The organism is Streptomyces sp. NPDC050743, from assembly GCF_044456925.1.
GTDB lineage: Bacteria > Actinomycetota > Actinomycetes > Streptomycetales > Streptomycetaceae > Streptomyces.
The window spans coordinates 1-54,465 of the sequence record NZ_JBITGJ010000037.1; the positions used below are offsets into that span (position 1 = coordinate 1).

The window sequence follows — 54,465 nt, forward strand, 5'->3', positions numbered from 1 at the left end:
AAGCGGGCCTTGAAGGCTGGCGCTTCCGCTCGGCCTTCCCAGCAGGTCACCCAGGCGCGGAAGTACGTCTTGAGGACGGCCTGGGCGGCCTGCGCTGGGAGCTTGCCGAGGAAGTCGAGGTCCTTGCGGGCCTGGCGTATCGCGGCGTCCGCGTTCGCCAGCGTCCGCTTGTCCTTCGGCATCATCAGCCACCAGGCATGCAGGCAGTTCCACATGGTGCGGGCCGCGTGCCCCTGATCATCGGCCGTACGAATCCCGGCAGGGGACAGTGCCAGTCGGGCACGTGCCCGAACTGCCGCTTCACCAGGCCGAGTTCGCTCACAACGATCACCATACTACAGTTGGTCTATGTCACCGCGATGGAACCCTGATCCCGATGTCAGGACCGGACGCCACGTCGTCCACAACCTTCACGTCCACTTGGTGTTCGTCACCAAGTACCGGCGGAAGGCGTTCACGGACCAGATGCTGACGCGCTGCGAAGAGATCATGCGGGAGGTCTGCACGGACTTCGAGGCCGACCTCAAGCAGTTCAACGGCGAACAGGACCACGTCCACCTGCTCGTGCACTACCCGCCGAAGGTCCGGCTCTCCAAGCTGGTCAACTCCCTCAAGGGCGTCTCCGCCCGCCTGCTGCGCAAGGAGTACGACGCACACGTACGCCGGTACCGGTGGGGCGGACACTTCTGGTCCGGCTCCCACTTCGCCGCAAGCTGCGGCGGGGCGCCACTCACCGTCGTACAGCAGTACATCGAGCGGCAGCAGCGCCCCGTGAGCTGAGGTCACCAGTGCGGACCCGTGCCCCTGGTGCGGGACACCCCTATTTTGAGATGGCCTTCACCATCCGGCCTGAAGGCCGGAGCACCGGCCAAGATCAAAGGTAGATGCTGCCGTAGACGGCGTGGAACGCCTCGCCGCCGTCGAAGAACTGGGCGTACGGCATGGGCTGGTTGTAGAGGGTGGACCAGTGGTTCTTGTGCCGCCAGTAGATGGTGTGCCAGCCCTGGCGGGTGACGTGCCCCGTGCGCCCGCTCCGCATGGGCACCGGCCCGAACACCACCTGGGAGCCCTTCTGCACCCAGGTGAGCTGACGGTCCAGATCGACGCAGGCGACCTTGTACGACCGGACGGGACACTTCTTGGCGGCGTTCGGGTCCTTTCCCGCCGAGACGAGCATCATGGTCGACCAGGTGACGGTCCCGGCGAACCCGATGGCGGGCTTGATCTTGTACGCGACCTGGAACGCCCGGATGGCCTTGCAGTCGGCGGCGGACTGCTTCCCGTCGGCCTTCAGCCTCAGCCACCGCTCGACCTGCCGCTGATAAGGCCCGGCCTGCTTGCTGCACGTCACCTTGGCGACGGCGTCGGACAGCGGCACGTACTCGATGAGGTCGTACGCCCCCGGCGCCGCCGCCCTGGGCTCCACGGCGTCCTCTCGGGCACTGGGCGTGTACACCCGCGGCGGCAACGCCTGGTCGGGCGTGTCGATCTGCCACGGCTGCCCGGGCCGGGGCGCGACACCCGGGACGAGTTCGGGGGCGGGGCCGGGGCGGGGGGCACGGGGGTGGTGGCCGCGGGGCCGGCCGTTGGGGCGCCGGCCATGGGCGCGCGGGCCGCTGGGGAGGCCACGGCGGTGCCGGCCGCCGGGAGGGCCGTCGCGGTGGCGAGCAGCACCGCGACACCTCTGGACGCGATTCGTCTGCTGATCATGCGATCAGCCAAGCGTGGGGCTCCGCCGGATCGGGGGTGCCGCGCGGGAGGGTCACCCGGGGGACGGACCTGGATTACGTCGGGCGTCGGCCGGGTGCGGGTGAGGGTGCGTGAAGGCGGGGTTCCGTGAGGTGACGGCCGGACCCCGTCGGCTACAGCGCGTGCACGTCCCTCCACGCCTGGGGGATCCGGTCGGCCACGTCATGCGCCCCCACCGGTGCCCCGTCCGAGGCGAACCGCCCGGCCAGGCCGTGCAGATACGCCGCCGCGCTGCCCGCGTCCAGGGCCGGGAGACCCGAGGCCAGCAGCGACCCGGCGAGGCCCGAGAGCACGTCCCCGCTCCCGGCCGTGGCCAGCCAGGACGTCCCCGTGGCGTTCATCCGCACGGCCCCGCCCCCGGCCTCGGCGACCAGGGTCGTGGACCCCTTCAGCAGCACCGTCGCCCGGTACGCCGCCGCCAGCTCCCGCACCGCGGCCAGCCGGGCCCCCTCGACCTCCTCCCGGCGCACGCCGAGCAGCGCGGCCGCCTCCCCGGCGTGGGGGGTCATGAGCGTCGGCGCCGTACGCCCGCGCACCGCGTCCCGCTCGGCGAGCCGCAGCCCGTCCGCGTCGATCAGCACCGGCACGTCTGCCCCGAGCACCTCGGCCACGGTCACCGCGTCCTCCCCGGCCCCCGGCCCGACCACCCAGGCCTGGACGCGCCCCGCCTTCGCCGGCCCCCGGTCGGACACCAGCGTCTCCGGGAAGCGGGCGATGACCGCCTCCCCGGCCGGCCCGACGTACCGTACGGCCCCCGCCCCGCCCCGCAGAGCGCCGGAGACGGCGAGCACGGCGGCGCCGGGGTAGCGCGCGGACCCGGCGGCGATGCCGACCACACCCCGCCGGTACTTGTCGCTCTCCGCGGCCGGCACCGGCAACAGCCGTGCCACTTCCGCGTGTTGCAGGGCCTCCAGCTCTGCCTCGGCGGGCAGTTCGAGACCGATGTCGACCAGCCGCACCACCCCGGCGTACTCCCGCCCCGGATCGATCAGCAGCCCGGGCTTGTACGTCCCGAAGGTCACCGTCAGATCGGCCCGGATCGCGGCGCCCCGCACCTCCCCGGTGTCCGCCTCGATCCCGCTCGGCAGGTCCACGGCCACCACGGCGGCCCGGGACCGCTCGGCGACCCGGGCCAGGGCCTCGGCCTCGGGCCGCAGCCCGCCCTTGCCGCCGATCCCGACGATCCCGTCCACGACGAGGTCGGCCCGCTCGATCAGCCCGTCGGCGGCACCGGCCGGGGCGACTGTGCCCCCTGCCCGCCGCAGCGCGGCCAGCCCACCCGCGTGCGCCCTTTCGGGCGTCAGGAGTACGGCGGTGACCCCGGCCCCGCGCCGGGCCAGCCGCGCCCCCGCGTACAGCGCGTCCCCGCCGTTGTCGCCGCTGCCGACGAGCAGCACCACCCGACTGCCGTACACCCGTCCGAGCAACTCGGCGCAGGCGGCGGCCAGTCCCGCGGCGGCCCGCTGCATCAGCGCACCCTCCGGCAGCCGCGCCATCAGCGCCCGTTCGGCCGCCCTTACCGTCTCCACGCTGTACGCATTCCGCATGGCACCGAGTCTGCCCCGGAACGGCCGTCACCCACACCCGGGCACTCAGCCCTCGGCGACCACCACGGCCGAGGCGACGCCCGCGTCATGGCTGAGCGACACGTGCCAGGACCGCACGCCCAGCTCCGCGGCCCGCGCGGCCACGGTGCCCGCCACCCGCAGCCGGGGCTGCCCGCTGTCCTCGACGTACACCTCGACGTCGGTCCAGTGCAGTCCGGGCGGCGCCCCCAGCGCCTTCGCCAGGGCCTCCTTGGCGGCGAACCGGGCCGCGAGCGAGGCGATCCCGCGCCGCTCCCCGCTGGGCAGCAGCAGCTCCCGCTCCACGAACAGCCGATCGGCCAGCCCGGGCGTCCGCTCCAAGGACGCGCGGAACCGGTCGATCTCGGCGACGTCGATCCCCACTCCGATGATGCTCATGCCGGGCAGCCTACGATCGCGCGCCCACCGGACCGCCCACCTGCCGAAATCCGGCTGCCGCGCCGGGCGCGTGCCCTCTACGCTCCGTCCATGACGTCGTCGCAGGCCTATCTCTCCGAACTCTTCTCGCTGCACGGCCGTGTCGCCGTGGTGACCGGAGGCAGTTCCGGCATCGGCCGGGCCATCACCGGGGCGCTCGCGCGGGCGGGCGCGAGCGTGGTGGTGGCCGCCCGCAGAAAGGAGCAACTGGAGGAGACTGTCGACGAGTTGACGGCCGTCGGGTGCCGAGCCGCCTGGATCACGGCGGACCTGAGCACCCGTCACGGCGTGCGCGCGGCGGCCGAGGAGGCGGCCGGTGTCTTCGGTGAGCCGGACATCCTCGTCAACTCCGCCGGGGTCAACCTGCGGCCGCCGATGGGCGAGCTGGGCGAGGACGTGTGGGACACCACCATGGCCGTGAACCTGGAGGCGCCGTTCCTGCTGGGGCAGCGCTTCGGGCCCGGCATGGCGGAGCGCGGCTTCGGCCGGATCATCCACATCACCTCCCAGCAGGCGCACCGCGCCTTCGTGCAGAGCGGCGCGTACGGCGTGTCGAAGGGCGCGCTGGAGTCGCTGGCCCGTTCGCAGGCCGAGGCCTGGTCGCCGTACGGCGTCACGGTCAACACGCTGGTGCCGGGGTTCGTGATGACGCCGCTCAACCAGCGGCTGTCGTCCGATCCGGAGAAGGTGGCCGCCCTGGCCGCCCGCACGATGACCGGCCGCAACGGCCTCGCCGAGGACTTCGAGGGCGCGGCCGTCTTCCTCGCGAGCCGCGCCTCCGCCTACGTCACAGGTCAGTCGATCTTCGTCGACGGCGGCCTGTCGGTCCATTGAGCCGCCGCCAGGTGCCGGCGGACCGCCCCGAGGCACTGCTCATCGGCGGCCGTGCGGGGGTCGGCAAGACGACCGTCGCCTGGGAGGTCTCCGCGGTGCTGCGCCGCTCGGCCGTCGCGCATGCCGTGGTGGACGGGGACTTCATGGGCCAAGTGCACCCCGCCCCGGAGGGCGACCCGCTCCGCAGCGGGATCACCGAGGCCAATCTGACCGCGGTGTGGGCGAACTTCGCCGCCCGTGGCTACCGGCGCCTGATCTACACGAACACCGTCAGCGTGCTGCCCGCGGCGACCGGGATGTTCGAGCGGGCGATGGGCGGAGGTGTGCGGATCGTACGGGTACTGCTCACGGCCTCCGACGCCACCGCCCGGGAGCGCCTCGTCCGGCGGGAGATCGGCTCGGAACTGGAGGAGGAGCTGGCCGGCAGTGCGCGCAAGGCCCGGCTGCTGGACCGGGACGCGCCGGCGCACGTCGTGCGGGTGCCGACGGACGGCAGGACCGTCGCGGACATCGCCGAAGAGGTGCTGGCCGCCACCGGTTGGGGCGGCCGGCGCCTCTCCTGACCCGCGGCCGGCGCCTCTCCTGACGTGCGGGCGGTGCTACTCCACGGTGACCGACTTCGCCAGGTTGCGCGGCTGGTCGACCTCGTTGCCGCGGGCGGTGGCCAGCTCGCAGGCGAAGACCTGGAGGGGCACGGTGGCCACCAGCGGCTGAAGCAGGGTGGGGGTGGCCGGAATGCGGATCAGGTGGTCGGCGTACGGGACCACCGCCTCGTCGCCCTCCTCCGCGATCACGATCGTGCGCGCCCCGCGGGCCCGGATCTCCTGGATGTTGGAGACGATCTTGTCGTGCAGGACCGAGCGGCCACGCGGCGAGGGGACGACGACCACGACCGGCACATCCTCCTCGATCAGCGCGATCGGACCGTGCTTCAGCTCGCCCGCCGCGAAGCCCTCGGCGTGCATGTAGGCGAGCTCCTTGAGCTTCAGCGCGCCTTCCAGCGCGACCGGGTAGCCCACGTGCCGGCCGAGGAAGAGGACCGTGTTCTTCGACGCCAGGCTCCGGGCCAGCTCGCGCACCGGCTCCATCGTCTCCAGGACCCGCTCGACCTCCACCGAGATCCGCGACAGGTCCTTGATCACCACCTGGATCTCGTCGCCCCACTTGGTGCCCCGCACCTGACCCAGATACAGCGCCACCAGGTAACAGGCCACCAGCTGGGTCAGGAACGCCTTCGTGGAGGCCACGGCGACCTCCGGCCCGGCGTGCGTGTACAGCACCGCGTCCGACTCGCGCGGGATCGTGGAGCCGTTGGTGTTGCAGATCGCCAGCACCTTGGAGCCCTGCTCGCGGGCGTGCCGCAGCGCCATCAGGGTGTCCATGGTCTCGCCGGACTGGGAGATGGCGATGACCAGGGAGCGGCCGTCCAGGATCGGGTCCCGGTACCGGAACTCGCTGGCCAGCTCCACCTCGCACGGGATACGCGTCCAGTGCTCGATGGCGTACTTGGCGATCAGGCCGGCGTGGAAGGCCGTGCCGCACGCGACGATGACGACCTTGTCGATCTCCCGCAGCTCGGAGGGCGAGATACGGACCTCGTCCAGCGTCAGCGAACCCGACGGGTCGATACGGCCCAGCAGCGTGTCGGCGACCGCCTTGGGCTGCTCGGCGATCTCCTTGAGCATGAAGTAGTCATAGCCCCCCTTTTCCGCGGCGGAGGCGTCCCAGTCCACGTGATAGCTGCGGACCTCGGCCGGGCGGCCGTCGAAGCCCGTCACCGTCACGCCGTCGCGGCGCAGCTCCACCACCTGGTCCTGGCCCAGCTCGATCGCGGAGCGCGTGTGGGCGATGAACGCGGCGACGTCCGAGGCCAGGAACGCCTCACCCTCTCCGACGCCCACCACCAGCGGCGAGTTCCGCCGCGCGCCGACGACCACGTCCGGCTCGTCGGCGTGCACCGCGACCAGCGTGAACGCGCCCTCCAGCCGCCGGCACACCAGCCGCATGGCCTCGGCGAGGTCCCCGCAGGAGGAGAACTCCTCGGCGAGCAGATGGGCGACGACCTCGGTGTCCGTCTCGGAGGTCAGTTCGTGGCCGCGCTCGGCGAGTTCGGCCCGCAGCACCGCGAAGTTCTCGATGATGCCGTTGTGGACGACGGCGACGCGCCCCGCGTTGTCCAGATGCGGATGGGCATTGGCGTCGGTCGGACCGCCGTGCGTGGCCCAGCGGGTGTGGCCGATGCCCGTCACGCCCGTCGGCAGCGGCCGTTCGACCAGTTCCTTCTCCAGGTTGACCAGTTTCCCGGCCCTCTTCGCCGCGGCCAGCCCGCCGTCGGCCAGCACGGCGACACCCGCCGAGTCGTAACCCCGGTACTCCAGCCGCTTCAGCCCGGCCATCACGACTTCGAGCGCCGACTGTGACCCTACGTATCCAACGATTCCGCACATGAGCCGCAGCCTACGACCCGGGAACGTTCCGAACTGGCCTCCACCTGCCCGAAATCGGAAATTCCCACCGTCGTACGAAGGTCACTCCGGGCGGGGCGGACGGTCGCGCGGGCGTGACGGACCCCACCCGCCGCCTCGTTCAAACTCCGTTAACAATGGACTGTGATCTCACCGGTCTCCTCGATGCCCCGGAGCGCCCACCGGCACAGGCCGGAGGCGACTCCCTACGTCGACCTCACCCGCGCCGAGTGGAGCGCGCTGCGCGACAAGACGCCGCTGCCGCTCACCGCCGAGGAGGTGGAGAAGCTGCGCGGTCTGGGCGATGTGATCGACCTGGACGAGGTGCGGGACATCTACCTCCCGCTCTCCCGGCTCCTCAACCTCTACGTCGGCGCCACGGACGGCCTCAGAGGCGCGCTGAACACCTTCCTCGGCGAGCAGGGCTCCCAGTCCGGCACCCCGTTCGTCATAGGCGTCGCCGGCTCGGTCGCCGTGGGAAAGTCGACCGTCGCCCGGCTCCTCCAGGCCCTGCTCTCCCGCTGGGCGGAACACCCGCGCGTGGAGCTGGTGACGACGGACGGCTTCCTGCTGCCCACCCGGGAGCTTCAGGCGTGCGGCCTGATGTCGCGGAAAGGCTTCCCCGAGTCCTACGACCGCCGGGCCCTGACCCGTTTCGTCGCCGACATCAAGGCGGGCAAGGACGAGGTCACGGCCCCCGTCTACTCCCACCTCATCTACGACATCGTCCCGGACCGGAAGCTCACGGTCCGCCGCCCGGACATCCTGATCGTCGAGGGCCTGAACGTCCTGCAGCCCGCCCTGCCCGGCAAGGACGGCCGCACCCGGGTCGGTCTCGCCGACTACTTCGACTTCAGCGTGTACGTCGACGCGAGCGCCGAGGACATCGAACGCTGGTACCTCAACCGCTTCAAGAAGCTGCGTCAGACCGCCTTCCAGAACCCCGACTCGTACTTCCGCAAGTACACCCAGGTCTCGGAGGAGGAGGCCCTCGACTACGCCCGCACCCTCTGGCGGACCATCAACAAGCCCAACCTGGTCGAGAACATCGCCCCCACCCGCGGGCGGGCCACCCTCGTGGTCCGCAAGGGCCCGGACCACAAGGTGCAGCGCCTGAGGCTGCGCAAGCTGTAGGCACGCTCACACTGCCGGCCCAGGAGTGGCCGTGGGCCAGGCAGTGTGAGAGTACGGCCGAGCGGGGCGGCTAGAAGACGCCGCTCCTCACCTCGCAGTCCAGGGCGACCTTGTCACCGCGGTCGGCGGACACCACGTCGAAACCGCCGCCGTCGCAGGTCACCGTGTCGCCGCCCGCACCGTCCTGCACGTTGATCGTGTCGTTGCGACTCCCGCCGGTGATGGTGTCGTCGCCCGAACCGGCGTTGATGATGGAGGGGATCCCGGCGTTGTTCGTGACGCTGTCCTTCATGTCACCCACCGATATGGTCAGCTGACCGACAGAGGTGGCGAGTCCGCACCGGGCGGTGGTGGCGGTGAGCTGCGTGCAGCCCGGTCCGGCTGCGATGCCAGACAGGTCCTCCATGATCAGCAGATCGCCGGATCTACTGGCCGTGACCGTGTTCGCCGCCCCGGGATTCGCGCTGAGCGCGACGCTCCCCCCGAAACGGGTCACCGTGGAGCCGGGCGCCGCGGCGGCGGAGGCCGGGGTGGTGAACGCGGTGGCGGCGGGCCCCGCGGCCAGGGCCGGACCGGCCACCCGCCGCACAGTGCTGCTCAAGGTCTTCATGACTGTTTCCTCTCCCGTCGAGACGAGAGCCGCGCGCTGCGGTCTCTCGACGGCAAGTCAAACAATCAGTGACCTGGCCTGCACTCCTTGTTACTCCGTGCGGCCCGGGTCAGCCCAGCGCCGACTTCACGGCATCGGCCAGCCGCCCGGCGACGGACCGCGCCTGGTCGATGTCCGCGGCCTCGACCATCACCCGCACCAGCGGCTCGGTCCCGGAAGGCCGCAGCAACACCCGCCCGGTCTCACCGAGTTCACGCTCGGCCTCGGTCACGGCGGCGGCGAGCTCCGCCGACGTCCGCACCCGGGACTTGTCCACGTCCGGCACGTTGATCAGCACCTGCGGCAGCCGCTCCATCACGGACGCCAACTCCCGCAGCGTACGGCCGGTCTCGGCGACCCGCGCCGCCAGCAGCAGCCCGGTCAGCGTGCCGTCACCGGTGGTCGCGTGGTCGAGGATGATGACATGCCCGGACTGCTCGCCGCCGAGGGCGTACCCGTGCTCCTTCATCTCCTCCAGGACGTACCGGTCGCCGACGGCCGTCTGGATCAGCCGGATCCCGGCCTTCTCCATCGCCAGCTTGAAGCCCAGGTTGGACATCACGGTGGCGACGACCGTGTCGGCCCGCAGCGCGGAGCGTTCCCGCATGGACAGTGCCAGCACGGAGAGGATCTGGTCGCCGTCGACCTCCTCGCCGGTGTGGTCCACGGCCAGGCACCGGTCGGCGTCGCCGTCGTGCGCGATGCCGAGGTCGGCGCCGTGCTCGACCACCGCGGCCTTGAGCTGGTCCAGGTGGGTCGAGCCGCAGCCGTCGTTGATGTTCAGACCGTCCGGCTCGGCGCCGATCGTGACGACCTGGGCGCCGGCCCGGGCGAACGCCTCCGGCGAGACCCCCGAGGCCGCGCCGTGCGCTTCGTCCAGGACGATCTTCAGTCCGTCGAGCCGGTTCGGCAGGACGGAGAGCAGGTGGACGACGTAACTCTCGAAGCCCTCGTCGTACGAGCGCACACGGCCTACGCCCGCGCCCGTCGGCCGCTCCCACGGCTCGCCGTGCCGGTGGGAGTCGTACACCGCCTCGATCCTGTCCTCCAGCTCGTCGGCGAGTTTGTGGCCGCCGCGGGCGAAGAACTTGATGCCGTTGTCCGGCATGGCGTTGTGGCTGGCGGAGAGCATCACGCCCAGGTCGGCGCCGAGCGCGCCGGTCAGATGCGCGACCGCGGGCGTCGGCAGCACGCCGACGCGCAGCACGTCCACGCCGGCGCTGGCCAGGCCCGCGACCACGGCCGCCTCCAGGAACTCCCCGGACGCCCGCGGGTCCCGACCGACCACCGCCGTCGGCTTGTGGCCCTCGAAGGTGCCCGCCTCGGCCAGCACGTGGGCCGCCGCAACGGACAGGCCGAGCGCCATCTCGGCCGTCAGGTCCGCGTTGGCGACACCGCGCACGCCGTCCGTGCCGAAGAGTCGTCCCACTTGTCCTCCTGAGGAAACTGCGATCACACAAGCCGTTGAGCGGCTGAGCGTCTCGTGTCGTTATACGCCCTTGCCTGGGATAAACGAACGCCCCGACGGCACATGAGGCGTGCCGCCGGGGCGTTCGGAGTACGAGCAGGCGACGCTTAGCGCTTGCTGTACTGCGGAGCCTTGCGGGCCTTCTTCAGACCGGCCTTCTTGCGCTCGACCGCACGGTCGTCGCGCTTGAGGAAGCCGGCCTTCTTCAGCGGGCCACGGTTGTTGTCGACGTCGGCCTCGTTCAGGGCACGGGCGACGCCGAGGCGCAGGGCACCGGCCTGACCGGAGACACCGCCACCCGCGATGCGGGCGATGACGTCGTAACGGCCGTCGAGCTCGAGCACCTTGAAGGGCTCGTTGACTTCCTGCTGGTGCACCTTGTTCGGGAAGTAGTCCTCGAGGGTGCGACCGTTGATCTTCCACTTGCCGGTGCCCGGAACGATCCGGACGCGGGCGATGGCGTTCTTGCGGCGGCCCAGGCCGGCGGCCGGCTGGGGCTCGCCGAAGCGGGAGGCCAGGGACTCCGAGGTGTACTCGCCCTCGACGGGGACCTCGGACTCGGTGGTGTAGCTCTCGATGTCGATCTCTTCGATCGGCTGCTCGGCAGTGGTCTCGGCCACGATTCTCCTCAGATTCTCTTCGGTCTTAGGGGGTGGCCGGACTTACTGCGCGACCTGGGTGATCTCGAACGGCACCGGCTGCTGGGCAGCGTGCGGGTGCTGGTCGCCCGAGTAGACCTTCAGCTTCGTGAGCATCTGACGGCCCAGGGTGTTCTTGGGGAGCATGCCCTTGACGGCCTTCTCGATGGCCTTCTCGGGGTTCTTGGCGAGCAGCTCGTCGTAACGGACGGAGCGCAGACCACCCGGGTAGCCGGAGTGGCGGTACGCCATCTTCTGGGTCCGCTTGTTGCCGGAGAGGTGCACCTTGTCGGCGTTGATGATGATGACGAAGTCACCAGCGTCGACGTGCGGGGCGTAGATCGGCTTGTGCTTGCCCCGGAGAAGGGTCGCTGCAGTGGTGGCGAGACGGCCCAGGACAACGTCCTGAGCGTCGATGACGTGCCACTGGCGCGTCACATCGCCGGGCTTGGGGCTGTACGTACGCACGGTTCGTAGCCTTCGCTTCGAGTGAATGGTCCTGAACAGGTCACCGAAACGATCACGACAGCCTAGACCGCACGGCGGCGACGCATACCGCGTACGTGGGGTCGCTGGTCATCGGCCCGGTGGACCGGTGTAAGGGCCCGTCCCGTGAGAATGAGCAAGCCAATACACAACGAACAAGCAGAATACCGGGGTCGTCGGTGAGGGTCAAAACGACCGATCGGCGTGCTCACCCCCGCCCCCCGTCTAAGATGCGCCCCATGAGTTACGGGCAGGGGGGACCCCAGTCTCAGTGGGATCCCTGGAAACCGCATTCCCAGCAGACCTGGAACAGTGGCGGTGACGACGGGACCCCGGACTGGGCGGCGCTCGCCGAGGCCTCGGAGACCCGCAACAAGCGTCGCAAGCTGCTGTTCGTGGGCGCCGGCGCCGTCGCCACGATAGCCGTCGGCACGGCCGTGGCCATGGCCGTCGTCTCGGCGAACAACGACACGAGCGCGTCGGGCAGCCCCACCAACCTGCCCGCCAGCGCCTCGGTGCCCAGCGACTCGGCCACGCCGTCCTTCGCCTCCACCAGCGCCCCGCCGCCGCTGGACCCGAGGGACTTCATAGCCAGCGCCAAGAAGGACACCGCCCCGCTCAGCGCCGACACCCTCTTCCCGGGCACCCAGCTCACCATGGGCGACACCGTGTACAAGAAGGGCGCCACGGCCGACACCACGAACTGCGCCTCCGCCGCCGGCGGCAACCTGCCGAAGATCCTCACCACGGGCGGCTGCACCCGCCTGATCCGCGCGACCTACACCAACGGCGGCATCGCGATCACCGTCGGCGTCGCCGTCTTCGACGACCAGGCGCACGCCACGAAGGTCAGGAAGCAGGCCGCCAAGAAGGCCGTGGTCCGCTCCCTGCCCGGCAAGGGCGTCAAGAACTTCTGCAACGCCGCGGTCTGCCTGACGACCACGAACGCGGTCGGCCGCTACGCCTACTTCACCACCGGCGGCTTCCTCGACGGCAAGAACGTCACCAACAAGGACACGAAGGTCTTCCGCGCCGGCACCGACCTGCAGCAGTTCACCTTCAACCAGATCTACCGCCGCGGCCAGGCCCAGGCGTCGGCAGCGGCCAACGGATGACCCAGGCGGGTCAGCCTCTCCCCCGGAACACCGGTCGTCCCACCTCGGCCACCACCATGAACACCCGGGGGAACCGTCCCATGCCCCTGCACCGCACCGTGAGCCACCACGCGCGGACGACCACCGACGGGAGCGAGCGCACGGACACCGCCCGAGGCATCGGCGCACCCAGGCCGGAGGCCAAGGCCCCGGTCGCCTGCGGCACCCTCCACGACGACCGGGCCGGCACCTGCCGGGCCCTCGGCGTCGGAGGCGCCGTCGCCGCCCCGCTCCACCGGAAAGGCGCGTGACGCCGTGCGCATGCGAAGGCGCGTCGGGCTGCTGGGGGCCGCGGCGGGAGTCGCGTTGGGTGGGCCGGCGGCGGTGTGGGCCTGGTCCGAGTGGGCCGGGGGCGACGGACGGGCGCCGGTGCTCGTGCCCGGTGATCTGCGGCATCGCGATCCGCACGCCACCCCCGCCGCACGCCTGGTGTACGCGTTGCTGGCCGGGCTGGAGAACGACGCGCGCCGGGGCCGGGCGAGCCGGACGGTGATCGGGCAGCACGTGGAGCTGCACAACGAGCGGTACAACGCGGAGTACGGCGACTACCGGGGCACCAAGCAGCCGGGCTACTACTACCGCAAGGCCCAGGACATCACCGGCCGCCTACCCGGCTTCGTGGAACTCGACCTGGGGCCGGGGTACGGGCAGCCGGGCTGGGCGGTGGGCGAGGCACGGTCGTACTCGCGCGCCTGGCCGAGCTGCCGCCGCATGTGGGGCTACGCGGACGACGCCGTCGACCTCGCCGTGGGCGTGTGGGCGGGGCTGCCCCGCCCGGCGGACGGCTCCTACCGCCCCTCCGGCACGCACACGGAATGCGCCTCCGGCAGGGAGGTCACCCTGCCCGGCAACGGCGGAGCCCCGGCGGGCATCGTCGGGTTCTCCTTCCACCAGCCCTTTCCGGGCAGTCCGGTCAAGGGCTTCCCGCAGACTCTGTGTCGCAACTCGCCCGCCGCGCGGGATCCCGGCTGGTTCGGCCGGGTGATCACCGAGGGCACGGCCGAGCACGGGGCCCTACTGCACGACCTGGACTATCTCGCGGACCACCTGGGCTACCTGGCAGCCCGGGGCGTACCGGTGCTGCTGCGGCCGTACCACGAGATGAACACCCGACCCGGCCACGGCTTCTGGTGGGCGGGACAGGACCCGGCCGCGTACCGGAGGCTGTGGCAGCTGACGCACGACTACCTGGTGCACCACCGGGGCCTGCACAACCTGATCTTCGTCTGGGCCCCGAACTCCTGGGACGGCTCCTACGGCACTCCGCCCCGGCCCTACTACCCGGGCGGCGCGTATGTGGACGTCGTGGGCGTCGACGACTACAGCGGAAGCCCGGAGCGGCCCTACGGGAGCGGTGCCTGGACCGAGGTCTGGTACCGGGGGCTGGAGCAGTACGCACGGCCCCGAATCGTCGCCGAGTCCTTCCACGTGCCCCTCAACGCGCACCAGCCCCGTGCCCTGTCCCGCACACCGTGGGTGCTGTGGACGGTGTGGGGACAGGCGCTGACGTACGACAACGTCAGCGAGCCGCGGCACAAGAACGCCGCGGCCGACGTGAAACGGACGTACGCGTCTTCCCAGGTGATCACCGCCGGAGAGTGGCGGTCGCACCTCAAGGCGGCACAGGACCACAAGCCGCCACTTGGTTAATTTTTAAACACACCCCTTCCATACTATTTCCTTACCGCGTACATGCGTGTAAGGATCAGTCATCTGTTCGGCCAGTGGTTTGGGCGCCTGGGGGGGCATCTGAGCGGCGAGTGGCCGAGACGCCAAAGAAGGCGTCGGGGGGCAGGAAACCCGTAGTCCATGTCGTGGTGCGCGCCGTCGCGCCGCGACCACGATCGCTGCCGCCTCGACGCGCCGTCCGATCTCACGGGGAGTTCCGCAGTCGTCATGGCATCGACACTGGTCGACGGGGGGACGTCGCATTCGCGGCACAGCACCAAGCTGGCGAAACGTACCGCCGCATGGAAACCGGGCATCCTGCCGTTCCTGATCCCGCTGGTCCTGCTGACCGCCTTCAGCCTGTGGTCGTACACACCCAGTCACTCGCCACTGGCCTGGTTGATCACCGTCTGCTGGGCCCTTCCGGTGCCCGGGGTGCTCGTCTCCGTCCAGGGTTTCGTGCTCATCCGCCGCCGGCTCCGCAAGGCCCATCTGATGACTCCGCCCGCCCTGGTCGAGCAGGACTTCCTGGTCGTGCTCGTGCCCACCATCGGGCGCCACGACACCTACCCGGCCCTGGAGCGCTCGGTCCTCTCCTACGTGGAACACATGCCGGAATGGTTCCCGTACATGCGCGTGGACGTCCTCACCGAGGAGGGCTGCGAGGCCGCCGAGCGGATCGACGAGCTGGCCGCGAGCAGCCCCCTGATCCGCGTGGTCACGGTCCCGAAGGCCTACCAGACCAAGAACGGCACCCGGTTCAAGGCCCGCGCGAACAACTACGCCCACGAGCTGCGCATCGAGGAGGGCGAGGCCCTCGACAACGTGTGGGTCCTGCACATGGACGACGACACCGGTGTCGGCCCCGACACCTCGGCGTCCCTCGCCCAGTTCATCAACCGCCAGCGCCGCGCGACCCCCGAAGAGGTCAAGCACATGGCGCAGGGCATCCTCACCTACCCGCGCGAGAACGCGGTGAGCCTGCTCACCTGGTTCGCCGACGCCATCCGCCCCGCCGACGACATCGCACGGTTCCGCGCCTTCACCGGCCTCGGCACCCCGGCCGCCGGTGTGCACGGCGAGCTCCTCGTCATCCGCGCCTCCATCGAGGCCGAGATCGGCTGGGACTTCGGCCCCAAGGAGATCGTCGAGGACGCCCGGCTGGCCCTGACCTTCTGCCGCCTCTACCCGGGCCGCAGCGACTGGTTCAACGGCCGCTGCTACGGCGCCTCGCCGTCCAACACCAAGGACTTCATCAAGCAGCGCGAGCGCTGGGCCTGGGGCCTGGTCGCCCTCTGCTTCAACCGTAAGGTGCCGCTCCGTTATCGCTGGTTCCTGACCGTCTGCGTGACCAGCTGGATCCTCGGACCGCTGCAGCACGTCGGCACGATCCTGTTCGTGGCCTGGTTCATCGGTGACATGAACACCTCGCCGGTGACCCAGTCGGTCGTCCTGCTGTGGTCGACCAGCTTCGCCTACGTGATCTGGGCGTACTGGGAAGGGCTGCGGCTCAACGCGATCGCCTCGGTGAACGGCAGACGCAAATGGTGGGAGCCCATGGCCGTCCTCCTCCTGCTGCCCTACTTCTCCCTCATCGAAGGGATCGGCGGCATCAAGGGCCTGTGGAAGTTCATCCGCCGCGAGGAGAACAAGTTCGTCGTCATCGCCAAGCCCGCCTGACCGGAAGAGATCACACAGCCATGAAGCGCGCACGCCTGCCCATGCTCGCCGTGCTCCCCGTCACCGTCATCTCCTTCGTGATCGCGGTCCCCTTCGTGCTCGGCGACCACCCGCTGCAGTGGTCCTCGGGCTCACTCGCGCCCCATCTGGTGCTCGACGGCAAGGAACACACCCAGCGGGCCGACACCGAGGGCGGTGACGGCAAGACCTCGGCGGCCACCTCGCCGACCACCGAGGTCGCCAAGGTGGCCAAGAAGTGGAAGAAGGGCATGCCCCAGTGGGGCGCCCAGCTCTACTGGGAGGACAACCCAAAACACTCCCTCACCTACATCGAGAAGCAGGCCCGGCTGCACGCGAACTACCTGGTCGGGCTGCACGCCAACTCCGTCAGCGTGTCCTTCCCGTTCTTCACCGGGACCCGCTCGTCGACGAAGATCAGCGCCGGTGACAAGACACCGACGCCCGAGCATCTCGCCCGCGTGCTGCGGATCTTCCATGAGGCCGGCCTGCGTACGACCGTCCGGCCCCTCATGGACGAGCACTCCCTGACCGCGGAGAACGGCTGGCGCGGCAACATCAAGCCCGCCGACCGCGATGCCTGGTTCACGTCGTACGAGAAATTCCTGACCCCCTATCTGAAGGCCGCCGACAGCGAGAAGGCGACCACCTTCGTCATCGGCACCGAACTGACCTCCCTGCAGGGCGATCCGCACTGGGACGGTGTCGTGAACGACGCCGAGAAGCTGTTCGGCGGCGAGGTCGCCTACGACGCCAACTGGGACGCGTACGTCACCGGCCCCGTGACCATGCCGGTCACCCATCTCGGCATCGACGCCTACTTCCCGGTCAAGGTCAGCGACGACGCCTCGGTGTCCACCTTGGTCGCCGGCTGGAACAAGTGGCTGGACAGGAAGGCAACCGGTCCCCTGCCCAAGATCACCATCGCTGAGGCGGGCATCGGCGCGATGACCGGCGCTTACCACGCCCCCGGCGACTTCTACACGACGCGCGCCGTCAACCCCCAGGTGCAGGCCAACTGGTACACCGCCGTCTGCCGGGTCGTCCAGGAACGGCATATGAGCGGCGTCTACTGGTGGTCGATCTACTTCGACGACGACCCGAACACCAAGCCCGACGACAAGGTCGCCTCCCGGCTCGACTTCGCCGGGCGCCCCCTCACCGAGAAGGCCATCACATCCTGCTTCACCTCCGGCTACGCAGGACCCGGCGACGAGACCGCAAGCTGACCGAGGGACGCAATCATGCAAGAAGCCATCATCCTGGTGGGCGGCAAGGGAACCCGACTGCGCCCCCTGACGAACCACACTCCGAAACCCCTGCTCAACGTGGCGGGCTCCTCCTTCATCCGGCACCAGATCGCCAAGTTGATGGACGCCGGCGTCGAGCACGTCGTGTTCGCCACCTCCTACCTCGCCGACCTGTTCGAGGAGGAGTTCAAGGACTTCTCCCAGAACCTGGAGATCTCCTACGCCGTAGAGGAGATCCCGCTCGGCACCGGAGGAGCGATCCGCAACGCCGCACGGCGGCTGCGCGGCATCTCGGCCGACGCGCCTGTGCTGATCCTCAACGGCGACATCCTGTCCGGCGTGGACCTGCGCGCCGTCCTCGAGCACCACCAGGCCCACGTCGCCGACGTGACCCTGCACCTCACCCGGGTCCCCGACCCGCGCGCCTTCGGTCTCGTCCCCACCGACGAGGCCGGCCGGGTGCTGTCCTTCCTGGAGAAGCCCAAGACGCCGGAGGAATGCGTCACCGACCAGATCAACGCCGGCTGCTACGTCTTCCGCCGCTCCGTCCTGGACGCCATCCCGGCCGACCGGGAGGTCTCGGTCGAGCAGGAGACCTTCCCGCAGTTGGTCGCCGGGGGCGGGCGCGTCTTCGGCCATGTCACGGACGACTACTGGCGTGACCTCGGCACCCCGCTCGCCTTCGTGCACGGGTCCGCCGACCTGGTCACCGGCAGGGCGACCTCGCCACTGGTGGGGCCGCCGGCCGAGGCCCTGATCCATCCCACGGCCACGATCGACGCGACCGCCCGCGTCACGGGCGGCTCGACGATCGGCCCGCACGCCGTCATCGGCCCGCGCGTGGTCGTCGACCGGTCCATCCTCGGCGCGAACGTCACCGTGGCCGAGGCCGCGCAGATCCACGAGTCGGTGGTCGACCACGACTCGTCGATCGGCAGCGAGTCGTTCCTCCGCGAGGTGGTGGTGGGCTGCCACTCGCACGTCGGCGCGCAGAACGAACTGCCCGCCCAGCTGCGGCTCGCGTGCGGCATCCGCATTCCCTCCCTCGGGGTGCGGATGAGCGGCACCGCCACCGCCTGCCTGACGGCCCACTGAGAGATCCGGCCCGGCCGGACAGCCACAGGAGAGACGTGACCACCCATCAAGCCACCGCGACAAGCGACCCGACCCGGCCGCCCGGACACCGGCCGGAACAGCACCGCCGAAGAGCACCGCAGGAAAACCGGCTGCGCAAGTACCGGCCCGACCTTCAGGGCCTGCGCGCCGTCGCGATCACGATGGTCGTCCTCGTACACACAGGCATCCTCGGCATCCACGGCGGCGTCGACGTCAGCTTCACGCTCAGCGGCTTCCTCATCGGCAGCCAGCTCCTCGCGGAGATCGACAAGACCGGCAAGGTGTCGCTCGGCAAGTTCTGGGCCCGCCGGTTCCGGCGGCTGGCCCCGGGGGCTGCCCTCACCATCGTCGTGACGGCCGTCGTGGCCTGGATCTACGCCAGCCCGTTCAGGTTCCGCGGCTATATGCAGGACGGCTTCGCCGCCTCGCTGAGCTTCATCAACTGGCGCCAGGCCGAGAACGGCACCGACTACTTCGCCGCCGACGGCAGCCAGTCGCCGTACCAGCACTTCTGGTCGCTGAGCATCGAGGAGCAGTTCTACCTCCTCGCCCCGATCGCGCTCGTCGTCGTCGCCTGGCTCAGCCGGGCCATCTTCCGCAACCGCTTCCTGGTCGGGCTGTTCCTGGCCGCCGTGATCAGCGGCTCGCTCTATCTGTCGGTCACGACGACCCAGACGAATCAGCCGCTCGCCTACTTCGGCACCCCGACCCGCGTGTGGGAACTGGCCGTCGGCGTCTTCGTCGCCCTCAACGCCCGGTTCCTGTCACGCATGTACCAGGGCCTCGCGGCCGTCCTCAGCTGGGTGGGACTCGGCACCATACTGGTCACCGCGTCGCTCATCACCGAGCAGACCCCCCTGCCCGGGTACGCCGTGGGCGGCCCCGTGCTGGGCGCCGCCCTGATCATGGCGGGCGGCTGTGCCAACCCTCGCTTCGGCGCCGAGCGACTCCTCGACAACCCCCTTTTCAACTTCGTCGGCAACGCGAGCTACGGCTGGTACCTCTGGCACTGGCCGCTGCTGATCCTCTGGTCGGACATCGTCGGCCACGAGATCACCTACTCCGACCGCTTCCGCGTCGCCTCAGGCTCCTTCGTGCTGGCCGTCGCCGGGCACTATCTGATCGAACGGCGTCTGAAGGCCAACGTCAGGCTCGTGCAGATCCCGTGGCGCGGCATCCTGACCGGCCTGACCTTGACCGCCACCGCGGCCGTCGCCATGTTCCTCGCCATACGGGTGGTACCGCTCAACCTGGACACAGCCGCCGGCGCCAGCGCCGCGAAAGGGAGCTCCGTCGGGTACGCCGACGAGAAGTCGGTGAAGCAGGCCGTGCTCCAGAAGGAGCTATCCGCCACCGCGCAGAGCATTCTCCCGGGTGCTCCGAAGGACATGACCCACTACGGCTGCATCGACAACACCGACGTCAAGAAGTTCGTCATGCGTGACAACTGCGTCATCGGGGACAAGCAGGGCAAACGCTCGATCGTCGTCATCGGAGATTCCCACGCCTGGCAGTGGGGCGACGCCTTCGAGAGCCTCGGGAAATCGCTGCACGTGAAGGTGGTGACCATGGCGAAGGGCGGCTGCTCCCCCGAGGTGTACGCCATCAAGAACCCCGAGCTGAACCGCGAGTACTCCGAGTGCGACAGCTGGCGGCAATCGGCGTTCAAGAGCATAGACGGCCTCAAGCCCGACGTGATCGTCGTCACCAGCCGCATCCGGCAGGAGGTGACCGAGAAGGGCGCCGAGCAGGCCTTCAAGGTCCTCGAGGCCTCCGGCGCCAAGCTCGTCTACATCACGGACACCCCGCAGCCCGGCCGGAACGTACCTGACTGCCTCGCCACCCACATCCACGACGTCTCCGCCTGCAACCCCGCCGAGGACAAGGCCGTCGAATTCCCTGACTTCCGCGCCATTGAGCAGAAGGGCGCCGAGCGCCACGGCGCCGAGGTCCTCGACTCACTACCCGCGTTCTGCGCCGACAACGTCTGCCCGACGGTGATCGCCGACCAGATCGTCTACTTCGACAACAGCCACATGACGGGGGCCTATGCGAAGTCGCTGGCACCCTTTCTCAAGCCGACCATTCAGAAGGCCCTCGCCGACTGACCGCGCTCAGGTCGTACGCACCCGTACCCGGCGGGCCTGCCGCTGCCTTTCCAGCAGCAGTTCGTCCGCCGGGTAGCCGACCTCTTCCAGGGTCAGTCCGTGCGGCCGTACGACGTGCACGGCACTGTCGCGGACCCCCGCGTCCAGTACCTTCCGCGGCCACTCCACGCCACGATGGCCGTCGCCCACGAACAGCAGCGCGCCGACCATGGAACGCACCTGGTTGTGGCAGAAGGCGTCGGCGCGGACCTCTATCTCCACGATGCCGTCCGCGCGCCGGGTCACGCCGAAGTCGAAGATCTCGCGGATCGTGGTCGCGCCCTCGCGCTTCTTCGCGTATGCGGCGAAGTCGTGCTCGCCGACCAGTGATGTGGCGGCGGCGTCCATCATGGCGACGTCCAGGGGCCAGTCGTGCCACAGGACGTGGTTGCGGAGCAGGGGGTCCACTCCCCCGGGGTTGTCGGTGACGCGATACACGTAGCGCCGCCAGACCGCGGCGAAGCGGGCGTCGAAGCCGCTGGGCGCCTCTCTGAGTGCCCACACCCGTACGTCCTTGGGCAGCCGCCCCGCGAGCCGCTTGAGCAGCTTGCCGCTCTGCTCGGCCCAGACCGCCCGGGGCAGATCGACGTGGGCGACCTGTCCTCGCGCGTGCACGCCGGCGTCGGTGCGCCCGGCCACGGTCAGGTCATACGTCTCCCGCGACCGCGTCACCGTACGCAGCGCGTCCTCGATCTCCGCCTGTACGGTCCGCCTGCCGCCGGCCTGCTTGGCCCAGCCGTGGAAGTCGGTGCCGTCGTAGGAGATGTCGAGGCGGATACGGACGTGGCCGGGCTGTACTTCACTCACCCTCAGATCCTCTCAGGTACGCAAAAGCGGGCCCGCCCCGGTGAAGGGCGGACCCGCTCAGCTCAAGGCAGAGCCTCAGGCCTCCGTCGACTCCTCGGCGGGAGCCTCGGCGGCGTCCTCGGCCTTGGTCTCCTCGACCTTGGCCTCGTCGGCCTCCTTGACCGCACGCTTGGTGGCGGCCTCGGCCTCGCCCACGGCCTTCTGCTGCACCGTCAGCGCCTCGACCAGCTCGATGACGGCCATGGGCGCGTTGTCGCCACGGCGGTTACCGATCTTGGTGATGCGGGTGTAGCCACCCGGACGGTTCTCGTAACGCGGGCCGATCTCGGTGAAGAGCGTGTGGACGACGCCCTTGTCCGTGATGACCTGAAGCACCTGGCGGCGGTTGTGAAGGTCGCCCTTCTTCGCCTTGGTGATCAGACGCTCGGCGTACGGGCGCAGGCGGCGGGCCTTCGCCTCGGTGGTGGTGATACGGCCGTGCTCGAACAGCGACTTCGCGAGGTTCGCGAGGAGCAGCTTCTCGTGCGCGGCGCTGCCGCCCAGACGGGCACCCTTGGTGGGCTTCGGCATGTTCTTCTCCTGTGTGTCTGCCCCGGCCGTGTCAGGTACCGGGGTCAGTATCCGAGCAGACGGTTGTCTGTCGGAGATCCGGGTGCCTGTCGCCAGGCACCCGGAAGTGGGTCACGCACAGTACCGGATCAGTACTGCTCGGTCTCCACGAAACCCGCGTCCGCGTCGTCGTCGGCGCCGAAGGCGTCGGCGGCGGCGGTCGGGTCGAATCCGGGCGGGCTGTCCTTCAGGGCCAGGCCCATGCCGGCCAGCTTCGCCTTGACCTCGTCGATGGACTTCGCACCGAAGTTGCGGATGTCCAGCAGGTCGGCCTCGGAGCGGGCGACGAGCTCACCCACGGAGTGGATGCCCTCGCGCTTGAGGCAGTTGTAGGAACGGACCGTGAGCTCCAGCTCCTCGATCGGCAGCGCGAGGTCGGCGGCCAGGGCGGCGTCCGTGGGGGACGGGCCCATGTCGATGCCCTCGGCGTCGATGTTGAGCTCGCGCGCCAGACCGAACAGCTCGACCAGGGTCTTGCCGGCCGACGCCATGGCGTCACGCGGACGCATGGCCTGCTTGGTCTCGACGTCGACGATCAGCTTGTCGAAGTCGGTGCGCTGCTCGACACGCGTGGCCTCGACCTTGTACGTGACCTTCAGCACCGGCGAGTAGATGGAGTCGACCGGGATACGGCCGATCTCCTGGCCCACCTGCTTGTTCTGCACGGCGGAGACGTAACCGCGGCCACGCTCGACCGTCAGCTCCATCTCCAGCTTGCCCTTGCCGTTGAGCGTGGCGAGGACCAGGTCGGGGTTGTGCACCTCGACACCGGCCGGGGGCGCGATGTCGGCGGCGGTGACCAGACCCGGGCCCTGCTTGCGCAGGTACATCACGACCGGCTCGTCGTGCTCCGAGGAGACGACCAGCTGCTTGATGTTGAGGATCAGGTCGGTGACGTCCTCCTTGACGCCCGGCACGGTGGTGAACTCGTGCAGGACACCGTCGATGCGGATGCTGGTGACAGCAGCGCCGGGGATCGACGACAGGAGGGTGCGGCGCAGGGAGTTGCCGAGGGTGTAGCCGAAGCCCGGCTCCAGCGGCTCGATCACGAACCGGGAGCGGAACTCGTCGACGACCTCTTCGGTCAACGAGGGACGCTGAGCGATCAGCATGTGTGGATCAGATCCTTCATTCGTGGACGCCCGCTATTTGACGTCCGACGGAAACCGCACCCCGTGAAAAGTGCGGGTACTGCAAGGGTACGGGCGGTACGCCCCTTACGGAGCCGTACCGCCCGGAACCTACGGCCAGACGAAGCTGCCAGGCGTCAGACGCGGCGGCGCTTCGGCGGACGGCAGCCGTTGTGCGGGGTCGGGGTGACGTCCTGGATGGAGCCGACCTCGAGGCCCGTGGCCTGCAGGGAGCGGATCGCGGTCTCACGACCGGAACCCGGGCCCTTCACGAACACGTCGACCTTGCGCATGCCGTGCTCCTGGGCGCGGCGGGCGGCCGACTCGGCGGCCATCTGCGCGGCGAACGGCGTGGACTTCCGGGAGCCCTTGAAGCCGACGTGGCCGGCGGAGGCCCAGGAGATCACGTTGCCGGACGGGTCCGTGATGGAGACGATCGTGTTGTTGAACGTGCTCTTGATGTGCGCGTGGCCGTGAGCGACGTTCTTCTTTTCCTTGCGGCGCACCTTCTTGGCAGCGCCCTGACGTCCCTTGGGGGGCATCTACTAACTCCTACGGGAGGTGGTCGGTCCTACAGCGAAGACCGTGGACAGGTGTCCGCTGCGGACTACTTCTTGCCCGGCTTCTTCTTGCCGGCGATGGCGCGACGCGGGCCCTTGCGGGTGCGGGCGTTGGTGCTGGTGCGCTGACCGCGGACGGGCAGACCGCGACGGTGACGGAGACCCTGGTAGCAGCCGATCTCGACCTTGCGGCGGATGTCGGCCTGGATCTCGCGACGGAGGTCACCCTCGGTCTTGATGTTGTTGTCGACGTACTCGCGGATCGCGACCAGCTGCTCTTCGGTCAGGTCACGAACGCGGGTGTTCGGGTCGACGCCGGTCGCAGCCAGCGTCTCCTTCGAGAGGGTCCGGCCGATGCCGAACACGTAGGTGAGGGCGACCTCCACGCGCTTTTCGCGCGGGATGTCAACACCGGAAACGCGTGCCATTCAATGGCTCCTGGTGATCTTCGGAGGTCTTCCGCAGAACCGGCTCCCAGCCGCCGTGTCAGGTACGAACTGGGTCCCCGGCCTCCGAACCGGGGGTGTCGAGCTGGTTGGCTCGGGTCCTGCGTATGAACATATTCAGCTCGCGTCGCGCGAAACTCTGCGATGGATGCAGAGGGATCGGTCGTGCGTCAGCCCTGGCGCTGCTTGTGGCGCGGGTTCTCGCAGATGACCATGACCCGACCGTGACGGCGGATCACCCTGCACTTGTCGCAGATCTTCTTGACGCTCGGCTTGACCTTCATTGGATTGAGGTTCTCCGGGTCAGTGCCACCACCCCGCCGGAGCGGGATGCGGGCAAGATCTACTTGTACCGGTAGACGATCCGGCCACGCGTCAGGTCGTAAGGAGACAGCTCCACCACGACCCGGTCGTCAGGGAGGATGCGGATGTAGTGCATACGCATCTTGCCGCTGATGTGTGCCAGGACCTGGTGGCCGTTCTGGAGCTCGACCTTGAACATCGCGTTCGGAAGAGACTCGACGACAGTGCCCTCGATCTCGATGGCACCTTGCTTCTTGGCCACGCTTCGCCCTTCGAATCGACTACCTTGATCGACTCACGTCGCACTCTCAAGCATGCAGGCATGAGGGTGCACAAGAGCCGACGAGTCAGTCTACGTCGGAGCACCGTGAAAGGCGAATCGGGGAAGTCTGCCCCACGCGGGAGATCACTATGCGAGCGGATCGGGAGCGGCGGTGATGCCGTACTCGGCGAGCTTGGCCTTGCCGCCGTCGGGGGCGGTGAGGACCAGGGGCCCCTCCGCCGTCAGCGCGACCGAGTGCTCCCAGTGCGAGGACCAGGTGCCGTCGGTCGTGATGACCGTCCAGTCGTCGGAGAGGACCTCGGTGCGCGGGGTGCCGAGGGAGACCATCGGCTCGATCGCGAGGCAGAAGCCGGGCACCAGCTTGGGGCCCTTGCCGCGGCGCCGGTCCACGTAGTTCAGCAGATGCGGGTCCATGTGCATCTCGGTGCCGATGCCATGGCCGCCGTAGTCCTCGATGATCCCGTACTTGCCGCCGCCCGGCTTCGGCTGGCGGCGGATGTAGGTCTCGACCGCGCGGGAGATGTCGACCAGGCGGTTGCCCTGCTTCATGGCCGCGATGCCGGCCCACATCGACTCCTCCGTCACCCGGGAGAGCTCGATCAGCTCCGGAGCGTGACCGGAGCCCACGAAGGCCGTGTAGGCCGCGTCGCCGTGCCAGCCGTCGACGATCGCGCCGCAGTCGATGGAGATGATGTCGCCGTCCTTGAGGACGACGTCGTCGGAGGGGATGCCGTGGACGACGACGTCGTTCACGGACGTGCAGATGGTCGCGGGGAAACCGCCGTACCCCAGGAAGTTCGACTTGGCGCCGTGCTCGGCGAGGACCTTGCGGGCGACCTCGTCCAGGTCCTTGGTGGAGGCGCCGGGCACCGCGGCCTCACGGGTGGCCGCGTGGATGGCGGCTACGACCAGGCCCGCCGCACGCATCTTCGCGATCTGCTCGGGCGTCTTGATCTGCACCATGGGGGGCCTGCGCTCTCCGTCACTCACATCGGCTGGGATATCTGTACAACACTACGGCCGCGGCACCCGGGGAGGGCACCGCGGCCGGAGGAGCCGGGAATCCTAGCTCTCGGCCTTCTCACGCTTCAGGGCCTCCAGCGCCCGCCGCGTGATCTCGTCCACGGGGCCCAGGGAGGAGATCGTCACGACCAGACCCTGCGCCTTGTAGTAGTCGATGATCGGCTCGGTCTGCGTGTGGTAGACCTCCAGCCGCGTGCGGACGGTGTCCTCGGAGTCGTCGTCGCGCTGGTACAGCTCACCGCCGCAGATGTCGCACACGCCGTCCTTCTTGGGCGGGCTGTACGTCACGTGGAACACGTGCGAGGAGTCGTTGCGGCAGATGCGCCGGCCGGCGATCCGCTTGACGACCTCGTCCTCCGGGACCTCCAGGTCCAGCACGGCGTCCAGGGTGATGCCCTCGGTCTCCAGCAGCTGGTCCAGCGCCTCGGCCTGCGACACGTTGCGCGGGAAGCCGTCCAGCAGGAAGCCCTTCTCGGCGTCCGGCTGCTCCATGCGGTCCTTGGCCATGGCGATGGTGACCTCGTCGGGTACGAGGTTGCCGGCGTCCATGTAGGACTTCGCGAGCTTGCCCAGCTCGGTCTGCTGGCTGATGTTGGCCCGGAACAGGTCGCCCGTGGAGATGTGCGGGATGGCCAGCTTCTCGGCGAGGCGGACGGCTTGCGTTCCCTTACCGGCACCCGGCGGCCCGACGAGGACGATACGCATCAGCGGAGGAACCCTTCGTAATTGCGCTGCTGGAGCTGGCTCTCGATCTGCTTCACCGTCTCGAGACCGACACCCACGATGATCAGGATGCTGGTTCCGCCGAACGGGAAGTTGTTCGTCGCCCCGAACCCGACCAACGCCATTGTTGGCACGAGAGCAATCAGACCCAGATACAGCGAACCCGGCCAGGTGATCCGGTTGAGCACGTAGCTGAGGTACTCAGCGGTCGGTCGGCCAGCCCGGATGCCCGGGATGAAGCCACCATACTTCTTCATGTTGTCGGCGACTTCCTCGGGGTTGAAGGAGATCGCCACGTAGAAGAACGCGAAGAAAACGATGAGCAAGAAGTACGAAGTGATGTAAATCGGGTGGTCGCCCTTGGTGAGGTTCTGCTCGACCCAGGTCTTCCAGCCCGACTTGCCCCCCGCGAACTGCGCCACGAGCGCCGGGATGTAGAGCAGCGAGGAGGCGAAGATGACCGGAATCACACCGGCCTGGTTCACCTTGAGCGGGATGTACGTGGACGTACCACCGTAGGAACGGCGGCCGATCATGCGCTTCGCGTACTGCACCGGGATGCGGCGCTGAGCCTGCTCGACGAAGACGACGAGCGCGACCATGACCAGGCCGACCAGGATGACGGTGCCGAACTCGATCCAGCCGCCGGCCAGGGTGCCCTGCTTCTTGATGGCCCACAGCGCGGACGGGAAGGTCGCGGCGATCGAGATGAACATCAGGATCGACATGCCGTTGCCGATGCCGCGGTCGGTGATCAGTTCACCGAGCCACATCACGACGCAGGTACCGGCGGTCATGCAGACGACCATCGTGATGGTCGTGAAGATCCCCTGGTTCGAGACGATGCTCTGGGCCTCCGAGCAGCCGCTGAACAGCCGTCCGGTGCGGGCGGTGGCGACCAGGCCGGTGCCCTGCAGGATGGCGAGGGCCACCGTCAGATAACGGGTGTACTGCGTGATCTTCGCCGTACCGGCCTGACCCTCCTTCTTGAGGGCTTCCAGGCGCGGGATGACCACGGTCAGCAGCTGAAGGATGATGCTGGCCGTGATGTAGGGCATGATGCCGAGCGCGAAGACCGTGATCTGCAGCAGCGCACCACCGCTGAACATGTTCACGAGGCCGAACAGGCCCTGGTTGGCCCCGGCCTCGGTCACACACCTCTGGACGGCCTTGTAGTTGACGCCGGGGATCGGGATGTGGGTACCGAGCCGGTAGACCACGATGATGGCCAGCGTGAAGAGCAGCTTCTTGCGCAGGTCGGGCGTCTTGAACGCCCGGGCGAACGCGGTGAGCACGGTGCCTCCTGCGACCCCCGCGCAACTGCGTCAAGGGTGACGGTCTTGAGGTTCGACGGATACAGACGAATTACTAACGGTCAACTGCCGCTCAGAGTGCCCCATGGGAAGCACCTGTGAAAGTAGGCAGTGCTGGCCACCTTACCGGCGAGAGCACCGCCCTTGGAACGACCAACCGGGGATACCCCTTTTGTGGAGTATCCCCGGTCGGGATCGTTCACGTCATCGAGGGACCTGAGGAACTCAGACCAGCTCGGTGACCGTACCGCCGGCGGCGGTGATCTTCTCCTTGGCGGAGCCGGAGACGGCGTCGACCGTCACCTGCAGCGCCACGGAGACCTCGCCCTGGCCGAGGACCTTGACGAGGCTGTTCTTGCGAACGGCACCCTTGGCCACCAGGCCCTCGACCGTGACCTCGCCACCCTCGGGGTAGAGCGCGGCCAGCTTGTCGAGGTTCACGACCTGGTACTCGGTCTTGAACGGGTTCTTGAAGCCCTTCAGCTTCGGGAGGCGCATGTGCAGCGGCATCTGGCCACCCTCGAAGCGCTCCGGAACCTGGTAGCGGGCCTTGGTGCCCTTGGTACCACGACCGGCCGTCTTACCCTTCGACGCCTCACCACGACCCACACGGGTCTTGGCGGTCTTGGCGCCCGGGGCGGGACGGAGGTTGTGGATCTTCAGCGGGTTCTGCTCCGCCATGATCAGTCGACCTCCTCGACCGTCACGAGGTGGCGGACGGTGTGCACCATGCCGCGGAACTCGGGGCGGTCCTCCTTGACGACCACGGTGTTGATCCCCTTGAGACCAAGCGACCGCAGGGTGTCACGGTGGTTCTGCTTGCTGCCGATGTAGGACTTGACCTGCGTGATCTTGAGCTGCGCCATGATTACGCACCCGCCCCGGCACGCGCACGCAGCAGAGCCGCGGGAGCGACGTCCTCGAGCGGCAGGCCACGGCGGGCCGCGATCTCCTCGGGACGCTGCAGACCCTTCAGGGCCTCCACGGTCGCGTGCACGATGTTGATGGCGTTGTCGGAGCCGAGCGACTTCGACAGCACGTCGTGGATACCGGCGCACTCGAGCACGGCACGCACCGGACCACCGGCGATAACACCGGTACCCGGGGACGCGGGCTTGAGCAGCACGACGCCGGCAGCCTTCTCACCCTGGATGGGGTGGGGGATGGTGCCCTGGATCCGGGGGACCTTGAAGAAGTGCTTCTTGGCCTCCTCAACGCCCTTGGCGATGGCGGCCGGCACCTCCTTGGCCTTGCCGTATCCGACACCCACGGTGCCGTCACCGTCGCCCACCACGACCAGCGCGGTGAAGCTGAAGCGACGACCACCCTTCACAACCTTGGCGACGCGGTTGATCGCGACGACGCGCTCAACGTACGCGGTCTTCTCGGCGGCAGCAGCGCCGCCGTCACGGCCCTTCCGGTCCCGCCGCTCGCCGCCACCGGCACCGCCACCGCGGCGCTGGGGTCCAGCCATTGGATTTACCTCTCTCTTTTCCGCTAGCTACGGCGGCTCAGAACCTGAGCCCGGCCTCGCGGGCGGCGTCCGCCAGGGCGGCGATGCGCCCGGCGTACTGGTTGCCACCACGGTCGAACACGACGGCCTCGACACCGGCGGCCTTGGCACGCTCGGCAACCAGGGCGCCGACCTGCTTGGCCTGCGCGGACTTGTCGGACTCGCCACCACGGATCGAAGCGTCCAGGGTGGACGCCGACGCCAGGGTGTGGCCCTTCAGGTCGTCGATCACCTGCGCCACGATGTGGCGGTTGGAGCGGGTCACGACCAGACGGGGACGCTCCGCCGTACCGGAAAGAGTCTTGCGGATCCGGATGTGACGGCGCTTGATCGCGGCGCGCTTGTAGGCGTCGCCCTTGAGGATCTTCTGCCCGTATGCCATGGCTTACTTACCCGCCTTTCCGACCTTGCGGCGGATGACTTCGCCCTCGTACTTGACGCCCTTGGCCTTGTACGGGTCGGGCTTGCGCAGCTTGCGGATGTTGGCCGCAACCTCGCCGACCTTCTGCTTGTCGATGCCCTCGACCGAGAAACGGGTCGGGGTCTCCACCTTGAAGGAGATGCCCTCGGGGGCCTCGACGAGGATCGGGTGGCTGTAACCGAGAGCGAACTCCAGGTTCGAACCCTTGGCGGTCACTCGGTAACCGACACCGCTGATCTCGAGCTTCTTCACGTAACCCTGGGTCACGCCGGTGATCATGTTCGCCACCAGCGTGCGGGAGAGGCCGTGCAGGGCCTTGCTCTGACGCTCGTCGTTCGGGCGGGTCACCTGCAGGGTGCCGTCCTCGCCCTTAGCGATGTCGATCGGAGCCGCGACGGTGTGGGTCAGCGAGCCCTTGGGGCCCTTGACCGAGACCGTACGGCCGTCGATGGTGACGTCCACGCCGGCGGGAACCGCGATGGGGAGCTTGCCGATGCGCGACATAGCTGTTTCCTCCGTTCCCTTCTGCTACCAGACGTAGGCGAGGACTTCCCCACCCACGCCCTTCTTGCCGGCCTGCTTGTCGGTGAGGAGGCCGTGCGACGTGGAGATGATCGCCACGCCGAGGCCGCCCAGCACCTTCGGCAGGTTGGTGGACTTCGCGTACACCCGGAGACCGGGCTTGGAGATCCGCTTGATGCCCGCGATGGAGCGCTCACGGTTCGGGCCGAACTTCAGCTCGAGAACGAGGTTCTTGCCGACTTCGGCGTCCTCGACCTTCCAGCCCGTGATGAAGCCCTCCTGCTGGAGGATCTCCGCGATGTGCGACTTGATCTTGGACGCCGGCATCGTCACGGAGTCGTGGTACGCCGAGTTCGCGTTCCGCAGACGCGTCAGCATGTCTGCGATCGGATCAGTCATGGTCATGAATTGGCCTGTGGCCTTTCTCGCCGGGGTTTCCTATATGCGCCATCCCTCTCCCCGTACTTCTGCAGACGGGACGGGTGCGGTGCGGGGACCTACGGCGTAGTAAGTCGATCCAGGGCGGCAGAGGCCCAACCCTCCTAGCCTAAGCCATGAGGGGGTGGGCCTCCGCCGACCCAGTTGCTTACCGAGAGGTCCAGGAATCCCGAATTACCGGGATTACCAGGAGCTCTTGGTCACGCCCGGCAGCTCGCCACGGTGAGCCATCTCACGAAGGCACACGCGGCAGAGGCCGAACTTGCGGTACACGGAGTGCGGACGGCCGCAGCGCTGGCAGCGGGTGTAGCCACGCACACCGAACTTGGGCTTGCGAGCAGCCTTGGCAATCAGAGCCTTCTTCGCCATCTCGCTCACGCCTCCTTGAACGGGAAGCCGAGGTGACGAAGGAGCGCGCGGCCCTCAGCGTCGTTGGTCGCCGTGGTCACCACGGTGATGTCCATACCCCGGGTACGGTCGATCTTGTCCTGGTCGATCTCGTGGAACATGACCTGCTCCGTGAGACCGAAGGTGTAGTTGCCACGGCCGTCGAACTGCTTGGGGGACAGGCCGCGGAAGTCGCGGATACGCGGCAGCGCGAGCGACAGGGTGCGGTCCAGGAACTCCCACATGCGGTCGCCACGGAGCGTGACGTGGGCACCGATCGGCTGACCCTCACGCAGCTTGAACTGCGCGATGGACTTGCGGGCCTTGGTGACGGCCGGCTTCTGACCGGTGATCGTGGTGAGGTCGCGGATGGCGCCCTCGATCAGCTTGGAGTCGCGGGCGGCGTCGCCCACACCCATGTTGACCACGATCTTGACGAGGCCGGGAACCTGCATGACGTTCTCGTACTTGAACTCGTCACGCAGCTTGCCCGCGATCTCCTCGCGGTACTTCTGCTTCAGACGCGGAGTGGTGGTGGTAGCCATCAGATGTCCTCACCCGTCCGCTTGGCAACGCGGATCTTGTTGCCCTCTTCGTCGAAGCGGTAGCCGACACGCGTGACGACCTTGTTGCCGTCCTTCTCAACGACCAGCTGGACGTTGGAGACGTGGATCGGCGCCTCGGTCGTGACGATGCCGCCGGCCTGGGAACCGCTAGCGGTCGGACCGGCCTTGGTGTGCTTCTTGACCCGGTTGACACCCTCGACCAGGACACGCTCCTCGCGCGGGTAAGCGGCAATGACCTTGCCCTGCTTGCCCTTGTCCTTGCCGGTGATGACCTGGACCAGGTCGCCCTTCTTGATCTTCATGCTTACAGCACCTCCGGCGCGAGCGAGATGATCTTCATGAACTTCTTCTCGCGCAGCTCACGGCCGACCGGGCCGAAGATGCGGGTGCCGCGAGGGTCGCCGTCGTTCTTCAGAATGACGGCGGCGTTCTCGTCGAAGCGGATGTACGAGCCGTCCGGACGGCGGCGCTCCTTGACGGTGCGAACGATGACCGCCTTGACGACGTCACCCTTCTTCACGTTGCCACCGGGGATCGCGTCCTTGACGGTGGCGACGATGACGTCACCGATGCCCGCGTAGCGGCGACCGGAGCCACCGAGCACACGGATGCAAAGGATCTCCTTCGCACCAGTGTTGTCGGCGACGCGCAGTCGCGACTCCTGCTGGATCACGTCTATCTCCTGTTTGTCTGCCGGTTCCCGGCAGGGGTTCCGTTACGGAACCCCTGCCGAGCCTGGCGGAACTGACCTGCGGGGTTTGCCCCGCAGGAATTACTTGGCCTTCTCGAGGATCTCGACGACGCGCCAGTGCTTCGTCGCGGACAGCGGCCGGGTCTCCATCAGGAGGACGCGGTCGCCGATGCCGGCGGCGTTCTGCTCGTCGTGGGCCTTGAGCTTGCTCGTGCTGCGGATGACCTTGCCGTACAGCGCGTGCTTCTTGCGGTCCTCGACGGCGACGACGACGGTCTTGTCCATCTTGTCGCTGACGACGATGCCCTCACGGGTCTTGCGGAAGCCCCGAGCCTCAGTGTTCGTCTCAGTCACGTTGTTCTCGCTCATCAGGCGTTCTCCACCGTTTCGATGCCCAGCTCACGCTCGCGCATCAGGGTGTAGATCCGCGCGATGTCCTTGCGGACCGCCTTCAGACGGCCGTGGTTCTCGAGCTGCCCGGTCGCCGCCTGGAAGCGGAGGTTGAACAGCTCTTCCTTGGCCTCGCGGAGCTTCGCCAGAAGCTCCTCGTTGCCCAGCTCGCGCAGCTCGGACGCCTTGGTACCGGCCGACATCACGCTTCACCTGCCTCGCGCTTGACGATCCGGCACTTCATCGGCAGCTTGTGGGCCGCACGGGTCAGCGCCTCACGGGCGATCTTCTCGTTGGGGTAGGACAGCTCGAACATCACCCGACCCGGGTGAACGTTCGCGATCCACCACTCCGGCGAACCCTTACCGGAACCCATGCGGGTCTCGGCAGGCTTCTTGGTGAGGGGACGGTCCGGGTAGATGTTGATCCAGACCTTGCCGCCACGCTTGATGTGACGGGTCATCGCGATACGAGCCGCCTCGATCTGGCGGTTGGTCACGTACGCCGGCGTGAGGGCCTGGATGCCGTACTCGCCGAACGCAACCGTCGTGCCGCCCTTGGCCTGACCACGGCGCTTCGGGTGGTGCTGCTTGCGGTGCTTGACCCTACGGGGGATCAGCATGTCGGTCAGGCCTCCGTTCCGGTGCTCTCAGCCGGAGCGGCGGGGGCCTCGGCCTTGGGGGCCTCGGCGCCGGCAGCCTGCTGCGGCTTGCGACCGCGCCGCTCGCCACCGCGGCCACCACGGGCCGGGCGGTCGGCACCACCACGGGCCGGGCGGTTACCCGCACGGGCCGCAGCGTTCTCGGCGCGGACCTCGGCGATGTTCTTGACGTCGCCCTTGTAGATCCAGACCTTCACACCGATGCGGCCGAAGGTCGTCTTGGCCTCGAAGAAGCCGTAGTCCACGTTCGCGCGGAGCGTGTGCAGGGGCACACGGCCCTCGCGGTAGAACTCCGAGCGGGACATCTCGGCGCCACCGAGGCGGCCACCGCACTGGATCTTGATGCCCTTGGCGCCGGCCTTCATCGCCGACTGCATGCTCTTACGCATGGCGCGGCGGAAGGAGACGCGGGAGGAGAGCTGCTCGGCAACGGCCTGGGCAACCAGCTGAGCGTCGGTCTCGGGGTTCTTGACCTCGAGGATGTTCAGCTGGACCTGCTTGCCCGTGAGCTTCTCGAGGTCGCCGCGGATGCGGTCGGCCTCGGCGCCACGGCGGCCGATGACGATGCCCGGACGCGCGGTGTGGATGTCCACCCGCACGCGGTCACGGGTGCGCTCGATCTCAACCTTCGAGATACCGGCGCGCTCCATGCCGGACGTCATCATCCGACGGATGGCGACGTCTTCCTTGACGTAGTCCTTGTACAGCTTGTCGGCGTACCAACGGGACTTGAAGTCCGTGGTGATGCCGAGCCGGAACCCATGCGGGTTAACCTTCTGGCCCATTACCGGGTTCCTTCCTTGCTGCTGACGACCACGGTGATGTGGCTGGTCCGCTTGCGGATCCGGTAGGCACGGCCCTGAGCACGCGGACGGAACCGCTTCAGGGTCGGACCCTCGTCGACGTACGCCTCGGAGATGTAGAGGCTGTCGGCGTCGGTGTGGTCGTAGTTGTGCGCGGCGTTGGCGATGGCGCTGTCGAGCACCTTGCCGACCGGCACGGAGGCTGCCTGCGGAGCGAATCGCAGAACAGCCTGGGCCTCCGTGGCGTCCATGCCACGGATGAGGTCCACCACGCGGCGGGCCTTCATGGGCGTGACGCGGATGTACCGCGCCTGGGCCCTGGCTTCCATGGTTGTCCCTTCAGTTACTTACGTGTCTGAATGCGATCCGCTACTAGCGGCGCTTCGACTTCCGGTCTTCCTTGACGTGGCCCCGGAAGGTGCGGGTCGGCGAGAACTCGCCGAGCTTGTGGCCGACCATCGACTCGGTGACGAACACCGGGATGTGGGTCTTGCCGTTGTGCACCGCGATCGTGTGGCCGAGCATGGCCGGGACGATCATCGAGCGACGGGACCAGGTCTTGATGACGTTCTTGGTGCCGGCTTCGTTCTGGACGTCCACCTTCTTGATCAGGTGGTCGTCGACGAAGGGCCCCTTCTTCAAGCTACGAGGCATCTCAACCCGTCCTTAGCGCTTCTTGTTCGTCTTGCGGCGGCGGACGATGTACTTGTTCGACGCCTTCTTGGGCGAACGAGTACGGCCTTCCTTCTTGCCCCACGGGGACACAGGGTGGCGACCACCGGAGGTCCGGCCCTCACCACCACCGTGCGGGTGGTCAACCGGGTTCATCACGACACCACGGACGGTCGGGCGAACGCCCAGCCACCGCTTACGGCCGGCCTTACCCCAGTTGATGTTGCTCTGCTCGGCGTTGCCGACCTCACCGACGGTGGCGCGGCAGCGGACGTCGACGAGACGGATCTCGCCGGACGGCATGCGGAGGTGGGCCATCGAGCCCTCCTTCGCGAGCAGCTGCACGGAGGCACCGGCGGAGCGGGCGAACTTGGCACCGCCACCGGGACGGAGCTCGATCGCGTGGATCGTGGTACCGACCGGGATGTTGCGGAGGGCCAGGTTGTTGCCCGGCTTGATGTCGGCCCCGGGACCGTTCTCGACGCGGTCACCCTGCTGCAGGTTGCGCGGGGCGAGGATGTAGCGCTTCTCGCCGTCGGCGTAGTGCAGCAGCGCGATGCGCGCGGTGCGGTTGGGGTCGTACTCGATGTGCGCGACCTTCGCCGGCACGCCGTCCTTGTCGTGACGACGGAAGTCGATCAGACGGTAGGCGCGCTTGTGTCCGCCACCCTGGTGGCGAACGGTCACACGACCGGCGTTGTTACGGCCGCCCTTGCTGTGCAGGGGGCGGACCAGCGACTTCTCCGGCGTGGACCGCGTGACCTCGACGAAGTCGGCGACGCTGGCGCCACGACGGCCCGGCGTAGTCGGCTTGTACTTGCGGATTCCCATTTCTCAGTCCTCGTCCGATATCGGACGATCCGACCCGCTTACGCGGTCGGACCGCCGAAGATGTCGATACGGTCGCCCTCGGCGAGGGTCACGATCGCGCGCTTGCTGCCGGCACGCTGACCGAAACCGGTCTTCGTGCGCTTGCGCTTGCCCTGGCGGTTGATCGTGTTGACCCCGGTGACCTTGACGTCGAAGACCGCCTGGACGGCCTGCTTGATCTGGGTCTTGTTGGCGTTCGGGTCGACGATGAACGTGTACTTGTTCTCGTCGAGGAGCGCGTAGCTCTTCTCGGAGACGACCGGCTTCAGCAGGACGTCACGGGGGTCCGTGTACGACTTGCTCAGCGGGGTCTCGACGGTGTTCTTGCCCTCGGCGGCGTGACGACGCGCCTTGGCGACGCGCGCGGCCTTGGCGGCCTTGGCGGCCTTCGAGGCGATGCTCGGGTGACGGATGGCCATCAGACCTCGCTCCCTTCGGTGTCGTTGGCCTTCGGGCCGGCGACGAAGGACTCGAAAGCGGCCTGGGTGAAGACCACGTCGTCCGAGACGAGAACGTCGTACGTGTTCAGCTGGCCCGGCTCCAGGATGTGGACCTGGGGCAGGTTGCGGGCGGACAGCCACGCGGCCTCGTCGGCGCGGTCGACGACCAGGAGCAGGTTCTTGCGCTCCGAGATCTTGCCGAACAGCGACTTGGCGGCCTTGGTGCTGGGGGTCTCGCCCTCGACCACGCCGGAGACGACGTGGATGCGGTTGTGACGCGCCCGGTCGGTGAGGGCACCGCGCAGGGCGGCGGCCTTCATCTTCTTCGGGGTGCGCTGCGAGTAGTCGCGCGGCACGGGACCGTGCACGACGCCACCACCGGCGAACTGCGGCGCGCGGGTCGAACCCTGACGGGCGCGACCGGTGCCCTTCTGGCGGTACGGCTTCTTGCCGCCACCACGGACCTCGCCACGGGTCTTCGTCTTGTGCGTGCCCTGGCGGGCAGCGGCCAGCTGCGCGACGACGACCTGGTGGATCAGCGGAACGCTGACCTTGGCGTCGAAGATCTCCGCGGGGAGCTCGACGGAACCGGCCTTGTCGCCCGCCGGCGAAAGGATGTCAACAGTGCTCATCGGTTACCTCAGGCCCCCTTGGCCGCGGTGCGGACCAGGACGAGGCCGCCGTTCGGACCGGGAACCGCGCCCTTGATGAGCAGCAGACCCTTCTCCGCGTCAACGGCGTGGACGGTCAGGTTCTGGGTGGTGACCCGCTCGTTGCCCATGCGACCCGCCATGCGGAGGCCCTTGAACACGCGGCCCGGGGTGGCGCAGCCACCGATGGAACCGGGCGAGCGGTGCTTGCGCTGGGTGCCGTGTCCGGCGCCGAGGCCCTTGAAGTTGTGACGCTTCATGACACCGGCGAAGCCCTTGCCCTTGCTCTTGCCGGTCACGTCGACCTTGATGCCGGCCTCGAACACCTCAGCGGTGATCTCCTGGCCGAGCGTGTACTCGGAGGCGTCCGCGGTGCGGATCTCGACGAGGTGACGACGGGGGGTGACGTCGGCCTTGGCGAAGTGACCCTTGAGGGGCTTGTTCACCTTGCGCGGGTCGATCTCGCCGAAAGCGATCTGGACGGACTCGTAGCCGTCGACGTCGTTCGTACGGACCTGGGTCACGACATTCGGCCCGGCCTTGACGACGGTGACCGGAACAACACGGTTGTTCTCGTCCCACACCTGCGTCATGCCGAGCTTCTCGCCCAGGATGCCCTTGATCTGCTTAGCCATTCTCAGCCCACCAGCCTCAGAGCTTGATCTCGATGTCGACACCGGCCGGCAGGTCGAGTCGCATCAGAGAGTCAACGGTCTTGGGGGTCGGGTCGAGAATGTCGATCAGGCGCTTGTGCGTGCGCATCTCGAAGTGCTCGCGCGAGTCCTTGTACTTGTGCGGCGACTTGATGACGCAGTACACGTTCTTCTCAGTGGGCAGCGGCACCGGGCCCGCGACCGACGCACCAGTGCGGGTCACCGTCTCGACGATCTTCTTCGCCGAGGAGTCGATGACCTCGTGGTCGTAGGCCTTGAGCCGGATGCGGATCTTCTGTCCCGCCATGGCTACTCAGTAGTCCTGTCTCTCTTACGCTCTGGAACCCGGCGGATTCCTTCTGCTGCCGTCGTTTCTCCGACCCACGCGGTCGGGCGTGTCGCGCTCCCGCTGACACAGATGTCCCTTGTTCGAACATCCCAGCGGGAATGCGCACGGCCCTTCCGGAACCGCGGACCGGGGACCTCGGGCCCGCCGGGCGCCTGGCCGGTGCCGCGCCCACACTTCCCGGAAGATTCCCGTACGTCCGCCCCAGTGCTGCCCGTGGGCAGTTAGGACGACGAGTACTGTGGGACTCGCTTCCGGTCCTCCCGGCGGGAGGCGCGCAGCATCAACACTCGACCGAGCAACTCGGACAGTCTGCCATATGGGGCGGGGCGGATGCCAATCGGGGCGGAGAGAATACCCCCGAGGTGACGTAGGTCAAACCGGGGGCCGGGTGAACTCCGTGGCGGGGTAGGCGGGGAAGGCCTGGCGGATGAAGGTGCACCCGTAGGTGCCGCCCCTCCGCCCGGATGCCGAGGCCGTCCAGCCGGACCGTCTCCAGCCGGTACCGGGGATGCGTGCTCACCGGCGACGACGTCACAGGTGCGGACGGGAGCGTGTGTCCCCGCGGCCGTCCGCACGTTCCGCCGGCAGACGTACCCCGGCGATGCCGCTCGACGGGCTCGGGCAGCCGGCCCGAGGTGGAAGAGCCGAGCTCCGCCATGCTGCCGTTCGCGACCTGGGCGGCGGTGTGGGCGAGCGCCTTCCGGAGCGCCGCTGCGGTGCCCGGGGCCGAGAGGGTGCTTCAGGCACGCAGCATGATGCGTATCGCCACGGTGGCGCATCGTACGGCAGCCGCGTCCGGCTCGCGGGAGTACGGGCTCAGCCCGAGGTGACCCGCCTGGAGCGGATCCGTCCGTTGGCCGCCCGCCGGTCCATGCGGCGACGGCGGACGGACGCCCCGTAGGTGACCAGCGACACGGCGACGACCTTGCGCTCAAGGGCGCACCGCGCACCTGGGACATGCGGGTCGACTGGCTGTACTACCAGTCCGGCAGGACCATCTCGGCGAAGGCCGCGCAGAAGGCCGTGGCCGGTTTCGCCGCCGCCGGCATCCCTTACGTCGACACGCTCCCCGGCCGGTGAACGCCGGGCCCTCCCGCAGCCGCCACGGCCGGGTCGTGTTGTCGGAGCGGCCCAGTAGCCTCCGGGCATGACCCGTACGACTCCGCCGCGGCCGCTCGACGTCACCGCCGCCTTCCCCGAGCTGGCCCCGCTCGCCCGCGCCGCCGTACGCCTCCATCCCCGCGCCGGCGCGCCCACCACGGCGGACAGCTCCGTCGGCGGACCCCTGCTGTGGCCGGCCGGGGAGCCGTGGCCGGCCTGTGCCGACCATGGCGGGCCCTGGCAGCACGGTGTGGCGCCGGACGATGTGCGTGTCGCCCGGCGTGTCCTGCGCGAGGCCTGGGCCCGGCCGCGTGCCGAGGGCGCCGATCTGCTGAGCGAGGAGGAACACGCGCTGGTCGACCGCGGGACCAAGGGGTACCGGATCGCCCTGGACGGGCCGGTGCCGCTGGTGCCGGTCGCGCAGATACGCGCCGCCGATGTGCCCTCGCTGCCCCGGCCCGACGGCACCGATCTGCTGCAGGTGCTGTGGTGCGCCTTCGACCATCCGGAGGACGGGTACGTACCGAGGGTCGAGCTGCGCTGGCGCCGGGCCGCCGATGTGGTCAGCCCGCTCGCCACTCCCCCACGGCCCGCGGTGATCGGCAGCGACGACTATCTGCCCGAGCCGTGCGTGCTGCACCCGGAGACCGTCGTCGAGTACCCGGCCCCGCACGAGCTGCCGGAGGAGCTGGCGGACCGGATCGCGGAGTGGGAGGAGGAGAGGGGCGAGGAGTCCGGGGTCTGCTATCAGGACGACCTGGCCGTCGCCCCGGGATGGAAGCTCGCTGGGCACGCGCCCTGGAGCTTCTCCGACCCCTTCCCCATGGCCTGCGCCGAGTGCGGCGCCGGGGTGCGGCCCCTGCTCACCGTCGACGGCACCGAGTGGGACGGCGGCAGCGGCAGCTGGCGGCCGGTGGAGGACGCCGGGTACACGGGCTATCACTCCCTCGGGCCGGCGTGCGACACGGAGATCACCATCGGCCGGGGCTACACCCTCCAGGTGTACGTGTGCGAGGCGTCGTACGACCATCCGCCGGTGCAGAACATGCAGTGACCGGCCCCGGAAAAGCCGAAGAGGCCCGTACGACCGAAGTCGTACGGGCCTCTTCTTGGGTCGGTCAGTGACCTCGAAGCAAGCGGAACTTACTTCGTGATCTTGGTGACCTGGCCGGCGCCCACCGTGCGACCACCCTCACGGATGGCGAACTTCAGGCCCTCTTCCATGGCGATGGGCTGGATGAGCTGCACCGACATCTCGGTGTTGTCACCCGGCATGACCATCTCGGTGCCCTCGGGGAGGGTCACGACGCCGGTCACGTCCGTCGTGCGGAAGTAGAACTGCGGACGGTAGTTGTTGAAGAACGGCGTGTGGCGGCCACCCTCGTCCTTGGACAGGATGTAGGCCTGGGCCTCGAACTCGGTGTGCGGGGTGACCGAGCCCGGCTTGATGATGACCTGGCCGCGCTCGACGTCCTCGCGCTTGATGCCGCGGAGCAGCAGACCGACGTTCTCACCGGCCTGGCCCTCGTCGAGCAGCTTGCGGAACATCTCGATGCCGGTGACCGTGGTGGTGGTCTTCTCGGTCTTGATGCCGATGATGTCGACGGTCTCGTTGACCTTCAGGACACCACGCTCGATACGGCCGGTGACGACCGTACCGCGACCGGTGATCGTGAAGACGTCCTCGATCGGCATCAGGAACGGCTTGTCGACGTCGCGCTCCGGCTGCGGGATGGACTCGTCGACGGCGTTCATCAGGTTGAGGACGGAGTCCACCCACTCCTTCTCGCCCTCGAGGGCCTTGAGAGCGGAGACCTTGACGACCGGAACGTCGTCGCCGGGGAACTCGTACTCGGAGAGGAGTTCACGGACCTCGAGCTCGACGAGCTCCAGGATCTCCTCGTCGTCCACCATGTCGGCCTTGTTCAGGGCGACGACGATGTACGGAACGCCGACCTGGCGAGCCAGGAGCACGTGCTCCTTGGTCTGCGGCATCGGGCCGTCGGTCGCGGCGACCACCAGGATCGCGCCGTCCATCTGGGCGGCACCGGTGATCATGTTCTTGATGTAGTCCGCGTGACCCGGGCAGTCGACGTGGGCGTAGTGACGCGCCTCGGTCTGGTACTCGACGTGCGCGATGGAGATGGTGATACCGCGCTGGCGCTCCTCGGGCGCCTTGTCGATGTTGTCGAACGGGGTGGCCTCGTTCAGGTCCGGGTACGCGTCGTGCAGCACCTTGGTAATGGCGGCCGTGAGGGTCGTCTTACCGTGGTCGATGTGACCGATGGTGCCGATGTTGACGTGCGGCTTAGTCCGCTCGAACTTCGCCTTCGCCACTGGGGTCCTCCTGTGGAGTGGTTCTGTACGCCTTACTTCATCGGCGCCAGGTGATCTTTGCTGTAAAGGCCCGGAACCGGGGGCAAACATCCGGGTTTACGGCTGTTTGCCCCTTGAGGCTCCGGAGTCAAGCCTACGGCGTGTGAACGCGGTGCGTTACTCGCCCTTGGCCTTCGCGATGATCTCCTCGGCGACGTTCCGCGGAACCTCGGCGTAGGAGTCGAACTGCATGGAGTAGCTGGCGCGGCCGGACGTCTTGCTGCGCAGGTCGCCGACGTAACCGAACATCTCCGAAAGGGGCACGAGGCCCTTCACGACGCGGGCACCGGCCCGCTCCTCCATGGCCTGGATCTGGCCACGGCGGGAGTTGATGTCGCCGATGACCTCACCCATGTAGTCCTCGGGCGTGGTGACCTCGACGGCCATCATCGGCTCGAGCAGCACGGGCGAAGCCTTGCGCGCGGCCTCCTTGAAGGCCTGCGAACCGGCGATCTTGAAGGCGAGCTCGGAGGAGTCGACCTCGTGGTAGCCACCGTCGATCAGGATGACGCGCACGCCGGTCATCTCGTAGCCGGCGAGGATGCCGAACTGCATGGCCTCCTGCGCACCGGCGTCTACCGAAGGGATGTACTCCTTCGGGATACGACCGCCGGTCACCTTGTTCACGAACTCGTACGAGGCGTCGCCGCCCTCGATCGGCTCGATCGCGATCTGCACCTTGGCGAACTGACCGGTACCACCGGTCTGCTTCTTGTGGGTGTAGTCGACGCGCTCGACGGCCTTGCGGATCGTCTCGCGGTACGCCACCTGCGGCTTGCCGACGTTGGCCTCGACCTTGAACTCACGGCGCATACGGTCGACCAGCACCTCGAGGTGCAGCTCGCCCATACCACCGATGATGGTCTGGCCGGTCTCCTCATCCGAGTGGACCTGGAAGGACGGGTCCTCCTCGGCCAGGCGCTGGATCGCGACGCCCAGCTTCTCCTGGTCGCCCTTCGACTTGGGCTCGATGGCGACCTGGATGACCGGCGCCGGGAAGTCCATGGACTCCAGGATGACCGGGTTCTTGTCGTCGGCCAGCGTCTCACCGGTGGTGGTCTGCTTCAGGCCCATGACGGCGACGATGTCGCCGGCGCCCACCGACTCGATCTCCTCACGCTTGTTGGCGTGCATGCGGTAGATCTTGCCGATGCGCTCCTTCTTGCCCTTGACGGAGTTCAGCACCGAAGAGCCGGACTCCAGGCGGCCCGAGTAAACCCGGACGAAGGTGAGCTTGCCGAGGTGCGGGTCGCTCATGATCTTGAACGCCAGCGCGGACAGCGGCTCGTCGTCGGACGGCTTGCGCTTGACGACCATCTCCGGGTCCTTGACGTCGTGGCCCTCGATGGCCTCGATGTCAACCGGGGAAGGCAGGTAGCGCACGACCGCGTCGAGCAGGGGCTGGACGCCCTTGTTCTTGAACGCGGTGCCACAGAACACCGGGGTGACCGTGGTGCCCTTGCTCTTGCCGGACGCGATGGTGATACGACGGATCGCGGCGTACAGCTGCTCCTCGGTGGGCTCCTCGCCCTCCAGGTACAGCTCCATGATCTCTTCGTCGTTCTCGGCCACGGCCTCGACCAGCTTGCCGCGGTACTCCTCGGCAGCCTCGGTGTGGGTGTCCGGGATGTCGACGACGTCGTACATCTCACCCTTGGTGGCCTCGGCGGACCACACGAGCGCCTTCATGCGGACCAGGTCCACGACGCCCTTGAAGTCGGCCTCGGCACCGATCGGCAACTGCATCACGATCGGCTGAGCGCCCAGGCGGTCGCTGATCATGTCGACACAGCGGTGGAACTCGGCACCGGTGCGGTCGAGCTTGTTGACGAAGCAGATACGCGGAACGCCGTAGCGGTCCGCCTGACGCCACACGGTCTCGGACTGGGGCTCAACGCCGGCGACGCCGTCGAACACCGTCACGGCACCGTCGAGCACGCGCAGGGAACGCTCCACCTCGACGGTGAAGTCGACGTGGCCCGGCGTGTCGATGATGTTGATGGTGTGGTCGACGTCTTCCAGCGGCCAGTGGCAGGTGGTGGCAGCAGAGGTGATCGTGATGCCACGCTCCTGCTCCTGCTCCATCCAGTCCATGGTGGCAGCGCCGTCGTGGACCTCACCGATCTTGTACGACACACCGGTGTAGAACAGGATCCGCTCGGTGGTGGTCGTCTTGCCCGCGTCGATGTGGGCCATGATCCCGATGTTGCGGACCTTGGCCAGGTCAAGTGAAGTGGTAGCCATAAGGCTTCAGTCTTCTCTCGGTCTCGATGTGGGTAGCGACTACCAGCGGTAGTGCGCGAAGGCCTTGTTGGACTCGGCCATCTTGTGCGTGTCCTCGCGCTTCTTCACAGCGGCACCCAGGCCGTTGGAGGCGTCGAGGAGCTCGTTGAGCAGACGCTCGGTCATGGTCTTCTCGCGACGGGCGCGGGAGTAGCCGACGAGCCAGCGCAGCGCGAGGGTGTTGGCGCGACCGGGCTTGACCTCGATCGGAACCTGGTACGTCGCACCACCGACACGGCGGGACTTGACCTCGAGGGTCGGCTTGATGTTCTCCAGCGCGCGCTTCAGCGTGATGATCGGGTCGTTGCCCGTCTTCTCACGCAGACCCTCCATGGCGCCGTAGACGATGCGCTCGGCGGTGGAGCGCTTGCCGTTCAGCAGCACCTTGTTGATCAGGGAGGTCACCAGAGGAGAACCGTAGACCGGGTCGATGATGACCGGGCGCTTCGGGGCGGGGCCCTTACGAGGCATTCTTACTTCTCCTTCTTGGCGCCGTAACGGCTGCGAGCCTGCTTGCGGTTCTTGACACCCTGGGTGTCGAGCGAACCGCGGATGATCTTGTAGCGAACACCCGGCAGGTCCTTCACACGGCCGCCGCGCACGAGCACGATGGAGTGCTCCTGCAGGTTGTGTCCCTCACCCGGAATGTAAGCGGTGACCTCGATGCCGCTGGTCAGACGCACACGCGCGACCTTGCGGAGGGCCGAGTTCGGCTTCTTCGGGGTGGTCGTGAACACACGCGTGCAGACGCCACGACGCTGAGGGGAACCCTCGAGTGCGGGCGTCTTGTTCTTTTCGACCTTGTCCTGCCGGCCCTTGCGGACCAGCTGCTGGATCGTAGGCACTACTTCTCCGGTTTCTGTGTGCCGATGGGTACAGCTAACCTGGAACTTCGCCGACCCACGCGGTCGGGTGTGTCGAATCCGGCGGACTCCCGCCGCAAGGCGAAAAGAGCACAGATTACGGTGGCCGCTCATAGCTCGCCATGCGGTCTGAAGGCACGCACGAGAGCCAGGGCACACCCCAGGCACAAGGTCTGAGCGTACCTACCTCATTCGCTGTGGTCAAAACAAATGGAGCCTGCCTCTATCACGTCGGCCACGCTGTCAAGCCCTTGCGCCGCGCAACGCCCCACTTGCTGCCGGGTACCGGTACCCGAAGCGACTCAAACACCATCGAATCCCACGACTGCCCGCACCGCCATCCGGGGGGCGGCGGCTCGCGGGATCGCGGGGGTCGGTCACCGCTCGGGGAGACGGCGTGCCTGTGACGCACGTCCCTGTTGCGGGCGGTCTCGGGCGGGGGCCACAGGTGGCCCAGCAGGCGCACGCCCGACGATCGGGCCCACCCTGGCAAGCAGAGCGCCTGGCCGGCGTCCCGGGCCTGCGGGACGCGTCCCCGCGGCCCTGGAACGCCTGAAACGCACCGACACAGCCACCCACTGGACGCACGACTCCGGAAGGCCTGAGCACGGCTTCCCGCGCCCACCGGGGGCGCCTGCGCACTGCCGGCGCCCAAGCCGGAGCCGCACACGACCATCGAGATGCGCACCCCGCCGCTGTCTGGGCCGGGGCTGGCACGCCACCGCGCTGCGCAGCCTGGTGGTGATGCCGGCCTGGGCCGGCGGGAGCTGTCCCTCGGTGTCCGCACGTGCGGCCGGCCGCCGGGCTACGCCGCCTTGAGTCGGACGCGCCTGCGGGGACGGCACGTCCTCGCCGAGAGAGCGCCGAAGGGCGGCCACCCCACGGGGTGACCGCCCTTCGGTTCAAGCTGCTCGCTTACTGGTTGTACGGACCGTAGTCGTAGTCCTCCAGCGGGACGGCCTGGCCGGAGCCGGTGCCGAACGGCGAGTAGTCGATGTCGTCGTAGCCGACGGCCGAGTACATCGCGGCCTTGGCCTCCTCGGTCGGCTCGACCCGGATGTTGCGGTAGCGGGACAGACCCGTACCGGCCGGGATGAGCTTACCGATGATGACGTTCTCCTTGAGGCCGATGAGGCTGTCGGACTTGGCGTTGATCGCCGCGTCCGTCAGGACTCGGGTCGTCTCCTGGAAGGAGGCGGCCGACAGCCAGGATTCCGTCGCCAGCGAGGCCTTGGTGATACCCATCAGCTGCGGACGACCGGAGGCCGGGTGACCGCCCTCCTGGACCACACGACGGTTCTCCTGCTCGAAGCGGGAGCGCTCGACCAGCTCGCCGGGCAGCAGCTCGGCGTCGCCGGACTCGATGATCGTCACACGGCGCAGCATCTGCCGGATGATGATCTCGATGTGCTTGTCGTGGATCGACACACCCTGCGAGTTGTAGACCTTCTGGACCTCGCCGACCAGGTGGACCTGGACGGCACGCTGACCCAGGATGCGCAGCACGTCGTGCGGGTTGGTGGCACCCACGGTGAGCTGCTGGCCCACCTCGACGTGCTCGCCCTCGCTGACCAGGACCTTGGCACGCTTCGAGATCGGGTAGGCCGTCTCGTCGCTGCCGTCGTCCGGGGTGACGATGAGCTTCTTGGTCTTCTCGGTCTCCTCGATCCGCACGCGGCCGGAGGCCTCGGAGATCGGGGCGACACCCTTCGGGGTACGGGCCTCGAAGAGCTCGACGACACGCGGCAGACCCTGGGTGATGTCGTCACCGGCCACACCACCGGTGTGGAAGGTACGCATCGTCAGCTGGGTACCGGGCTCACCGATGGACTGGGCGGCGATGATGCCGACCGCCTCACCGATGTCGACCAGCTTGCCGGTGGCGAGCGAACGGCCGTAGCACATCGCGCAGGTGCCGACGGCGGACTCGCAGGTCAGGACCGAGCGGGTCTTGACCTCCTCGACGCCGTGCTTGACCAGCTCGTCGATGAGCACGTCACCGAGGTCGGTACCGGCCGGGGCCAGCACCTTGCCGTCGACGACGATGTCCTCGGCGAGGCAGCGCGCGTACACGGACGTCTCGACGTCGTTCGCCTTGCGCAGCACGCCGTCCGCACCGCGCTCCGCGATGTGGAGCTTGAGGCCACGCTCGGTGCCGCAGTCCTCCTCGCGGATGATGACGTCCTGGGAGACGTCGACCAGACGACGGGTGAGGTAACCCGAGTCGGCGGTACGAAGAGCGGTGTCCGCAAGACCCTTACGGGCACCGTGCGTGGAGATGAAGTACTCCAGCACGGACAGGCCCTCACGGAACGACGCCTTGATCGGACGCGGGATCGTCTCGTTCTTCGCGTTCGACACCAGACCACGCATACCGGCAATCTGACGCATCTGCATCATGTTGCCTCGTGCACCCGAGTTCACCATCATGAAGATCGGGTTGGTCTTCGGGAAGTTCTCGTTCATCGCCTCGGCGACCTCATTGGTCGCCTTGGTCCAGATCGCGATGAGCTCCTGCGTGCGCTCGTCCTTGGTGATCAGACCGCGCTCGTACTGCTTCTGGACCTTCTCGTCCTGCGCCTCGTAGCCCTTGACGATCTCCTTCTTCGCCTCGGGAACGACGACGTCGGAGATGGCGACGGTGACGCCGGAACGGGTGGCCCAGTAGAAGCCGGCCGCCTTCAGGTTGTCGAGCGTCGCCGCCACGATGACCTTCGGGTAGCGCTCGGCGAGGTCGTTGACGATCTCGGAGAGCTGCTTCTTGCCGACCTCGTAGTCGACGAACGGGTAGTCCTCGGGCAGCAGCTCGTTGAAGAGCGCACGGCCCAGCGTGGTGTTCAGCCGGAAGCTGTCACCCTGCTGCCACTCCGGCTCGCCCTCCTCGCGCACCGGCGGGGTCCAGCCGCGCGGCGGGATGGTGCCCACCGGGAAGCGGATGTCCACGCGCGACTGCAGCGACAGCTCGCCGGCGTCGAACGCCATGATCGCCTCGGCCACGGACGCGAACGAGCGGCCCTCGCCCTTGACGTCACGCATCTCGCCGTCGGTGGTGAGGAAGAACAGACCGAGGACCATGTCCTGGGTCGGCATCGTCACCGGACGGCCGTCGGCCGGCTTGAGGATGTTGTTCGAGGACAGCATCAGGATGCGGGCCTCGGCCTGCGCCTCCGCGGACAGCGGCAGGTGCACGGCCATCTGGTCACCGTCGAAGTCCGCGTTGAACGCGGTGCAGACGAGCGGGTGGATCTGGATGGCCTTGCCCTCGACCAGCTGCGGCTCGAAGGCCTGGATGCCGAGGCGGTGCAGGGTGGGAGCACGGTTCAGCAGAACCGGGTGCTCGGCGATGACCTCTTCGAGGACGTCGTACACGACCGTGCGGCCGCGCTCCACCATGCGCTTGGCGCTCTTGATGTTCTGCGCGTGGTTCAGGTCGACCAGGCGCTTCATCACGAACGGCTTGAACAGCTCCAGCGCCATGGCCTTGGGCAGACCGCACTGGTGCAGCTTCAGCTGCGGGCCGACGACGATGACGGAACGCGCCGAGTAGTCGACTCGCTTACCGAGCAGGTTCTGACGGAAGCGACCCTGCTTGCCCTTCAGCATGTCGCTGAGGGACTTCAGCGGGCGGTTACCAGGACCGGTCACCGGACGGCCGCGACGACCGTTGTCGAAGAGGGCGTCAACGGCCTCCTGAAGCATGCGCTTCTCGTTGTTGACGATGATCTCCGGGGCACCGAGGTCCAGGAGCCTCTTCAGACGGTTGTTGCGGTTGATGACACGGCGGTACAGGTCGTTCAGGTCGGAGGTCGCGAAGCGGCCACCGTCCAGCTGCACCATCGGACGCAGGTCCGGCGGGATGACCGGGACGCAGTCCAGGACCATGCCCTTGGGGCTGTTGGACGTCTGCAGGAACGCGGAGACGACCTTCAGGCGCTTGAGGGCACGGGTCTTCTTCTGGCCCTTGCCGGTGCGGATGATCTCGCGGAGACGCTCGGCCTCCTCCTCGAGGTCGAAGGACTCCAGGCGCTTCTGCAGCGCCGCGGCACCCATCGAGCCGTCGAAGTACGTGCCGAAGCGGTCACGCAGCTCGCGGTAGAGCAGCTCGTCGCCCTCCAGGTCCTGGACCTTGAGGTTCTTGAACCGGTTCCACACCTCGTCGAGGCGGTCGATCTCGCGCTGCGCGCGGTCGCGCAGCTGCTTCATCTCGCGCTCGGCGCCCTCGCGCACCTTGCGGCGCACGTCGGCCTTGGCGCCCTCGGCCTCCAGCTCGGCCAGGTCGGCCTCGAGCTTCTTGGCGCGGGCCTCCAGGTCGGCGTCGCGGCGGTTCTCGATCTGCTGGCGCTCGACCGAGACGTGCGCCTCCAGGGAGGGCAGGTCGCGGGTACGGCGCTCCTCGTCGACGTACGTGATCATGTACGCGGCGAAGTAGATGACCTTCTCGAGGTCCTTTGGAGCCAGGTCGAGCAGGTAGCCCAGACGGCTCGGGACACCCTTGAAGTACCAGATGTGCGTGACGGGCGCGGCGAGCTCGATGTGGCCCATCCGCTCACGGCGCACCTTGGCGCGCGTGACCTCGACGCCACAGCGCTCGCAGATGATGCCCTTGAAGCGGACGCGCTTGTACTTGCCGCAGTAGCACTCCCAGTCCCGGGTCGGACCGAAGATCTTCTCGCAGAAGAGTCCGTCCTTTTCCGGCTTGAGGGTGCGGTAGTTGATGGTCTCGGGCTTCTTGACCTCGCCGTGGCTCCACTGACGGATGTCGTCAGCGGTGGCCAGGCCGATCCGGAGCTCGTCGAAGAAGTTGACGTCGAGCACTATGCGTCAATCCCTCTCAGGGTCGTAAGTCATTGGTCTGAAACGGGGGCCTGGGGGTCGGCGGGGCCCTTGTGGGTCAGGGCCCCGCCGGACTCCCGTCAGACCTCTTCGACGCTGCTCGGCTCGCGCCGGGACAGGTCGATGCCGAGCTCCTCCGCAGCGCGGAAGACATCCTCGTCGGTGTCACGCATCTCGATGGACATACCGTCGCTGGACAGCACCTCCACGTTCAGGCAGAGCGACTGCATCTCCTTGATGAGGACCTTGAAGGACTCGGGGATGCCGGGCTCGGGGATGTTCTCGCCCTTGACGATGGCCTCGTAGACCTTCACACGGCCGGTGACGTCGTCGGACTTGATGGTCAGCAGCTCCTGGAGGGCGTAGGCGGCGCCGTAGGCCTCGAGTGCCCACACCTCCATCTCGCCGAACCGCTGGCCACCGAACTGCGCCTTACCACCCAGCGGCTGCTGGGTGATCATCGAGTACGGACCGGTCGAGCGCGCGTGCAGCTTGTCGTCGACCAGGTGGTGCAGCTTCAGGATGTACATGTAGCCGACCGAGATCGGGTCCGGGAACGGCTCACCGCTGCGGCCGTCGAACAGCCGCGCCTTGCCGGACGGGAGCACCATGCGCTCGCCGTCGCGGTTCGGGATGGTGTGCTGCAGCAGACCCGCCAGCTCGTCCTCGCGGGCACCGTCGAAGACCGGGGTCGCGACGTTGGTGCGCGGGGCGACCTGGTCGGCGCCGATGGCCTGCAGGCGCTGGGCCCACTCGTCGGCGAGGCCGGAGACGTCCCAGCCGCGGCTGGCGAGCCAGCCGAGGTGGATCTCCAGGACCTGTCCCGGGTTCATTCGGGACGGCACGCCCAGCGGGTTGAGGATGATGTCGACCGGGGTGCCGTCCTCCAGGAACGGCATGTCCTCGATCGGCAGGATCTTCGAGATGACACCCTTGTTGCCGTGCCGGCCGGCGAGCTTGTCACCGTCGGTGATCTTGCGCTTCTGGGCGACGTAGACGCGGACCAGCTGGTTCACGCCCGGCGGCAGCTCGTCGCCCTCCTCGCGGTCGAAGACGCGCACACCGATGACCTTGCCGGTCTCGCCGTGCGGCACCTTCAGCGAGGTGTCACGGACCTCACGGGCCTTCTCACCGAAGATCGCGCGCAGCAGACGCTCCTCGGGGGTCAGCTCGGTCTCACCCTTCGGGGTGACCTTGCCGACGAGGATGTCACCGGCGATGACCTCGGCACCGATGCGGATGATGCCGCGCTCGTCGAGGTCGGCGAGGACCTCCTCGGAGACGTTCGGGATGTCCCGGGTGATCTCCTCGGGGCCGAGCTTGGTGTCACGGGCGTCGACCTCGTGCTCCTCGATGTGGATCGAGGAGAGGACGTCGTCCTGCACGAGGCGCTGCGACAGGATGATCGCGTCCTCGTAGTTGTGACCCTCCCACGGCATGAACGCCACGAGCAGGTTCTTGCCGAGGGCCATCTCGCCGTTCTGGGTGGCCGGGCCGTCGGCCAGCACCTGGCCGGTGACGACGCGGTCGCCCTCGTTGACGATGACCTTCTGGTTGACCGACGTGCCCTGGTTGGACCGGGAGAACTTGGCCAGGCGGTACGTGATGTACGTGCCGTCGTCGTTGGCGGTGGTGATGTAGTCCGCGGAGACCTCCTGGACCACACCGTCCTTCTCGGCCTTGACCACGTCGCCGGCGTCGACCGCGGAGCGGTACTCCATGCCGGTGCCGACGAGCGGGGCCTCCGACTTAATCAGCGGCACGGCCTGGCGCATCATGTTCGCGCCCATGAGGGCACGGTTGGCGTCGTCGTGCTCGAGGAAGGGGATCATGGCGGTCGCGACCGACACCATCTGGCGCGGCGAGACGTCCATGTAGTCCACGTCCTCGGGGCCGACGTAGTCGACCTCGCCGCCACGGCGGCGGACCAGCACGCGGGCCTCGGCGAAGCGGAGCTCCTCGTTCAGCGGCGCGTTGGCCTGCGCGATGACGAAGCGGTCCTCCTCGTCGGCGGTCAGGTAGTCGACCTCGTCGGTGACCTGGCCCTCGACGACCTTGCGGTACGGGGTCTCGATGAAACCGAACGCGTTGACCCGGCCGTAGGAGGCGAGCGAGCCGATCAGACCGATGTTCGGGCCTTCCGGCGTCTCGATCGGGCACATGCGGCCGTAGTGCGAGGGGTGCACGTCACGGACCTCGAAGCCGGCCCGCTCACGGGAGAGACCACCCGGGCCGAGGGCGTTCAGACGACGCTTGTGCGTCAGCCCCGACAGCGGGTTGTTCTGGTCCATGAACTGGGACAGCTGCGAGGTGCCGAAGAACTCCTTGATCGACGCCACGACCGGGCGGATGTTGATCAGGGTCTGCGGCGTGATCGCCTCGACGTCCTGGGTGGTCATGCGCTCGCGCACGACACGCTCCATACGGGCGAGACCCGTACGGACCTGGTTCTGGATCAGCTCGCCGACGCTGCGGATGCGGCGGTTGCCGAAGTGGTCGATGTCGTCGGTCTCGACCATGATGGTGCGACCCGACTCGCCGACCGTCTCGGTCTCGCCGGCGTGCAGCTTCACCAGGTACTTGATGGTGGCGATGATGTCGTCGGTGGTGAGCACGCCGGCGTCCAGCGGCTCGTCCGCGCCGAGCTTCTTGTTGACCTTGTAGCGGCCGACCTTGGCGAGGTCGTAGCGCTTGGGGTTGAAGTACAGGTTCTCCAGCAGCGTCTGCGCGGCCTCACGCGTGGGGGGCTCGCCCGGACGCAGCTTGCGGTAGATGTCGAGCAGCGCGTCGTCCTGGCCCTGGGTGTGGTCCTTCTCCAGGGTGGCGCGCATGGACTCGTAGTCGCCGAACTCCTCGAGGATCTGCTCGGTCGTCCAGCCGAGCGCCTTCAGCAGTACGGTGACCGACTGCTTGCGCTTGCGGTCGATGCGGACACCGACCATGTCGCGCTTGTCGATCTCCATCTCCAGCCAGGCGCCCCGGGACGGGATGATCTTGGCGGAGAAGATGTCCTTGTCGGACGTCTTGTCGATGGTGGAGTCGAAGTAGACACCGGGGGAACGGACCAGCTGCGACACCACGACACGCTCGGTGCCGTTGATGACGAAGGTGCCCTTGTTCGTCATGAGCGGGAAGTCGCCCATGAAGACGGTCTGGGACTTGATCTCACCGGTCTCGTTGTTGGTGAACTCCGCGGTGACGAAGAGCGGGGCCGCGTACGTGAAGTCGCGCTCCTTGCACTCGTCGATGGAGTTCTTCGGCGGCTCGAAGCGGTGGTCCCGGAACGTCAGGGACATCGACCCGGAGAAGTCCTCGATCGGGGAGATCTCCTCGAAGATCTCCTCCAGACCGGACTTGGTGGGGACGTCCTGACCGTTCTCCAGAGCCTCCTCGACCCGACTCTGCCAGGCGGTGTTGCCGAGCAGCCAGTCGAAGCTCTCGGTCTGCAGCGCGAGCAGGTTCGGAACCTCGAGAGGCTCCTTGATCTTTGCAAAGGAGATGCGCAGCGGGGCGGTGCTGGCGCCGTTGTTCATATTCGCGGTCGAGGCATTGCGCGAGGCGGCCAAGAGGGGGTCCTTCCGAGGGCTCGGACTCACTACGCGCGTACCGGCCCCTCACCCGTACACAGAGACAGAAACCCCAGGTCAAGGGAGCTTTTGTCGTCAGTGCTCGAGTGAGGGCAGACCCCTGGTGACGGGCAGGGGACAGCTAACAGGCAGCGCAAAGGGTCAGTGTAGCCACTAGGCACACTGATGTCCAGTGCGGGTTTGTCGAGACCCTCGCTGTGCTCACCACTCTTGTCAACGCCCTCGGCATGCCTGCCCTCAACGCACGTTGATACTGCCCTCTTCGTCGTCGATCCATGCCTCGGATTCGGATCCTTGTGACGACGCGTCCTGAGAATTGCGCGCTGCGTGCGGTTCGTCAAGGGCTCCCAGGCGGAACCCCGCCGTCCGGAGACACGACGAAGATCACCTTACCCCTCACGAACACAGGTGCAAGGTAGCCCAGGCCGGAACCCGGGGAACGCCGAAGGGCGACCACCCAGATGGATGATCGCCCTTCGGTACGCTCGCGTTACAGCCCCACGGGACTGTTTCCGGCGCGCAGTCGAGTCCTGGGGACCCGGAAGGTCTTACTTGACCTCGACGGAGGCACCGGCGCCCTTGAGGGCCTCGGCAGCCTTGTCGGCGGCTTCCTTGTTGACCTTCTCGAGGACCGGCTTCGGGGTGCCGTCGACGAGGTCCTTGGCCTCCTTCAGACCCAGGGAGGTCAGCTCACGCACGACCTTGATGACCTGGATCTTCTTGTCGCCGGCGCCGGTGAGGATGACGTCGAACTCGTCCTTCTCCTCGACGGCCTCGGCGGCCGGGGCACCCGGGGCGCCGGCGGCGGCCACGGCGACCGGGGCGGCGGCGGTGACGTCGAACTTCTCCTCGAAGGCCTTCACGAACTCGGAGAGCTCGATGAGGGTCATCTCCTCGAACTGCGCGAGCAGGTCTTCCTGGCTGAGCTTCGCCATGATGGGCGATCCTTCCACTCAAATCGGCAGGTGCCGGATGTACTGGATGTGGCGGGCGTACGTCGGCCCGCTGCGACCCGTGCCGTCGGCGCGGGTCAGAAAGCGAGCCGAATTACTCGGCACCGCCCTGCTCGGCCTGCTTGGCGCGAAGCGCGTCCACGGTGCGGACGAGCTTCGACGGAAGCGCCTGGAAGAGCGCGGCAGCCTGGGACTGCTTGCCCTTCATGGCACCCGCCAGCTTGCTGAGCAGAACCTCGCGGGACTCGAGGTCCGCAAGCTTCTTGATCTCGTCGGCGGAGAGGGCCTTGCCCTCGAGGACACCGCCCTTGATGACGAGATTGGGGTTGTCCTTGGCGAAGTCACGCAGACCCTTCGCCGACTCCACCGGGTCACCGGTGACGAAGGCGACGGCCGTCGGGCCAGCGAAGAGCTGGTCCTCCAGCGTGATCCCGGCCTCCTTGGCCGCAATCTTGGTCAGCGTGTTCTTCACCACGGCGTACTGGGCGTTCTCACCGAGCGACCGGCGCAGCGTCTTGAGCTGCGCCACGGTGAGACCGCGGTACTCGGTCAGCACGGCGGCGTTGGAGCTGCGGAACTTGTCCGTCAGCTCCGCAACCGCGGCAGCCTTGTCGGGCCTCGCCATAGAGCCTCGGCCTCCTTCCGGGTGATTCGGACCGCGCGGACCCGAAGGAGGACTGGGGAAAACGAAACGCCCCGGCGCAGGCGCACGGGGCGGACTCGACCGGCCGCACACGCGCTCCGCGCGCGCACTCCGGGAGTTCTTCCACTGTCACCTGCGCGGGTC

The 54,465-nt window shown here is 68.0% G+C and carries 60 protein-coding genes and 1 pseudogene; 13 read left to right on the forward strand and 48 right to left on the reverse strand.

What is annotated here, in order from left to right; genetic code table 11:
* A pseudogene (locus ACIBJF_RS29340) lies at positions 1-215 on the reverse strand (RNA-guided endonuclease TnpB family protein); the annotation flags it as partial.
* 133 nt (positions 216-348) lie between these two features.
* Between ACIBJF_RS29340 and tnpA the strand changes: the two are divergent.
* A complete protein-coding gene (tnpA, locus tag ACIBJF_RS29345; protein WP_399178182.1) occupies positions 349-780 on the forward strand; it encodes an IS200/IS605 family transposase in 432 nt (143 codons plus the stop codon).
* 94 nt (positions 781-874) lie between these two features.
* Here tnpA and ACIBJF_RS29350 read toward each other — a convergent pair whose 3' ends face one another.
* The 3 genes from ACIBJF_RS29350 to ACIBJF_RS29360 all read right to left on the reverse strand — a co-directional run bounded on the left by ACIBJF_RS29350 (position 875) and on the right by ACIBJF_RS29360 (position 3,713).
* Complete coding sequence (locus ACIBJF_RS29350; protein WP_399178184.1) at positions 875-1,426, reverse strand: L,D-transpeptidase; 552 nt, start codon at positions 1,424-1,426, stop codon at positions 875-877.
* Positions 1,427-1,862: 436 nt separating this feature from the next.
* A complete protein-coding gene (locus tag ACIBJF_RS29355) occupies positions 1,863-3,296 on the reverse strand; it encodes an NAD(P)H-hydrate dehydratase (protein ID WP_365321511.1) in 1,434 nt (477 codons plus the stop codon).
* A gap of 45 nt (positions 3,297-3,341) precedes the next feature.
* Complete coding sequence (locus ACIBJF_RS29360) at positions 3,342-3,713, reverse strand: holo-ACP synthase (protein ID WP_351802146.1); 372 nt, start codon at positions 3,711-3,713, stop codon at positions 3,342-3,344.
* Between the two features lie 90 nt (positions 3,714-3,803).
* Between ACIBJF_RS29360 and ACIBJF_RS29365 the strand changes: the two genes are divergently transcribed.
* Together ACIBJF_RS29365 and ACIBJF_RS29370 are read left to right on the forward strand one after the other, a co-directional pair.
* On the forward strand, positions 3,804-4,586 hold the full coding sequence (locus ACIBJF_RS29365) for an SDR family NAD(P)-dependent oxidoreductase (RefSeq protein ID WP_399178187.1): 783 nt from the start codon (positions 3,804-3,806) through the stop codon (positions 4,584-4,586).
* 11 nt (positions 4,587-4,597) lie between these two features.
* Positions 4,598-5,149 carry a hypothetical protein gene (locus ACIBJF_RS29370; RefSeq protein ID WP_399178189.1) on the forward strand — a complete coding sequence of 184 codons (552 nt, stop codon included), beginning with the start codon at positions 4,598-4,600 and terminating at the stop codon, positions 5,147-5,149.
* A 36-nt stretch (positions 5,150-5,185) separates the two neighbouring features.
* Here ACIBJF_RS29370 and glmS read toward each other — a convergent pair whose 3' ends face one another.
* Entirely contained in the window at positions 5,186-7,033 is a 1,848-nt protein-coding gene (glmS, locus tag ACIBJF_RS29375; protein ID WP_399178191.1) for a glutamine--fructose-6-phosphate transaminase (isomerizing), read from the reverse strand.
* A 183-nt stretch (positions 7,034-7,216) separates the two neighbouring features.
* On the opposite strand from glmS, the gene coaA reads away from it, so the two are divergent.
* Positions 7,217-8,185: a type I pantothenate kinase gene (coaA, locus tag ACIBJF_RS29380; protein ID WP_399178280.1), complete on the forward strand. Its 969-nt coding sequence runs from the start codon at positions 7,217-7,219 to the stop codon at positions 8,183-8,185.
* 70 nt (positions 8,186-8,255) lie between these two features.
* Here the strand turns inward: coaA and ACIBJF_RS29385 are convergent, their stop codons facing one another.
* The 4 genes from ACIBJF_RS29385 to rplM form a co-directional block, all read right to left on the reverse strand.
* Positions 8,256-8,795 carry a hypothetical protein gene (locus ACIBJF_RS29385; protein ID WP_399178193.1) on the reverse strand — a complete coding sequence of 180 codons (540 nt, stop codon included), beginning with the start codon at positions 8,793-8,795 and terminating at the stop codon, positions 8,256-8,258.
* Between the two features lie 109 nt (positions 8,796-8,904).
* Positions 8,905-10,263, reverse strand: coding sequence for a phosphoglucosamine mutase (glmM, locus tag ACIBJF_RS29390; protein ID WP_399178195.1), 1,359 nt, complete (start codon positions 10,261-10,263; stop codon positions 8,905-8,907).
* A gap of 146 nt (positions 10,264-10,409) precedes the next feature.
* On the reverse strand, positions 10,410-10,922 hold the full coding sequence (gene rpsI, locus ACIBJF_RS29395; protein ID WP_228621210.1) for a 30S ribosomal protein S9: 513 nt from the start codon (positions 10,920-10,922) through the stop codon (positions 10,410-10,412).
* A 42-nt stretch (positions 10,923-10,964) separates the two neighbouring features.
* Positions 10,965-11,408, reverse strand: a complete 444-nt coding sequence (gene rplM / locus ACIBJF_RS29400) for a 50S ribosomal protein L13 (protein WP_189978663.1) — start codon at positions 11,406-11,408, stop codon at positions 10,965-10,967.
* Between the two features lie 257 nt (positions 11,409-11,665).
* Here rplM and ACIBJF_RS29405 point away from each other — a divergent pair, with 257 nt between their 5' ends.
* The 7 genes from ACIBJF_RS29405 (at position 11,666) to ACIBJF_RS29435 (ending at position 20,420) form a co-directional block, all read left to right on the forward strand.
* The gene (locus ACIBJF_RS29405) at positions 11,666-12,541 is read left to right on the forward strand and encodes a hypothetical protein (RefSeq protein ID WP_399178197.1); all 876 of its coding nucleotides are present in this window, start codon (positions 11,666-11,668) and stop codon (positions 12,539-12,541) included.
* A gap of 80 nt (positions 12,542-12,621) precedes the next feature.
* On the forward strand, positions 12,622-12,831 hold the full coding sequence (locus ACIBJF_RS29410) for a hypothetical protein (RefSeq protein ID WP_399178199.1): 210 nt from the start codon (positions 12,622-12,624) through the stop codon (positions 12,829-12,831).
* 10 nt (positions 12,832-12,841) lie between these two features.
* Positions 12,842-14,230, forward strand: coding sequence for a glycoside hydrolase family 26 protein (locus ACIBJF_RS29415; RefSeq protein ID WP_399178201.1), 1,389 nt, complete (start codon positions 12,842-12,844; stop codon positions 14,228-14,230).
* Positions 14,231-14,476: 246 nt separating this feature from the next.
* Positions 14,477-15,928, forward strand: coding sequence for a glycosyltransferase family 2 protein (locus ACIBJF_RS29420; protein ID WP_399178203.1), 1,452 nt, complete (start codon positions 14,477-14,479; stop codon positions 15,926-15,928).
* 20 nt (positions 15,929-15,948) lie between these two features.
* Entirely contained in the window at positions 15,949-17,175 is a 1,227-nt protein-coding gene (locus ACIBJF_RS29425; RefSeq protein ID WP_399178205.1) for a glycoside hydrolase family 113, read from the forward strand.
* Between the two features lie 15 nt (positions 17,176-17,190).
* Entirely contained in the window at positions 17,191-18,291 is a 1,101-nt protein-coding gene (locus ACIBJF_RS29430) for a sugar phosphate nucleotidyltransferase (RefSeq protein ID WP_399178207.1), read from the forward strand.
* 35 nt (positions 18,292-18,326) lie between these two features.
* Positions 18,327-20,420: an acyltransferase family protein gene (locus ACIBJF_RS29435; protein WP_399178209.1), complete on the forward strand. Its 2,094-nt coding sequence runs from the start codon at positions 18,327-18,329 to the stop codon at positions 20,418-20,420.
* 6 nt (positions 20,421-20,426) lie between these two features.
* On the opposite strand, the gene truA is transcribed toward ACIBJF_RS29435, so the two are convergent.
* The 31 genes from truA to rpsJ all read right to left on the reverse strand — a co-directional run bounded on the left by truA (position 20,427) and on the right by rpsJ (position 37,640).
* Complete coding sequence (truA, locus tag ACIBJF_RS29440; protein WP_399178211.1) at positions 20,427-21,266, reverse strand: tRNA pseudouridine(38-40) synthase TruA; 840 nt, start codon at positions 21,264-21,266, stop codon at positions 20,427-20,429.
* 75 nt (positions 21,267-21,341) lie between these two features.
* Positions 21,342-21,836 (reverse strand): 50S ribosomal protein L17, encoded by a 495-nt coding sequence (rplQ, locus tag ACIBJF_RS29445; RefSeq protein WP_351802175.1) that lies wholly within the window; start codon positions 21,834-21,836, stop codon positions 21,342-21,344.
* 128 nt (positions 21,837-21,964) lie between these two features.
* Positions 21,965-22,987 carry a DNA-directed RNA polymerase subunit alpha gene (locus tag ACIBJF_RS29450; RefSeq protein WP_003966937.1) on the reverse strand — a complete coding sequence of 341 codons (1,023 nt, stop codon included), beginning with the start codon at positions 22,985-22,987 and terminating at the stop codon, positions 21,965-21,967.
* A 155-nt stretch (positions 22,988-23,142) separates the two neighbouring features.
* Positions 23,143-23,547 carry a 30S ribosomal protein S11 gene (gene rpsK, locus ACIBJF_RS29455; RefSeq protein ID WP_003956432.1) on the reverse strand — a complete coding sequence of 135 codons (405 nt, stop codon included), beginning with the start codon at positions 23,545-23,547 and terminating at the stop codon, positions 23,143-23,145.
* A gap of 65 nt (positions 23,548-23,612) precedes the next feature.
* The gene (gene rpsM / locus ACIBJF_RS29460; RefSeq protein WP_023547369.1) at positions 23,613-23,993 is read right to left on the reverse strand and encodes a 30S ribosomal protein S13; all 381 of its coding nucleotides are present in this window, start codon (positions 23,991-23,993) and stop codon (positions 23,613-23,615) included.
* Between the two features lie 188 nt (positions 23,994-24,181).
* The gene (rpmJ, locus tag ACIBJF_RS29465) at positions 24,182-24,295 is read right to left on the reverse strand and encodes a 50S ribosomal protein L36 (RefSeq protein WP_003998809.1); all 114 of its coding nucleotides are present in this window, start codon (positions 24,293-24,295) and stop codon (positions 24,182-24,184) included.
* Between the two features lie 59 nt (positions 24,296-24,354).
* Positions 24,355-24,576: a translation initiation factor IF-1 gene (infA, locus tag ACIBJF_RS29470; protein WP_003948620.1), complete on the reverse strand. Its 222-nt coding sequence runs from the start codon at positions 24,574-24,576 to the stop codon at positions 24,355-24,357.
* Positions 24,577-24,723: 147 nt separating this feature from the next.
* The gene (gene map, locus ACIBJF_RS29475) at positions 24,724-25,560 is read right to left on the reverse strand and encodes a type I methionyl aminopeptidase (protein WP_351802177.1); all 837 of its coding nucleotides are present in this window, start codon (positions 25,558-25,560) and stop codon (positions 24,724-24,726) included.
* A gap of 102 nt (positions 25,561-25,662) precedes the next feature.
* A complete protein-coding gene (locus ACIBJF_RS29480; RefSeq protein WP_399178214.1) occupies positions 25,663-26,325 on the reverse strand; it encodes an adenylate kinase in 663 nt (220 codons plus the stop codon).
* Positions 26,325-27,638, reverse strand: a complete 1,314-nt coding sequence (secY, locus tag ACIBJF_RS29485; RefSeq protein WP_399178216.1) for a preprotein translocase subunit SecY — start codon at positions 27,636-27,638, stop codon at positions 26,325-26,327. Before secY ends, ACIBJF_RS29480 begins: the two co-directional genes overlap by 1 nt.
* Positions 27,639-27,881: 243 nt before the next feature.
* Positions 27,882-28,337, reverse strand: coding sequence for a 50S ribosomal protein L15 (gene rplO / locus ACIBJF_RS29490; protein ID WP_030745257.1), 456 nt, complete (start codon positions 28,335-28,337; stop codon positions 27,882-27,884).
* Positions 28,338-28,339: 2 nt separating this feature from the next.
* A complete protein-coding gene (gene rpmD, locus ACIBJF_RS29495; protein ID WP_003998814.1) occupies positions 28,340-28,522 on the reverse strand; it encodes a 50S ribosomal protein L30 in 183 nt (60 codons plus the stop codon).
* Between the two features lie 2 nt (positions 28,523-28,524).
* Entirely contained in the window at positions 28,525-29,130 is a 606-nt protein-coding gene (gene rpsE, locus ACIBJF_RS29500) for a 30S ribosomal protein S5 (protein ID WP_009190144.1), read from the reverse strand.
* A gap of 37 nt (positions 29,131-29,167) precedes the next feature.
* Positions 29,168-29,551 carry a 50S ribosomal protein L18 gene (gene rplR / locus ACIBJF_RS29505; protein ID WP_365727266.1) on the reverse strand — a complete coding sequence of 128 codons (384 nt, stop codon included), beginning with the start codon at positions 29,549-29,551 and terminating at the stop codon, positions 29,168-29,170.
* Positions 29,552-29,554: 3 nt separating this feature from the next.
* Positions 29,555-30,094, reverse strand: a complete 540-nt coding sequence (rplF, locus tag ACIBJF_RS29510; RefSeq protein WP_153539274.1) for a 50S ribosomal protein L6 — start codon at positions 30,092-30,094, stop codon at positions 29,555-29,557.
* A gap of 24 nt (positions 30,095-30,118) precedes the next feature.
* Positions 30,119-30,517 (reverse strand): 30S ribosomal protein S8, encoded by a 399-nt coding sequence (gene rpsH / locus ACIBJF_RS29515; RefSeq protein ID WP_007384075.1) that lies wholly within the window; start codon positions 30,515-30,517, stop codon positions 30,119-30,121.
* A gap of 216 nt (positions 30,518-30,733) precedes the next feature.
* Entirely contained in the window at positions 30,734-30,919 is a 186-nt protein-coding gene (locus ACIBJF_RS29520) for a type Z 30S ribosomal protein S14 (RefSeq protein ID WP_003948630.1), read from the reverse strand.
* 5 nt (positions 30,920-30,924) lie between these two features.
* The gene (gene rplE / locus ACIBJF_RS29525; protein WP_061920719.1) at positions 30,925-31,482 is read right to left on the reverse strand and encodes a 50S ribosomal protein L5; all 558 of its coding nucleotides are present in this window, start codon (positions 31,480-31,482) and stop codon (positions 30,925-30,927) included.
* Positions 31,482-31,805: a 50S ribosomal protein L24 gene (gene rplX, locus ACIBJF_RS29530; RefSeq protein ID WP_351222634.1), complete on the reverse strand. Its 324-nt coding sequence runs from the start codon at positions 31,803-31,805 to the stop codon at positions 31,482-31,484. The genes rplE and rplX overlap by 1 nt, the downstream gene beginning before the upstream one ends.
* A gap of 2 nt (positions 31,806-31,807) precedes the next feature.
* Entirely contained in the window at positions 31,808-32,176 is a 369-nt protein-coding gene (gene rplN, locus ACIBJF_RS29535) for a 50S ribosomal protein L14 (protein ID WP_003998823.1), read from the reverse strand.
* Positions 32,177-32,275: 99 nt separating this feature from the next.
* On the reverse strand, positions 32,276-32,563 hold the full coding sequence (rpsQ, locus tag ACIBJF_RS29540; RefSeq protein WP_037694127.1) for a 30S ribosomal protein S17: 288 nt from the start codon (positions 32,561-32,563) through the stop codon (positions 32,276-32,278).
* Positions 32,563-32,787, reverse strand: coding sequence for a 50S ribosomal protein L29 (rpmC, locus tag ACIBJF_RS29545; RefSeq protein ID WP_007494763.1), 225 nt, complete (start codon positions 32,785-32,787; stop codon positions 32,563-32,565). Before rpmC ends, rpsQ begins: the two co-directional genes overlap by 1 nt.
* The gene (rplP, locus tag ACIBJF_RS29550; protein ID WP_004927269.1) at positions 32,787-33,206 is read right to left on the reverse strand and encodes a 50S ribosomal protein L16; all 420 of its coding nucleotides are present in this window, start codon (positions 33,204-33,206) and stop codon (positions 32,787-32,789) included. The genes rpmC and rplP overlap by 1 nt, the downstream gene beginning before the upstream one ends.
* A 5-nt stretch (positions 33,207-33,211) precedes the next feature.
* Positions 33,212-34,030: a 30S ribosomal protein S3 gene (gene rpsC, locus ACIBJF_RS29555; RefSeq protein WP_399178220.1), complete on the reverse strand. Its 819-nt coding sequence runs from the start codon at positions 34,028-34,030 to the stop codon at positions 33,212-33,214.
* Entirely contained in the window at positions 34,030-34,377 is a 348-nt protein-coding gene (gene rplV, locus ACIBJF_RS29560; protein WP_019329637.1) for a 50S ribosomal protein L22, read from the reverse strand. Before rplV ends, rpsC begins: the two co-directional genes overlap by 1 nt.
* 43 nt (positions 34,378-34,420) lie before the next feature.
* The gene (gene rpsS, locus ACIBJF_RS29565) at positions 34,421-34,702 is read right to left on the reverse strand and encodes a 30S ribosomal protein S19 (RefSeq protein ID WP_009190133.1); all 282 of its coding nucleotides are present in this window, start codon (positions 34,700-34,702) and stop codon (positions 34,421-34,423) included.
* A 12-nt stretch (positions 34,703-34,714) separates the two neighbouring features.
* A complete protein-coding gene (gene rplB / locus ACIBJF_RS29570; protein WP_399178223.1) occupies positions 34,715-35,551 on the reverse strand; it encodes a 50S ribosomal protein L2 in 837 nt (278 codons plus the stop codon).
* 38 nt (positions 35,552-35,589) lie between these two features.
* Complete coding sequence (rplW, locus tag ACIBJF_RS29575; protein ID WP_351618256.1) at positions 35,590-36,009, reverse strand: 50S ribosomal protein L23; 420 nt, start codon at positions 36,007-36,009, stop codon at positions 35,590-35,592.
* Positions 36,009-36,662 (reverse strand): 50S ribosomal protein L4, encoded by a 654-nt coding sequence (gene rplD / locus ACIBJF_RS29580; RefSeq protein WP_030641187.1) that lies wholly within the window; start codon positions 36,660-36,662, stop codon positions 36,009-36,011. Before rplD ends, rplW begins: the two co-directional genes overlap by 1 nt.
* 8 nt (positions 36,663-36,670) lie before the next feature.
* Positions 36,671-37,315, reverse strand: coding sequence for a 50S ribosomal protein L3 (gene rplC / locus ACIBJF_RS29585; protein ID WP_020135811.1), 645 nt, complete (start codon positions 37,313-37,315; stop codon positions 36,671-36,673).
* A 16-nt stretch (positions 37,316-37,331) separates the two neighbouring features.
* The gene (rpsJ, locus tag ACIBJF_RS29590) at positions 37,332-37,640 is read right to left on the reverse strand and encodes a 30S ribosomal protein S10 (protein ID WP_003948644.1); all 309 of its coding nucleotides are present in this window, start codon (positions 37,638-37,640) and stop codon (positions 37,332-37,334) included.
* Positions 37,641-38,639: 999 nt separating this feature from the next.
* Between rpsJ and ACIBJF_RS29595 the strand changes: the two genes are divergently transcribed.
* A complete protein-coding gene (locus tag ACIBJF_RS29595; RefSeq protein WP_399178227.1) occupies positions 38,640-38,762 on the forward strand; it encodes a hypothetical protein in 123 nt (40 codons plus the stop codon).
* A 67-nt stretch (positions 38,763-38,829) separates the two neighbouring features.
* Entirely contained in the window at positions 38,830-39,837 is a 1,008-nt protein-coding gene (locus tag ACIBJF_RS29600) for a hypothetical protein (RefSeq protein ID WP_399178229.1), read from the forward strand.
* A gap of 89 nt (positions 39,838-39,926) precedes the next feature.
* Here the strand turns inward: ACIBJF_RS29600 and tuf are convergent, their stop codons facing one another.
* From tuf to rplJ, 8 genes are all read right to left on the reverse strand, one after another.
* Positions 39,927-41,120 (reverse strand): elongation factor Tu, encoded by a 1,194-nt coding sequence (gene tuf / locus ACIBJF_RS29605; RefSeq protein WP_399178231.1) that lies wholly within the window; start codon positions 41,118-41,120, stop codon positions 39,927-39,929.
* Positions 41,121-41,276: 156 nt separating this feature from the next.
* Positions 41,277-43,403 (reverse strand): elongation factor G, encoded by a 2,127-nt coding sequence (gene fusA / locus ACIBJF_RS29610; RefSeq protein ID WP_365727281.1) that lies wholly within the window; start codon positions 43,401-43,403, stop codon positions 41,277-41,279.
* 39 nt (positions 43,404-43,442) lie between these two features.
* A complete protein-coding gene (gene rpsG, locus ACIBJF_RS29615) occupies positions 43,443-43,913 on the reverse strand; it encodes a 30S ribosomal protein S7 (protein WP_003992340.1) in 471 nt (156 codons plus the stop codon).
* A gap of 2 nt (positions 43,914-43,915) precedes the next feature.
* The gene (rpsL, locus tag ACIBJF_RS29620; protein WP_003948652.1) at positions 43,916-44,287 is read right to left on the reverse strand and encodes a 30S ribosomal protein S12; all 372 of its coding nucleotides are present in this window, start codon (positions 44,285-44,287) and stop codon (positions 43,916-43,918) included.
* Positions 44,288-45,220: 933 nt separating this feature from the next.
* Positions 45,221-49,120 carry a DNA-directed RNA polymerase subunit beta' gene (locus tag ACIBJF_RS29625; protein ID WP_399178233.1) on the reverse strand — a complete coding sequence of 1,300 codons (3,900 nt, stop codon included), beginning with the start codon at positions 49,118-49,120 and terminating at the stop codon, positions 45,221-45,223.
* Positions 49,121-49,218: 98 nt separating this feature from the next.
* Positions 49,219-52,704: a DNA-directed RNA polymerase subunit beta gene (gene rpoB / locus ACIBJF_RS29630; RefSeq protein WP_399178235.1), complete on the reverse strand. Its 3,486-nt coding sequence runs from the start codon at positions 52,702-52,704 to the stop codon at positions 49,219-49,221.
* A 569-nt stretch (positions 52,705-53,273) separates the two neighbouring features.
* Positions 53,274-53,660, reverse strand: a complete 387-nt coding sequence (rplL, locus tag ACIBJF_RS29635; protein WP_055706209.1) for a 50S ribosomal protein L7/L12 — start codon at positions 53,658-53,660, stop codon at positions 53,274-53,276.
* 112 nt (positions 53,661-53,772) lie between these two features.
* The gene (gene rplJ, locus ACIBJF_RS29640; protein ID WP_055706208.1) at positions 53,773-54,303 is read right to left on the reverse strand and encodes a 50S ribosomal protein L10; all 531 of its coding nucleotides are present in this window, start codon (positions 54,301-54,303) and stop codon (positions 53,773-53,775) included.
* Positions 54,304-54,465: the final 162 nt, after the last annotated feature.

What these genes read in the sequence shown, in the direction of transcription:
- tnpA (WP_399178182.1), top strand. Translation starts at nt 349, where the DNA reads ATGTCACCGCGATGGAACCCTGATCCCGATGTCAGGACCGGACGCCAC.
- ACIBJF_RS29355 (WP_365321511.1), bottom strand. Translation starts at nt 3,296, where the DNA reads ATGCGGAATGCGTACAGCGTGGAGACGGTAAGGGCGGCCGAACGGGCG.
- ACIBJF_RS29360 (WP_351802146.1), bottom strand. Translation starts at nt 3,713, where the DNA reads ATGAGCATCATCGGAGTGGGGATCGACGTCGCCGAGATCGACCGGTTC.
- ACIBJF_RS29365 (WP_399178187.1), top strand. Translation starts at nt 3,804, where the DNA reads ATGACGTCGTCGCAGGCCTATCTCTCCGAACTCTTCTCGCTGCACGGC.
- glmS (WP_399178191.1), bottom strand. Translation starts at nt 7,033, where the DNA reads ATGTGCGGAATCGTTGGATACGTAGGGTCACAGTCGGCGCTCGAAGTC.
- coaA (WP_399178280.1), top strand. Translation starts at nt 7,217, where the DNA reads ATGCCCCGGAGCGCCCACCGGCACAGGCCGGAGGCGACTCCCTACGTC.
- ACIBJF_RS29385 (WP_399178193.1), bottom strand. Translation starts at nt 8,795, where the DNA reads ATGAAGACCTTGAGCAGCACTGTGCGGCGGGTGGCCGGTCCGGCCCTG.
- ACIBJF_RS29405 (WP_399178197.1), top strand. Translation starts at nt 11,666, where the DNA reads ATGAGTTACGGGCAGGGGGGACCCCAGTCTCAGTGGGATCCCTGGAAA.
- ACIBJF_RS29410 (WP_399178199.1), top strand. Translation starts at nt 12,622, where the DNA reads ATGCCCCTGCACCGCACCGTGAGCCACCACGCGCGGACGACCACCGAC.
- ACIBJF_RS29415 (WP_399178201.1), top strand. Translation starts at nt 12,842, where the DNA reads ATGCGAAGGCGCGTCGGGCTGCTGGGGGCCGCGGCGGGAGTCGCGTTG.
- ACIBJF_RS29420 (WP_399178203.1), top strand. Translation starts at nt 14,477, where the DNA reads ATGGCATCGACACTGGTCGACGGGGGGACGTCGCATTCGCGGCACAGC.
- ACIBJF_RS29425 (WP_399178205.1), top strand. Translation starts at nt 15,949, where the DNA reads ATGAAGCGCGCACGCCTGCCCATGCTCGCCGTGCTCCCCGTCACCGTC.
- ACIBJF_RS29430 (WP_399178207.1), top strand. Translation starts at nt 17,191, where the DNA reads ATGCAAGAAGCCATCATCCTGGTGGGCGGCAAGGGAACCCGACTGCGC.
- rplQ (WP_351802175.1), bottom strand. Translation starts at nt 21,836, where the DNA reads ATGCCGAAGCCCACCAAGGGTGCCCGTCTGGGCGGCAGCGCCGCGCAC.
- ACIBJF_RS29450 (WP_003966937.1), bottom strand. Translation starts at nt 22,987, where the DNA reads ATGCTGATCGCTCAGCGTCCCTCGTTGACCGAAGAGGTCGTCGACGAG.
- rpsK (WP_003956432.1), bottom strand. Translation starts at nt 23,547, where the DNA reads ATGCCCCCCAAGGGACGTCAGGGCGCTGCCAAGAAGGTGCGCCGCAAG.
- rpsM (WP_023547369.1), bottom strand. Translation starts at nt 23,993, where the DNA reads ATGGCACGCGTTTCCGGTGTTGACATCCCGCGCGAAAAGCGCGTGGAG.
- rpmJ (WP_003998809.1), bottom strand. Translation starts at nt 24,295, where the DNA reads ATGAAGGTCAAGCCGAGCGTCAAGAAGATCTGCGACAAGTGCAGGGTG.
- map (WP_351802177.1), bottom strand. Translation starts at nt 25,560, where the DNA reads ATGGTGCAGATCAAGACGCCCGAGCAGATCGCGAAGATGCGTGCGGCG.
- ACIBJF_RS29480 (WP_399178214.1), bottom strand. Translation starts at nt 26,325, where the DNA reads ATGCGTATCGTCCTCGTCGGGCCGCCGGGTGCCGGTAAGGGAACGCAA.
- rplO (WP_030745257.1), bottom strand. Translation starts at nt 28,337, where the DNA reads ATGGCGGAGCAGAACCCGCTGAAGATCCACAACCTCCGTCCCGCCCCG.
- rpmD (WP_003998814.1), bottom strand. Translation starts at nt 28,522, where the DNA reads ATGGCGCAGCTCAAGATCACGCAGGTCAAGTCCTACATCGGCAGCAAG.
- rpsE (WP_009190144.1), bottom strand. Translation starts at nt 29,130, where the DNA reads ATGGCTGGACCCCAGCGCCGCGGTGGCGGTGCCGGTGGCGGCGAGCGG.
- rplR (WP_365727266.1), bottom strand. Translation starts at nt 29,551, where the DNA reads ATGGCATACGGGCAGAAGATCCTCAAGGGCGACGCCTACAAGCGCGCC.
- rplF (WP_153539274.1), bottom strand. Translation starts at nt 30,094, where the DNA reads ATGTCGCGCATCGGCAAGCTCCCCATCGCGGTTCCCGCCGGCGTGGAC.
- rpsH (WP_007384075.1), bottom strand. Translation starts at nt 30,517, where the DNA reads ATGACCATGACTGATCCGATCGCAGACATGCTGACGCGTCTGCGGAAC.
- ACIBJF_RS29520 (WP_003948630.1), bottom strand. Translation starts at nt 30,919, where the DNA reads ATGGCGAAGAAGGCTCTGATTGCCAAGGCTGCTCGCAAGCCCAAGTTC.
- rplE (WP_061920719.1), bottom strand. Translation starts at nt 31,482, where the DNA reads ATGGCTACCACCACCACTCCGCGTCTGAAGCAGAAGTACCGCGAGGAG.
- rplX (WP_351222634.1), bottom strand. Translation starts at nt 31,805, where the DNA reads ATGAAGATCAAGAAGGGCGACCTGGTCCAGGTCATCACCGGCAAGGAC.
- rpsQ (WP_037694127.1), bottom strand. Translation starts at nt 32,563, where the DNA reads ATGAGCGAGAACAACGTGACTGAGACGAACACTGAGGCTCGGGGCTTC.
- rpmC (WP_007494763.1), bottom strand. Translation starts at nt 32,787, where the DNA reads ATGTCGGCCGGTACCAAGGCGTCCGAGCTGCGCGAGCTGGGCAACGAG.
- rplP (WP_004927269.1), bottom strand. Translation starts at nt 33,206, where the DNA reads ATGCTGATCCCCCGTAGGGTCAAGCACCGCAAGCAGCACCACCCGAAG.
- rpsC (WP_399178220.1), bottom strand. Translation starts at nt 34,030, where the DNA reads ATGGGCCAGAAGGTTAACCCGCATGGGTTCCGGCTCGGCATCACCACG.
- rplV (WP_019329637.1), bottom strand. Translation starts at nt 34,377, where the DNA reads ATGGAAGCCAGGGCCCAGGCGCGGTACATCCGCGTCACGCCCATGAAG.
- rpsS (WP_009190133.1), bottom strand. Translation starts at nt 34,702, where the DNA reads ATGCCTCGTAGCTTGAAGAAGGGGCCCTTCGTCGACGACCACCTGATC.
- rplB (WP_399178223.1), bottom strand. Translation starts at nt 35,551, where the DNA reads ATGGGAATCCGCAAGTACAAGCCGACTACGCCGGGCCGTCGTGGCGCC.
- rplW (WP_351618256.1), bottom strand. Translation starts at nt 36,009, where the DNA reads ATGGCCATCCGTCACCCGAGCATCGCCTCGAAGGCCGCCAAGGCCGCC.
- rplD (WP_030641187.1), bottom strand. Translation starts at nt 36,662, where the DNA reads ATGAGCACTGTTGACATCCTTTCGCCGGCGGGCGACAAGGCCGGTTCC.
- rplC (WP_020135811.1), bottom strand. Translation starts at nt 37,315, where the DNA reads ATGGCTAAGCAGATCAAGGGCATCCTGGGCGAGAAGCTCGGCATGACG.
- rpsJ (WP_003948644.1), bottom strand. Translation starts at nt 37,640, where the DNA reads ATGGCGGGACAGAAGATCCGCATCCGGCTCAAGGCCTACGACCACGAG.
- ACIBJF_RS29595 (WP_399178227.1), top strand. Translation starts at nt 38,640, where the DNA reads ATGCGGGTCGACTGGCTGTACTACCAGTCCGGCAGGACCATCTCGGCG.
- ACIBJF_RS29600 (WP_399178229.1), top strand. Translation starts at nt 38,830, where the DNA reads ATGACCCGTACGACTCCGCCGCGGCCGCTCGACGTCACCGCCGCCTTC.
- fusA (WP_365727281.1), bottom strand. Translation starts at nt 43,403, where the DNA reads ATGGCTACCACTTCACTTGACCTGGCCAAGGTCCGCAACATCGGGATC.
- rpsG (WP_003992340.1), bottom strand. Translation starts at nt 43,913, where the DNA reads ATGCCTCGTAAGGGCCCCGCCCCGAAGCGCCCGGTCATCATCGACCCG.
- rplL (WP_055706209.1), bottom strand. Translation starts at nt 53,660, where the DNA reads ATGGCGAAGCTCAGCCAGGAAGACCTGCTCGCGCAGTTCGAGGAGATG.
- rplJ (WP_055706208.1), bottom strand. Translation starts at nt 54,303, where the DNA reads ATGGCGAGGCCCGACAAGGCTGCCGCGGTTGCGGAGCTGACGGACAAG.